General features: G+C 49.6%; 46 protein-coding genes and 1 riboswitch (2 of these 47 cut by a window edge). Of the genes, 7 read left to right on the forward strand and 39 right to left on the reverse strand.

Annotated features, from left to right (window positions below; translation table 11 throughout):
- The 6 genes in view from lnt to HMPREF0044_RS00575 are tightly spaced (at most 49 nt apart) and all read right to left on the reverse strand, a layout consistent with a single transcriptional unit that may run on beyond the window.
- Positions 1-133, reverse strand: partial view of an apolipoprotein N-acyltransferase gene (gene lnt, locus HMPREF0044_RS00550; protein WP_006546141.1) — the 5' portion only. It extends 1,400 nt beyond the left edge of the window; the window shows 133 of its 1,533 coding nt (coding positions 1-133); the start codon lies at positions 131-133; its stop codon lies off the left edge, out of view.
- Positions 126-2,930 carry a DEAD/DEAH box helicase gene (locus HMPREF0044_RS00555; RefSeq protein WP_006546142.1) on the reverse strand — a complete coding sequence of 935 codons (2,805 nt, stop codon included), beginning with the start codon at positions 2,928-2,930 and terminating at the stop codon, positions 126-128. The genes lnt and HMPREF0044_RS00555 overlap by 8 nt, the downstream gene beginning before the upstream one ends.
- Positions 2,927-3,766 (reverse strand): twin-arginine translocase subunit TatC, encoded by an 840-nt coding sequence (tatC, locus tag HMPREF0044_RS00560; protein ID WP_006546143.1) that lies wholly within the window; start codon positions 3,764-3,766, stop codon positions 2,927-2,929. The genes HMPREF0044_RS00555 and tatC overlap by 4 nt, the downstream gene beginning before the upstream one ends.
- 20 nt (positions 3,767-3,786) lie before the next feature.
- Positions 3,787-4,011 (reverse strand): twin-arginine translocase TatA/TatE family subunit, encoded by a 225-nt coding sequence (gene tatA, locus HMPREF0044_RS00565; RefSeq protein WP_006546144.1) that lies wholly within the window; start codon positions 4,009-4,011, stop codon positions 3,787-3,789.
- 49 nt (positions 4,012-4,060) lie between these two features.
- Positions 4,061-5,008 (reverse strand): helix-turn-helix transcriptional regulator, encoded by a 948-nt coding sequence (locus HMPREF0044_RS00570; protein ID WP_006546145.1) that lies wholly within the window; start codon positions 5,006-5,008, stop codon positions 4,061-4,063.
- A complete protein-coding gene (locus tag HMPREF0044_RS00575) occupies positions 5,008-6,000 on the reverse strand; it encodes a helix-turn-helix transcriptional regulator (protein ID WP_006546146.1) in 993 nt (330 codons plus the stop codon). Before HMPREF0044_RS00575 ends, HMPREF0044_RS00570 begins: the two co-directional genes overlap by 1 nt.
- Before the next feature lie 51 nt (positions 6,001-6,051).
- Between HMPREF0044_RS00575 and HMPREF0044_RS00580 the strand changes: the two genes are divergently transcribed.
- Positions 6,052-7,152, forward strand: coding sequence for a DUF3866 family protein (locus tag HMPREF0044_RS00580; protein ID WP_006546147.1), 1,101 nt, complete (start codon positions 6,052-6,054; stop codon positions 7,150-7,152).
- A gap of 294 nt (positions 7,153-7,446) precedes the next feature.
- Here HMPREF0044_RS00580 and HMPREF0044_RS00585 read toward each other — a convergent pair whose 3' ends face one another.
- From HMPREF0044_RS00585 to aroC, 24 genes are all read right to left on the reverse strand, one after another.
- The gene (locus HMPREF0044_RS00585) at positions 7,447-8,496 is read right to left on the reverse strand and encodes an ABC transporter substrate-binding protein (protein WP_141553789.1); all 1,050 of its coding nucleotides are present in this window, start codon (positions 8,494-8,496) and stop codon (positions 7,447-7,449) included.
- A gap of 17 nt (positions 8,497-8,513) precedes the next feature.
- Complete coding sequence (locus HMPREF0044_RS00590) at positions 8,514-9,293, reverse strand: ABC transporter permease (protein WP_245528801.1); 780 nt, start codon at positions 9,291-9,293, stop codon at positions 8,514-8,516.
- A gap of 83 nt (positions 9,294-9,376) precedes the next feature.
- A riboswitch (FMN riboswitch) is annotated at positions 9,377-9,495 on the reverse strand.
- 23 nt (positions 9,496-9,518) lie between these two features.
- A complete protein-coding gene (gene rpe / locus HMPREF0044_RS00595) occupies positions 9,519-10,211 on the reverse strand; it encodes a ribulose-phosphate 3-epimerase (RefSeq protein ID WP_006546150.1) in 693 nt (230 codons plus the stop codon).
- A 21-nt stretch (positions 10,212-10,232) separates the two neighbouring features.
- Entirely contained in the window at positions 10,233-11,696 is a 1,464-nt protein-coding gene (locus HMPREF0044_RS00600; protein WP_006546151.1) for a transcription antitermination factor NusB, read from the reverse strand.
- Positions 11,696-12,643: a methionyl-tRNA formyltransferase gene (gene fmt / locus HMPREF0044_RS00605; protein WP_006546152.1), complete on the reverse strand. Its 948-nt coding sequence runs from the start codon at positions 12,641-12,643 to the stop codon at positions 11,696-11,698. The genes HMPREF0044_RS00600 and fmt overlap by 1 nt, the downstream gene beginning before the upstream one ends.
- A 61-nt stretch (positions 12,644-12,704) precedes the next feature.
- Positions 12,705-14,801: a primosomal protein N' family DNA-binding protein gene (locus tag HMPREF0044_RS00610; protein ID WP_006546153.1), complete on the reverse strand. Its 2,097-nt coding sequence runs from the start codon at positions 14,799-14,801 to the stop codon at positions 12,705-12,707.
- An 84-nt stretch (positions 14,802-14,885) separates the two neighbouring features.
- On the reverse strand, positions 14,886-16,073 hold the full coding sequence (gene metK, locus HMPREF0044_RS00615; RefSeq protein ID WP_006546154.1) for a methionine adenosyltransferase: 1,188 nt from the start codon (positions 16,071-16,073) through the stop codon (positions 14,886-14,888).
- 24 nt (positions 16,074-16,097) lie between these two features.
- Positions 16,098-17,342, reverse strand: coding sequence for a bifunctional phosphopantothenoylcysteine decarboxylase/phosphopantothenate--cysteine ligase CoaBC (gene coaBC, locus HMPREF0044_RS00620; protein ID WP_040312605.1), 1,245 nt, complete (start codon positions 17,340-17,342; stop codon positions 16,098-16,100).
- Between the two features lie 55 nt (positions 17,343-17,397).
- Positions 17,398-17,667, reverse strand: coding sequence for a DNA-directed RNA polymerase subunit omega (gene rpoZ / locus HMPREF0044_RS00625; protein WP_006546156.1), 270 nt, complete (start codon positions 17,665-17,667; stop codon positions 17,398-17,400).
- A gap of 41 nt (positions 17,668-17,708) precedes the next feature.
- Positions 17,709-18,275 (reverse strand): guanylate kinase, encoded by a 567-nt coding sequence (gene gmk, locus HMPREF0044_RS00630; RefSeq protein ID WP_006546157.1) that lies wholly within the window; start codon positions 18,273-18,275, stop codon positions 17,709-17,711.
- 341 nt (positions 18,276-18,616) lie between these two features.
- Entirely contained in the window at positions 18,617-19,207 is a 591-nt protein-coding gene (locus HMPREF0044_RS00635) for a SatD family protein (RefSeq protein ID WP_006546158.1), read from the reverse strand.
- Between the two features lie 68 nt (positions 19,208-19,275).
- Complete coding sequence (locus tag HMPREF0044_RS00640; protein WP_006546159.1) at positions 19,276-19,848, reverse strand: hypothetical protein; 573 nt, start codon at positions 19,846-19,848, stop codon at positions 19,276-19,278.
- 194 nt (positions 19,849-20,042) lie between these two features.
- The gene (gene pyrF / locus HMPREF0044_RS00645) at positions 20,043-20,888 is read right to left on the reverse strand and encodes an orotidine-5'-phosphate decarboxylase (protein ID WP_006546160.1); all 846 of its coding nucleotides are present in this window, start codon (positions 20,886-20,888) and stop codon (positions 20,043-20,045) included.
- A gap of 6 nt (positions 20,889-20,894) precedes the next feature.
- On the reverse strand, positions 20,895-24,200 hold the full coding sequence (gene carB / locus HMPREF0044_RS00650; protein WP_006546161.1) for a carbamoyl-phosphate synthase large subunit: 3,306 nt from the start codon (positions 24,198-24,200) through the stop codon (positions 20,895-20,897).
- Positions 24,200-24,700 carry a carbamoyl-phosphate synthase domain-containing protein gene (locus HMPREF0044_RS00655; protein WP_006546162.1) on the reverse strand — a complete coding sequence of 167 codons (501 nt, stop codon included), beginning with the start codon at positions 24,698-24,700 and terminating at the stop codon, positions 24,200-24,202. Before HMPREF0044_RS00655 ends, carB begins: the two co-directional genes overlap by 1 nt.
- On the reverse strand, positions 24,697-26,010 hold the full coding sequence (locus HMPREF0044_RS00660; RefSeq protein ID WP_006546163.1) for a dihydroorotase: 1,314 nt from the start codon (positions 26,008-26,010) through the stop codon (positions 24,697-24,699). The genes HMPREF0044_RS00655 and HMPREF0044_RS00660 overlap by 4 nt, the downstream gene beginning before the upstream one ends.
- A gap of 1 nt (position 26,011) precedes the next feature.
- On the reverse strand, positions 26,012-26,971 hold the full coding sequence (locus HMPREF0044_RS00665) for an aspartate carbamoyltransferase catalytic subunit (RefSeq protein WP_006546164.1): 960 nt from the start codon (positions 26,969-26,971) through the stop codon (positions 26,012-26,014).
- Complete coding sequence (pyrR, locus tag HMPREF0044_RS00670; protein ID WP_006546165.1) at positions 26,955-27,509, reverse strand: bifunctional pyr operon transcriptional regulator/uracil phosphoribosyltransferase PyrR; 555 nt, start codon at positions 27,507-27,509, stop codon at positions 26,955-26,957. Before pyrR ends, HMPREF0044_RS00665 begins: the two co-directional genes overlap by 17 nt.
- A gap of 97 nt (positions 27,510-27,606) precedes the next feature.
- Positions 27,607-28,149, reverse strand: a complete 543-nt coding sequence (gene nusB, locus HMPREF0044_RS00675; RefSeq protein WP_006546166.1) for a transcription antitermination factor NusB — start codon at positions 28,147-28,149, stop codon at positions 27,607-27,609.
- Positions 28,149-28,712 carry an elongation factor P gene (gene efp / locus HMPREF0044_RS00680; RefSeq protein ID WP_006546167.1) on the reverse strand — a complete coding sequence of 188 codons (564 nt, stop codon included), beginning with the start codon at positions 28,710-28,712 and terminating at the stop codon, positions 28,149-28,151. The genes nusB and efp overlap by 1 nt, the downstream gene beginning before the upstream one ends.
- 73 nt (positions 28,713-28,785) lie before the next feature.
- A complete protein-coding gene (locus HMPREF0044_RS00685) occupies positions 28,786-29,298 on the reverse strand; it encodes a shikimate kinase (RefSeq protein ID WP_006546168.1) in 513 nt (170 codons plus the stop codon).
- A 2-nt stretch (positions 29,299-29,300) separates the two neighbouring features.
- On the reverse strand, positions 29,301-30,380 hold the full coding sequence (gene aroB / locus HMPREF0044_RS00690) for a 3-dehydroquinate synthase (RefSeq protein WP_006546169.1): 1,080 nt from the start codon (positions 30,378-30,380) through the stop codon (positions 29,301-29,303).
- The gene (locus HMPREF0044_RS00695) at positions 30,377-30,973 is read right to left on the reverse strand and encodes a shikimate kinase (RefSeq protein WP_006546170.1); all 597 of its coding nucleotides are present in this window, start codon (positions 30,971-30,973) and stop codon (positions 30,377-30,379) included. The genes aroB and HMPREF0044_RS00695 overlap by 4 nt, the downstream gene beginning before the upstream one ends.
- The gene (gene aroC / locus HMPREF0044_RS00700; RefSeq protein WP_006546171.1) at positions 30,970-32,193 is read right to left on the reverse strand and encodes a chorismate synthase; all 1,224 of its coding nucleotides are present in this window, start codon (positions 32,191-32,193) and stop codon (positions 30,970-30,972) included. Before aroC ends, HMPREF0044_RS00695 begins: the two co-directional genes overlap by 4 nt.
- A 402-nt stretch (positions 32,194-32,595) precedes the next feature.
- Here aroC and HMPREF0044_RS07745 point away from each other — a divergent pair, with 402 nt between their 5' ends.
- From HMPREF0044_RS07745 to HMPREF0044_RS00720, 4 genes are all read left to right on the forward strand, one after another.
- Positions 32,596-36,369 (forward strand): HtaA domain-containing protein, encoded by a 3,774-nt coding sequence (locus HMPREF0044_RS07745; protein WP_006546172.1) that lies wholly within the window; start codon positions 32,596-32,598, stop codon positions 36,367-36,369.
- 94 nt (positions 36,370-36,463) lie between these two features.
- A complete protein-coding gene (locus tag HMPREF0044_RS00710) occupies positions 36,464-37,552 on the forward strand; it encodes a heme/hemin ABC transporter substrate-binding protein (RefSeq protein WP_006546173.1) in 1,089 nt (362 codons plus the stop codon).
- Positions 37,549-38,595, forward strand: a complete 1,047-nt coding sequence (locus HMPREF0044_RS00715) for a FecCD family ABC transporter permease (RefSeq protein ID WP_006546174.1) — start codon at positions 37,549-37,551, stop codon at positions 38,593-38,595. The genes HMPREF0044_RS00710 and HMPREF0044_RS00715 overlap by 4 nt, the downstream gene beginning before the upstream one ends.
- Positions 38,595-39,377, forward strand: coding sequence for a heme ABC transporter ATP-binding protein (locus HMPREF0044_RS00720; protein WP_006546175.1), 783 nt, complete (start codon positions 38,595-38,597; stop codon positions 39,375-39,377). Before HMPREF0044_RS00715 ends, HMPREF0044_RS00720 begins: the two co-directional genes overlap by 1 nt.
- Before the next feature lie 37 nt (positions 39,378-39,414).
- Here the strand turns inward: HMPREF0044_RS00720 and HMPREF0044_RS00725 are convergent, their stop codons facing one another.
- From HMPREF0044_RS00725 to HMPREF0044_RS00760, 8 genes are all read right to left on the reverse strand, one after another.
- Positions 39,415-40,095, reverse strand: a complete 681-nt coding sequence (locus HMPREF0044_RS00725) for a prepilin peptidase (protein ID WP_006546176.1) — start codon at positions 40,093-40,095, stop codon at positions 39,415-39,417.
- Position 40,096: 1 nt separating this feature from the next.
- On the reverse strand, positions 40,097-40,945 hold the full coding sequence (locus tag HMPREF0044_RS00730; protein WP_006546177.1) for a shikimate dehydrogenase family protein: 849 nt from the start codon (positions 40,943-40,945) through the stop codon (positions 40,097-40,099).
- A 3-nt stretch (positions 40,946-40,948) separates the two neighbouring features.
- The gene (mltG, locus tag HMPREF0044_RS00735; RefSeq protein ID WP_006546178.1) at positions 40,949-42,463 is read right to left on the reverse strand and encodes an endolytic transglycosylase MltG; all 1,515 of its coding nucleotides are present in this window, start codon (positions 42,461-42,463) and stop codon (positions 40,949-40,951) included.
- Positions 42,464-42,478: 15 nt separating this feature from the next.
- Complete coding sequence (ruvX, locus tag HMPREF0044_RS00740) at positions 42,479-42,931, reverse strand: Holliday junction resolvase RuvX (RefSeq protein WP_245528802.1); 453 nt, start codon at positions 42,929-42,931, stop codon at positions 42,479-42,481.
- A gap of 50 nt (positions 42,932-42,981) precedes the next feature.
- Positions 42,982-45,669 carry an alanine--tRNA ligase gene (gene alaS / locus HMPREF0044_RS00745; RefSeq protein ID WP_006546180.1) on the reverse strand — a complete coding sequence of 896 codons (2,688 nt, stop codon included), beginning with the start codon at positions 45,667-45,669 and terminating at the stop codon, positions 42,982-42,984.
- Between the two features lie 241 nt (positions 45,670-45,910).
- Entirely contained in the window at positions 45,911-46,531 is a 621-nt protein-coding gene (rpsD, locus tag HMPREF0044_RS00750) for a 30S ribosomal protein S4 (protein WP_006546181.1), read from the reverse strand.
- Between the two features lie 148 nt (positions 46,532-46,679).
- Positions 46,680-48,014 carry a replication-associated recombination protein A gene (locus HMPREF0044_RS00755; protein ID WP_006546182.1) on the reverse strand — a complete coding sequence of 445 codons (1,335 nt, stop codon included), beginning with the start codon at positions 48,012-48,014 and terminating at the stop codon, positions 46,680-46,682.
- Between the two features lie 41 nt (positions 48,015-48,055).
- Positions 48,056-48,670 (reverse strand): L-threonylcarbamoyladenylate synthase, encoded by a 615-nt coding sequence (locus tag HMPREF0044_RS00760; RefSeq protein ID WP_006546183.1) that lies wholly within the window; start codon positions 48,668-48,670, stop codon positions 48,056-48,058.
- Positions 48,671-48,912: 242 nt separating this feature from the next.
- Between HMPREF0044_RS00760 and HMPREF0044_RS07750 the strand changes: the two genes are divergently transcribed.
- Entirely contained in the window at positions 48,913-54,153 is a 5,241-nt protein-coding gene (locus HMPREF0044_RS07750; RefSeq protein WP_050754319.1) for an ExeM/NucH family extracellular endonuclease, read from the forward strand.
- Between the two features lie 387 nt (positions 54,154-54,540).
- Here HMPREF0044_RS07750 and aspS read toward each other — a convergent pair whose 3' ends face one another.
- Positions 54,541-56,310 carry an aspartate--tRNA ligase gene (gene aspS / locus HMPREF0044_RS00775; RefSeq protein WP_040312559.1) on the reverse strand — a complete coding sequence of 590 codons (1,770 nt, stop codon included), beginning with the start codon at positions 56,308-56,310 and terminating at the stop codon, positions 54,541-54,543.
- A 119-nt stretch (positions 56,311-56,429) separates the two neighbouring features.
- Between aspS and HMPREF0044_RS00780 the strand changes: the two genes are divergently transcribed.
- Positions 56,430-57,671: the 5' portion of an MFS transporter gene (locus HMPREF0044_RS00780; RefSeq protein ID WP_050754320.1), read on the forward strand. The gene runs 150 nt beyond the window's last position; 1,242 of the gene's 1,392 nt are visible here — the first part of the coding sequence; it begins with the start codon at positions 56,430-56,432; its stop codon lies beyond the right edge, outside the window.

Genomic DNA, 57,671 nt, shown 5'->3' on the forward strand with positions numbered 1-57,671 from the left:
TAACAGAGTTTAAAACTGCAAACCACAGTGCCAAACCTAAAAATAGGCCCGGCCAAAACCCAACCGGTGGAAACGCCACCCAGATTAACAAGCCAACAAAAACAGCCTTAATCCAGGTGAAAATTTCAAGCACTCTCAGCTAAAGAAACAACCGAGCGACGAATCGCATCCGCTGCATCACGCGCAGTCCACGCCAAATTCGAGTTACGGGTAGCCACACTAATCTGCATCAAAAGATCAATCGTCTGCTTACACCAGCGAACCCAGTCACCGGCCTCTAAATCAGCAGAACTAACTGCAGATGCTAAAGAATCGCCCTTAACCCACCAATACATGGCGTTCACTAAACCAGTTTCCAAAGGCATCGAAGTAGTAGCCTGATGAGCAGATTCAGCACGATTAATATCAAGCATAATACGAGCGGTAGCATTCAAAGCTTGCCCAACCGGTCCATGCGCGCCCTCGGGAATCTCCGGATCCGGAGCATGATCTTTACGCGGTTCGAAAACACACGCACTGACCACAGACGCCAACTGCGCCTCATCCAAATCATCCCAAATGCCAGCCTCTAAACTCAAAGCCACCACCAGGTCACGCTCACCATAAATCGCACGCAACGTATGACCAGCGTCAGTTAAGTCGCTCGCATGCAAACAGCCAAGCTGTTCCAAAACCAGCACAATCTTATCGAAACGCTTCGCCACAGAAGAAGTCTGTTCCTCAACCTGCGATGCCAACTTCTCAAACTCGCGGCGCGCACGCATCCACTGCACAGCATTACGAGCATGCTGATCACGATCAACACAACCATGCACAGGATGGGAACGTACCAGATCCTCAAGCTCAGTAATGCGCAACAACTCATCAGACCGCGCCTGAGACTTAAGGCGACGCGGCTTACCTAAACGTCCCTTAGAACGCTGGATACCGACCTCAGTACCAATCTCTGCCTGGAATCGGCGAACATTACGCAAATACTCTTTACGCAAACGCATTGAGCCGACAATCGAAAAACCATGTGGGAAATGCGCCGATGAAACCATCTGCATTCGCCCATCAGCAAACACAACCTGAAGCTGAGGATTCTTCTCCCCCGGACGTGCTGGCTTAGTCACTACTCCATCCCCACCGCGACGACGGCCCGCGACAGAAATAACGTCGCCTGGTTGCAAAGAGCGTAGAAGCTTCTCAACCTCGTGACCAAGCTGTAAAGACTTGCGTTTAGACGACTGCTTTTGCAGGAAAGTTAGCTCTTCACGAGCGGCGAAATACTCCAGAGCATCTCCCAGGTGGCATGAGACACTTGGAGCAAGTTTATCCATTTGTTGCTGTGCGCGCTTCGCATCAACAGCCAAACCAACAACTTTACGGTCAGCTTGGAACTGAGCAAAACACTCATCCATAACTTCACGGGCCGAAGCCAAATCTCCCGTAGAAGCCAAGTTCGCAACCATGTTATAAGTTGGGCGGAAAGCCGAAACCAACGGATAAGTACGCTTTGAAGCTAAAGAGGCAACTAACTCAGGTTCATGGTCATCCTGCCATACCACCAGGGCATGGCCTTCGACATCGATACCGCGGCGCCCCGCTCGCCCCGTTAGCTGTGTGTATTCACCAGCTGATAAAGGTACTTTTGCAATGCCATTCCACTTGCGTAATGCTTCTAGAACTACTGTGCGCGCAGGCATATTGATGCCTAAAGCTAAGGTTTCAGTTGCAAAAACTACTTTTACAAGCCCCAGGGTGAAAAGCTTCTCAACAACTTCTTTCATGAAAGGCAAGAGCCCCGCGTGGTGGGCTGCCACCCCAGCTTCTAACGCCATTTGCCAAGTGTTAATGCGAAGTACCGAAAGATCTTCACCTTGTAAGGCATAAAGAGCTTCATCTACGATTTTGCGAATCTGTTTACGTTCTTTCTCACTGGTGAGAGTGATTCCCGCTCCAATAATCTGTTCGACGGCATCTTCACAGGCAGAACGAGAAAAAATAAAGTAGATAGCTGGTAGCAAACGCGCGCGGTCTAGAGAAATTACCACTTCCGGACGCGTAGTTTTCCGAGGGCGTTTTTGCGTATCTCGCATGCGGCGTCCACCCGCTAAATGTCGTTCGTTCTGGCGGAAATTTCGAGAGGTTATCCCCCGCTGTTTAGAAATTGCAGTGCGCAGTTGAGGATTAATAAATTTCGTTTCATCTTCGGCGTATAAGTCGATGATGTCTCGTCCCACCATCATATGCTGGTATAGTGGCACTGGACGTTTTTCTGAAACAATGATGTCGCAGCCCGAACGTACTGAATCAATCCAGTTGCCGAACTCTTCCGCGTTAGAAACAGTTGCGGAAAGGGCGACTATTTGCACGTGTTGTGGGGCGTGGATGATTACTTCTTCCCACACGGGCCCGCGGAAACGGTCAGCTAAATAGTGGACTTCATCAAGTACGATAGCCCGTAAATCCGTCAGGTCGCGTCCTTGGTAAATCATGTTACGAGCGACTTCAGTAGTCATCACGATTAGGGGTGCGTCGCCGTTAATGGCAACGTCACCGGTAAGTAAGCCTACCTGTTCATCACCATATTTTTCGCAAAGTTCCCTGTATTTCTGGTTTGAAAGAGCTTTAATAGGGGTTGTGTAAAAGGCTCGTTGCCCACAGCTTAAAGCCATATGTAGAGCAAATTCTCCTACCATGGTTTTACCTGCACCGGTGGGGGCCGCGACCAGCACGTTATGGCCGTTTTCGACTGACTCCATACCTTGCATTTGGAAGTCGTCTAAAAAGAAATCTAGTTCGGCTGCAAATGTGGCGCGCTCAGTTTTATCGTATTTGGCGCGTTGCTTAGCTAAACGGTAGCGTTGTGCAGCAGAAAGTTCATCAGTTTCGGGGTTAAAAACTGATTCAGAGTTTTTACCGCGGTGGCGGCGACGGCGGGTCAAATAGACTCCTCTTCTTCTATCTCACGTGTATCAGAATCGTACTTTGCAAGAACAGCGTCTAACTCAGCTTCTTCTTTAGCTAAGCGTTTGTCACGGCGTTTATCGTGAAATATGGCGATTCCCACGGCAATAAAGAAAAGTAGGCAAAGGAATAACGCTTGGAATGTCATAGTCCATGGGTCTGGCAACGGATTTGCGAGGGCGGCAAAAGTAAAGGCAATAGCCACTGCCCAACGCCAGTATTTAAGGAAAGTTTCCCCACGCACAATATTCATAAAGTTTAAGGCAACCATAGCGAGAGGCACTAGGAAAGAAACCCCAAAGACTACAACCAGACGCATGTAGAAACTAAAGTAAACGCCTGCTTGCATCAATGTTACTGAAGATTCCGGAGCAAAGGACGTGAGGATCTCTACGGCATGTGGCATGATCCAAATGCCAGTAGCTGCCCCCAGTAAAAAAAGAAAAGCACCAGAAAAAGTAAAACCTAAAATATAGCGTTTTTCGTTTTTATGTAAGGCTGGTGCGACATAAGCCCAAATCTGGTAAAGCCACCAGGGAGTTCCCAGGATTAATCCAGTGAACATCGAAATGCGGAGCTTTAAGTCGAAAGCCGCTGATACCGTTTCGAAGTTAAGCTCAGCGCGTCGCCCAAGAGCGCGTAAATCAACCAGGGGTTGCGCCATGAAGTTAAAAACATATGGGTAAATAAACCAGCCTACGATGGTGAGTAGGAAGATTCCCGCCAACGCGTAGATTAATCGCTGGCGGGCTTCCCGAAGGTGATCAGCAAGTGGCATTACGCCATCTGGATCAACTGTCTTTTTAATACCCATAGATTAGTTTTACTAAAGACTCAGTTTTCTTCAGAGGTTGGTTCAACAGCTGGCTTTGGAGCAGGAACTGACTCTACCTTCATGTCGTCTTCGGTTAGTTCCTTCATTTCCTTCTTCAGAACCTTAGCGGACTTACCGACGTTCTTAGCAATTTCTGGCAGCTTAGAAGCGCCAAAGAGCAGAACCAAAACGACGATGAGAACAAAAATATGCCATGGTTTAAAAGCGCCTGCGAATAAAAGCATCGTTACTCCTAAAAAGATTTAGCCCAACATTTCCGTGTCATTTAATAGTTTAAGGCATTCCGTGCGTTTTCGCAGATAAGAGATCATACATCTCAATAAGTGACTGTGCTTTAGTGCGGGTTGTGCGCACAATCCCTGAATTATTAACATCATGCAACAAATCTGCATACAGCAGTAGTTGGGTCTCTAACCAGCTTTCGTCATAGATTCTTAAAGTTAAGGTTGCGCTGTCTTCGAGCTCCTGTAAATCCACGGCAGCATCTTTTAAATCTTCCGGTACTTGTTCAAGCTGCACTGTCACGCGAGGGTTACGCGTACGTTTTTGCGCCATCTGGGGAATTTCAACCGGGTCACCTGGTTGAAGTCGAAGAATTCTATCAACGCGGAAGTGACGTAGTTCCCCTGCCTTTAAACAATAGGCTTTAACTAAAAGATGTTTGCCAACGCGGTTTACTTCAACAGGAATAATCTCACGTTCGGAATGTACTTTTTGCAGAGATAGATATTCAATCCAGACGGAATGCTGATTGCTGATAGCTTCTAGTAAAGCCTGGCAGTAGATATTCAGTTCTTCAGAGGCTATAACCTGCACTGAATCCATGGAAGTATTTAACTTATAGTGGTTAATTAACTTAATCTTTAAGGCTTTACATAGCTGTCGTTCAGTCTCCCCCAACTGCGGTTCTAAAAGGCTTAATCCTACTACCAGGGCATATGCTTCAAACTGATTAAACTCCAAAACCGCATCAAAAACTGGTGTATCGGTAAAATCAACAATCCCTTCCTCTTCTAACAATTCGAAATCAAGACGAGGTATCGCATCATAATCCAACTCTGGAATATCAATCATCGTTAAATCAACTAAAAGCTGCCGTAGCTCAGCCGGCTTCATCTCAAAAGCCGCAGCGAGTTCCTCTAAGGGCACGCCCTCACGAAGTTGCACGTAGTCAAAGATTGAAAAAATCCCCGTCAACTTATCCTGTAACTTGATTGCCATTACTGCAGCTTACCTTTCTCAACGAACTGACCATCTGCATCAGTACGTTCTAAAAACTCACTACAGAGTTGTTTAATCCGCTCACTTAAAACTAGTGGCTCAACAACTAAAACCTGAGATCCTAGTTCAAAACAACGCTCCAGCCACTGCATCGCTGTAGCGGGGTTGCCCCGCCAATATGAGTATCCTGAAACGCCCTCGGGAATCTCTGGTAAGCCAGCAGAAGTCTCATAACGGACTGCCCATAAGCCAGCCTGCTTAGCAACTGTTTCAGAAACTAACAACAGCGGAGAAAACTTCTGCACTCCCCGATCATCATTTTTAAACGCAAGTTCAGCTGCAGAAACTAGCTCAGGTTCAGCAACCTCCAAAATCCCCACGCAAGAACCCATCCGGCTTAAACGAAATACGCGTAACTCAGCTTTAAAAACATCAAAAGCACGCAAATACAAACTACTATTCTCAGCAAAAACTTCAAGTGGCAATACACGGCGTATCTGCGCAACGTCATCCTTAAGCTTCCGATAAGAAAACTCCACCAAACGCTTCTCAGTTAAAGCCGCTAATAAATCTAAAACCTGCGACAATCCAGAAATCTGATCCTTAACTGCCGGTAAATCGCTCACCCCAATCGCATTTACTTTATGTTTAAAAGCTCGGGCACTGTCACTGAAATCCTCGGCTCCGAACCAGATACTAGCTGCATTGAACAACAGACTACGTTCCGCCAGATTCAGCTTCAAGCTACGATTTTCAGTCTTAGGTAGACGATAAACTGATTCCGTACTGCTTAGATCAATAACTTCAAGAACAACGCCGAGGTCGCGGATGACTTCCTTATCGCGCTCAAAACTGCGTTCTGCCGCGTCTCCCATTTGCTGGTAGGCGGGAATAACGTTGAAAATCTGCTGTCGCGTAAGCCCTCTGGGGAAGGATTGTAGCGTCACCATGAGGGTAAAAACACGCACGTCGCCCTTGATTTTGTCACTCATAGGTTCAGTTTAACGCGAATCCGGTGGGTTTCCGGGTATGCTTACGGTGTGATGCAAAGAAATGCGGTTGTAACCGAGATTAAACGCCAATGGGCGGATGTCGTACAATTTCAGGCAGAAATTACTGAGGCGCCACATGATGCAGGGCTATTTTTGCCCGGAGAATCCCTACGCGGGATTGCCTACATTTCCTTAGTTGGCCCTGTAAATGTGGGCGACAAGGTTCGTCTGGAAGTGTCAGTTCTCGCGAAGAAGCTGGGTACGGGTGGGGACGCTTCTACTCTTTCTGTGGAGTCTTTACCTGCGGATAGTCTTCCTGAAATTGGGCATGTGATGAAGGCGCGTTACACTCCGCATCAGTTAATGGTTTTGGGCGCGGAGGAAGAGGATTCTCCGTACCGCGCGCAGATTCAGGCTTGTGATTCTTTGGATGGTACGCCGGTGATTGTTGCGGATTTGCATTCGGCAGTTCCGGCGATTGTTGCGGGAATTCATTCTGTTCACGAGGGCGCCCGTATTACCTATATTCAAGATGACACTGCTGCCCTGCCTCTGGGCTATTCCATGGCGTTAGCACAGATGCGTGAAAATGGGGCTTTAACTGCGACGGTTTCTTCCGGTCAGTGTTTTGGCGGGGACTTTGAAGCCGCTTCAATGCCTTCTGCGTTGCTGGTTGCTAAGGCAGTGACCAATCCTGATTATATTGTGGTTTCTCAAGGTCCAGGGAACCTAGGCACTGGCGTTAAGTGGGGTTTTTCTGGAGTTAATGCGGCTAGCACAATGAATATTGCCTCTGTTTTGGGTGGCAAAGTTTATGGGGTTGTGCGGGCGTCAGAAGCAGATGAAAGACCACGTCATCGTGGTATTTCGCACCACAGTGTTTCCGTACTTAATGAGTTGACTTTGGTACCGGTAATTCTGCCTGTCCCTGCTCTGCCATCAGACCAGGATCCGTTAACCGCTAAGCTTTTTAACTCGCGCCTAGCCGAACTTTCCATTAAGCATCAGGTAATTAGCGTTCCGGTCGAAGACTGTCGCCTAGCATTAGTGAATCCTCCGGCAGCATTACGAACTATGGGACGTTGTTTAGAAGAAGACGAGTTAGCTTTCACCACTGCAGCTGCCGCAGGAATCTACGCGGCGAGCCACTGAAGTTCCCAGTAGGTTTACCGACCTTGTTAGTATCTGCGTGCGACTTGAGCTCGCGCGCAGGAGAAACGCGGGAGTTGCGATTCCCGCGCAGGAGAAACATAGGAACTCATGTTCCCGCGTTTACAAACGATCCGTCAAACTCCCTGGTTGTCTGCTGATAAAGAGCATCAGGATCTTTACACAAGCCACTATTTCGCGCCACGTTAGGATCGCTAGTGGTTGGCTGGCAGGGCCTGGTCGGGCTTCGACAAGCGAAGCGAGGAGCGGGCGGGCCAGCCAACCACTAGCGAGACACTACAAATACTCGTTAGTCACAGCTGTATCAATACGAACTTTTGAACCTAATACCCCATCGAGGGTGCCCAAGAAGTCAGCCATCTTCTGCCATTTCTCAATATCTTGAGTGAAGTCTACTTTACCGTTTGGCGCAAACAATAGGTTTGTGGCTTTGATGGTTTCTAATGCAGCTTTTTCTGCTTCCGGAGTGTTTAGGTTGGTGTCATAGACCTTTGTAGCTTCTACTGCGGTTTGTGGGTTGTCTACTGACTTTTGCATTCCGTTTTTGAGTGCTTTAAGAACTTGTTTCAGCTCGTCTGGGTGAGTTTTTGCAAACTCTGAGGTGGTAACAATGTTTGCGCTAAGAAGTGGCAGCTCACCTGCAGATAGCTCGATTTCTTTGACTTTTTCACCGGCTAGGTTGAACTGTACGGTGTCGTTGTTGGTGAACCCTACTACTGCGTCGACTTGGTTGGTGCGCAGCGCGGCTAGTTGTGTGTAGCCGATTGACTGTATTTTCAGATCGGTTTTACTTAGGTTTGCTTCTTTAAGTGCTGCTTGGAGTGCGAACCAGTTTGAACCGTATTCTCCGGGCAGGCCAACTGTTTTGCCTTTGAGGTCGCTGATGGAGTTAATCGTGGAGTCTTCTTTAACGATAATTTTTACTGGGTATTTGGAGTAGTAGGTTCCCACAGAGATTAGGTCTAGTCCGTTGGAGCGGGCTTGTAGCATTTCATCGGCGGTTGCGATTACGAGGTTTTCTTCGCCGGCGAGTAGTGCGGTAAAGAGTCCTTCATCAGCGCCGTGGTGGCGTAGTTCGACGTTTAGTTCACTTGGGAAAAGGTCTTTTTCTTTCGCGATGTAGGATGGTGCGAACTGAATGCTGGGGATATATGTGTGTCCGATTACGATTGGTTCTTTGACTTCTTTTCCAGTGGTTTCTTCTTGAGTTTGTGCTGGTTCTTGGAAGTCGAATTGTTCGGCGTGGTTTTGTGCTGGTTGTGAGCAGGCGCCGAGTAGCAGAGCGCTGGCGATGATTGGTAGCCAGGTTTGGCTATGTGTTTTCATTTTTCCTCGCTTATGTTTCACCGGTTTATTTTTGTGCGTCGTTCGGTGTAGTAGATTACGGAGTAGAACGACATTGCCAGCGTGCAAAGAAGCGCAATCGTTACGAACATGCCGATGGTGTCGACAGCGTTTCGCTGTGCTGTGAGGATGGCTCCTAGGCCGTTTCCTCCCATGACTAGTTCGCCTACGACGGCACCCGTCACTGAGAGTGTGAATCCGTTTCTGAATCCACCAAGAATTGATGGGAGTGCGAGGGGCACTTCCATGTTGCGAAGCAAGGTCCAGCCGGAGGCTCCGTCGAGGACGGCTGCTTCAAGTACTTCTTGGTCTAGGTGTCTGAAACCAACGGTGGTGCTTACTAGGATTGGGAAGAATACTAGTAGTGAGCACAGCGCGACGATAGGTAGTAATCCGTAGCCGAGCCAGAGTACCAGCAGTGGTGCCAGGGCAATGGCGGGGATTGCTTGGGTTGCTCCTAGGAATGGTTCTACTGCGGCTGCGATGAGGCGTCGCCGGTAGATTAAGTACGCTAATGGTAGCGCTACCCCTGCGCCGAGTAGGGATCCTAGGATTGCAGTTAGGAGAGTTACTGCGGTTGCTGACCAAATCTGCGGTCTTTGCAGTTCAATCAACAGTCGGTTCCAGAAATCTTGTGGTGACGGTAGTATCCATTCGGCTACCTCAAGGTAGTTGGTTAGCGCCCACCATCCGAGGATTAGACTGCCTAAGAAGGTGAGGGATGCCAAGGTTTGTGCCCAGGTGGGCAACGGTTGCCGGTGGCGGTTCACTTTAGACAATTGAATAACCTCGGGTCGATTTACATTTTCAGTGTCGAGTTCCGAGGTACGAAAAGCATGTAGCGTATGTTTTCACGCCATATGTAGAGCTTCTCCCATCCGGACTTTAACCGTCGGTACTGGAGTTTCACCAGTTCAACCGCCTAAGCGGGTCGCGGACTTTAACCGCCGGTTCGGACTTTCACCGACCCCGAAGCTGACTTAATTATGATAGCTTACTTTTCTTTAGTGCATGCACCCATTCGCCATGGAACGTAGTACTTCTACTTCTTCGTAAGCGTCTGCAGCGCGGAATACTGCTGATCCGGCTACGAATACGTCTGCTCCTGCTTCTGCAGCGCGTTCAATAGTCGCCCTCGAAATTCCGCCATCAACCTGGATAGCCAGGTCAATCTGGCGGGTGTTGGCGGCTTCGCGAACGCGTCGGATTTTAGCAATTTGTGATTCGAGGAAGGCTTGTCCGCCGAATCCGGGTTCGACGGTCATCACTAAAATCATATCGAATTCGTGTAGGAGGTCTACGTAGTCGTGGATATCAGTAGTGGGTTTGAGACCTAATCCGGCTTTAGCTCCGAGCCTACGGAGTTCGCGGGCAAGGCGGATGGGCGCGTGAGCGGCTTCCGCGTGGAAGGTTACTGAAGCTGATCCGGCTTCAGCGTATGCGGGTGCCCAGCGATCTGGGTCGGCAATCATGAGGTGTGCGTCCACGGGGAGGATATTTTTGGCAATGACGGCTTCTACTACTGGGAGCCCCCAGGTGAGGTTGGGGACGAAGTGGTTATCCATGATGTCTACGTGCGCGTAGTCTGCGTTGCGAATCTTTGTGAGTTCTCCGGTGAGGTCTGCAATGTCGCAGTTCAGGATTGATGGGGAGATAACGGCAGGTTTGCTAGCAGCTGTGTCGTGGGAGTGGCTCATGACTTTACCTTTCGGATTAAGTTACTTTACCTTCTGGATTAAGCACAAAAACATGGCGTCGGTGGTGTGCAGGTGTGGCCAGAGTTGCACTGAGTTTCCGTTGCCAATAGGGGTGGCTGAAAGTTCGATTTCTGACATGGAAACTTTTTCAACCGCGGCTTTGGAATCAAGGATTTTAATATCGTCTCGACCTGCGATTCGCTGAATTTGTTTTACAGTTTCGCTTTCGTGCGGGGAACAGGTGATATAGGCCAGTACCCCATCTTTTTCGAGGGCGTCGATTCCAGCTTCCAGTAGTTCTGCCTGTAGTTTTATTAGTCCGTTGAGGTCGTTTGGCTGGCGGCGCCAACGTGATTCTGGTCGACGACGTAATGCGCCTAAGCCTGAGCAGGGGGCATCGAGTATGATTCGACTAAATTTCCCTTTTTCGGCGATTTTACGTCCGTCTCCGACGATGACTTCGACGTTATCGAACTCGCGTACGGTTTGTTCTACCAGGTGTGCGCGGTGCGCTGAAACTTCGTTGGCTAGTAGAGTTGCACCGGCTAGCTGAGCATAGGCTGCAACTAATCCAGCTTTACCGCCGGGGCCGGCGCACATGTCCAGCCACTTGCCGTTGTCGTTTGCTAGGTCTAGTTCTGCGAGTGCTGATGCAACCAGCTGTGAGCCTTCGTCCTGAACTGCAGCTGCGCCGTGGCATACGGCAGCTAGTTTACCTGGGTCGCCGTGGGTAATGGCAACGGACCATTCAGAATATGCACCTGGAGCTACTTCTGCGTCTAGGTAGCGTTCAGCATCATCGGCGAGTTCTACTGGCAGAATCTGACCTGGGCGAGCACACAACATTACCTTGGGGTTATCGTTATCTGCTTTTAACAGCGCAGTTAGTTCTTTTGGATTTCGGCCGTGTGCTTGCAGCGCTTGTGCGAATGCACGCACAATCCACTCTGGGTGAGAGTAGAGGACGGATACGCGGGTAACGTTTGCGTCAATGGTTTTAATGCGGCGTTCCCACTCCCCTGGTGTGTGTTCAACCATTGCGCGGGCAACACCGTTTACAAACTTTTCAACTCCGAAACCGGCAACGTGTTTGGTGAGTTCCACGGATTCGGCAACTGCAGCGTGATCAGGTACGCGTAAATGTAGAATCTGGTGCGCGGTGAGTCGCAAAATAGCGCGCACTTCAGGGTCAAGGTCAGCGATTTTCTTCGGCATGCACTGTTCAATAACCCAGTCTACGCGGGCGAGGTTACGAAGCGTACCGTAGACGAGTTCAGTTGCAAAGGACGCATCGCGACTGTCCAGGTTGGCCTCTGTAATCGCCTTAGGTAAAACGATATTCGCGTAAGCATCCTCAACGTCTACTTTCAGTAGAGTTTCAAATGCGACGGTGCGAGCTTTGGAAACTCGAGCTTGTTTGGAACGCCCTCGGGAATCATTTCGTGAGCCACCGGAAAAGCCGCGGTTCTTCTTAAAATCTGCCATTACGCGCCCTCAACCGCTCCTAAAATCATATTTTCTTCTAAACGAGCACCGCGTGCCCAAGCTGCTGCTTCCATTTGGTTTTTACCAGCGGGAGCAACTGCTAAAAGTTCTAATACTCCATCTGCAGTGCCAACCCAAACCTGCTTCTTCGTCGCATGCACCTGACCGGGCTGTAACGCTACCGGACAATCTGCAGCTACTTGGGTTCGCAGTACTTTCAAACGTTTCCCGTCCGGCAGCTCCGTGAACGCTGCGGGAGTTGGCGCGCAAGCACGAACCTGATTGTGAAGTACTCGCGCAGACTTCATGAAATCTAACGCAAGGTCAGCTTTGGAAAGCATATGCGCATAGGTCACGCCATCTTCAACCTGTGGGGTGGCAGCTGCCGTACCTGCAGTAATCGCGTCAACTACCGAAACCACGTCTGGTGCACCAGATTCAGCTAGGCTAGCAAGCAAATCACCTGCATTTACCTGCTCATCAATAGCAACCTGACGTGAGAAGAAGACAGGTCCAGTGTCTAAGCCAGCCTCAAGCTGGAAAATATTAACGGCCGTAGTCTGGTCGCCAGCTTCAATCGCACGTTGCACCGGAGCTGCCCCACGCCAGCGAGGCAAATCAGAAAAATGCAGGTTTACCCAACCGTGTTTTGGCATATCTAAAACGTGCTGGGGAATAATCGCGCCATATGCGACAACAACCCCCAGGTCTGCATTTAGACTTGCGACCTTTGATTGGATTTCCTCACCTCGTAAAGAGTCAGCTTCCAAAACATTTAGACCGTGCTCGGTTGCCCAAGCGCCTACTTCTGAAGGAATCAGCGTTTTACCGCGGCCCTTTGGCTTAGCACTGCGCGTAATCACCGCGACGACTTCATGTGGGGAATCAACGAGAGCTTGCAAGGTGGGCACTGCCACCTGCGGAGTACCTGCAAAAATAATCTTCACAGGCCCAGTTTACCTTGAAATTCCGATGAAACTGTCTTTCCTTGGGGTTTAGCTAAGTGAATCACAACAAATCACGTGGATTTACTCTCACGGTTACCAGGCCTTGTTTTTTAAGCGAGCGTTGGACTTGTAGCTGACGTATCAGCTGCATTAGTTCACGCGTAGCCGTCCAGCTAACACGAATCAGAACGCGGGCAGGGTGCGAACCGAACGCTTTCGGAACATGCGGTCCCTTCCGGGGTGCAGTTCCGAGGGCGTTAAATTCACTGTTCCAGTCCAGCGCGGACACTTCTGTTTCCAGACTCTGTAAGAACTCTGCTACAGCTGTTTGGTCTCCGTCTAAAGCCAATAAGCATTTTGCTGGATAGAAACCTACGTTAGCGCGTTCTTCTAACGCTTGCAGGGTCCAAGCAACTGGATCACGTTTAATCAGTGCTTGCGCAAATACCGGGTCATTTAAGCCAAGTACTTCACAGATTCCGTCAGTACGTGCTAAGCCTAGTAGGCGCGTCCAGCGTCGCATTGCTTCTTCTAAAGCCCATAGTTCAGGTCGCGAGGTAATCGCATCCGCATCCATGATTACCACCAGCTCATATCCACCTGCAACCAGTGGTTCACTGCCCGGGGTTGAAACTACCAATGTAGGCTGATGCGCGGGAAGTTCTTCAGCCGGATGTTCAGAGTCAGTGTGGATTACTTTCACATTTGGGAAAGCCCTGCCAAGTTCTTCAAAGGTACGTTGTGAACCAAGTTTTGCAGGAACCCAGCGTTTTGATTCACATGCTGAACACTGCCAAGCAAACTGTGGGTCGGTACACCAGGCACAGCTCAGTTCTTGATTGGCGCTGACACGCAAAGGACCATGGCAGCGATTACACGTGCCGGTCTTGCGACACTGTTCGCAGCGAATAATACTAATCCAACCTTTACGAGGTACGGATACCAGAACTGAACCTTTTAACAAGGCTTTGCGAATCTTAGTTTGGAGAAATGCAGGGAGGCGCCCTTTACCAGCACTTCCCTGGCGCGCGCGTTCAAAATCATCAACGACTGAAACAACAGCGGTTTTAGCTCGCAAATTAGTAGGAATCGGCAGCACCCAACCAGCCCAACCTGACTCTGCTAAAGCCACCGCTTGGAGGGAAGGTGAAGGCGCAGCCACAATAAAACTTGCTTTCTGCAGGTGAGCTCGTCGCAAAGCAATATCGAAAGTGCTTAAATATGGACTTTGTTGGTCTTGATGGCGTTGCTCCGCATCATCAAAAATAAGCATTCCAATAAGGTTTTGCACCGGCTGATAAGCGAGACTACGAGTACCTACCATGATGTTGTAATAGCCGGATTTGCCCAGTAAAAACTTTTCATAGCGTGCTGCTGGAGAATCTAAGCTGCTGAGACTGGTAACTCGAATGTTTGAGTTCTTTCCTAAAACCTTTTCTAAACCAGCTAAACACCAAGAAACTTCTCTCTGGGTAGGCAACATAATCAAAACCGTGCCGTTTGATTTGCTGAGTGCTAAAGTCGCTGCGGCATGTAGGAAAGCAGACTGCTGATAATGATCACGCTGCGGGAAATCACCAGGTAAAAGTTGCCACACAGCCCTTACGGTATTAGCCTGTTGCAAAGTATTAAAAAAAGCTACCCCCTGCTGATAATCGGCAAAAGATTCTAACAGCGGTACAGAACTAGTCTCCGCGCTTGTTGTATTCGCCGGAAAATCCGCCAAACGCTGCAACACCTTTTTCTCAGCCCCAGCGTGCCGCGGGGGAATCATCGCGGCAATCAACTTAACCGTCGAAACCCCATAACGCGCAGCTAAATCTTTAGCAAGCTCAAGCATCTGCGCATCTAACACCGGCACCGAACTAACAATCCGCTCAATCGGTTGCAGTTTCCCCGCAAACTTAGACTCATCTGCAACTTCAACCACCCAAGCTGAAGTAAGTTTGCCCGCAAACCTTACACGCACACTACACCCGGCAGAAACTTCCATCCCAACAGGAATCGCGTAGTCAAAAAGCTTATCTAAATGAGGCAAATCATTCTCAATATAAACACGCGCAACACCGCCCTCGGCAACGGAAAATGCCGAAACTGGCTCCCCTGCCAAAGCATCCGCACGGGGCATAGCCGCGTCAAAAGAAAATAAATCTGCCATATCTCAATAATGCCACGGGGCACCGAAACGATAATTACCGTAATCGGTGCCCCGCCAAAATCAGCTCAAAAGCAACCCGGAACCTCAGCCAACCAAAGCAGCCAGCTGCTGCGCGCGGGACGTATCCTCCCAAGTAAAACCCTCACGACCAAAGTGGCCATAAGCCGCAGTCGCCGCGAAACCCGGAGTACGCAGCTGCAAATCTCGAATAATCGCAGAAGGACGCAAATCGAAAACTTCCAAAACAGCCTTCGTCAAAGCCTCATTAGAAACCTTCTCAGTGCCAAAAGTATCAATCCATAAGCCAACTGGCTCCGCGCGACCAATCGCGTAAGAAACCTGCAGTTCAGCCTTAGCAGCCAAACCCGCCGCCACAATATTCTTCGCAATCCAACGCAACGCGTAAGACGCAGAACGGTCAACCTTAGTAGCATCTTTACCAGAGAAAGCACCGCCACCATGACGAGCAAAACCACCGTAAGTATCCACAATCAACTTACGACCAGTCACACCTGTGTCAGCACAAGGACCACCCTGCACGAAACGGCCAGAAGGATTAATCAAGAAACGAGTGTCGTGGGTATCTAATCCCTGCGCAGACTCAGCTAAAACCGGGTCAATAACCAGTTCTTGCACAGCCTCACGAATCTGTGCCAAAGAAATAGACTCAGCATGCTGGGTAGAAACCACCACGGTATCCAACGCAACCGGACGGCCATTCTCATAGGCCAAAGTTACCTGGGTTTTACCATCTGGACGGAACTCAGGAACCAAACCAGTCCGTACCTGCTCAAGCTGGAATGCCAACTTATGAGCCAAAGAAATAGGCAATGGCATCAACTCTGGAGTGTCATCACAAGCAAAACCGAACATAATGCCCTGGTCGCCCGCCCCCTGCATAGAAATTTCATCCACAGAGTTTTCTTCACGGGTTTCCTGAGAACGGTCCACAGACTGCGCAATGTCAGGAGACTGAGTGTGAATCAGGGAAGTTACTTCCACGCTGTCGGCGTCAAAACCTTCACCCGGGTGGACGTAACCAATCTTGCGTACAGTATCGCGCACGATTTGGTCTACATCGAAGTCGCCTGCACAGGTAACTTCACCAGCGACGATTACTTTGTCGGTGGTAACCAGAGTTTCCACGGCGACGCGAGACATTGGATCTACGCTCAGGGCGGCGTCAAGTACCGCGTCTGAAATCTGGTCACAGACCTTATCTGGGTGACCGGAAGTCACGGATTCTGAGCTAAACAGACGAGAGCTTTTCATTTTTCTTACGTCTTTCTGAAAATGTTAAGAATGGTTTTTTGACTGGTAAGTTGCGGCGATTAAGGCGCTGAGTTCTTTCGCGATTACTGGTTTTGAACCGCTGAAGCTGGTGAGGGTCTCACCGGTTTTATCCAGAATCGAAAGCATTGTGTCAACGTTTCCGAAGCCTATCCCCTGACCTACTTGGTTTAGTGCCAGCAGGTCCGCTTGTTTGCGGATGGCTTTTTCGCGCCCGTATGAGGCAACTTGTGTCGGATTCCCCGTTTCAGCTGCGAAGCCGATGGTCGTGAGGTGTGGGAAACGACGAACCGCGCTGGCGAGAATATCTGGGTTCTTCACCAGTTTTAGAGTGAGGGTTTCTTCCTCTCCCCCGGTTTTCTTAACTTTCATTTCCGCCTGGGTTTCCGGGCGGAAGTCTGCAACGGCAGCGGCGAATACGCCGATTTGGTACTGGGGTGCCAGTTCCATAACTGCCTGGTACATTTCATTTGCCGAGGGCGTTGCAATAATCTCTATGCTGGCTGGCAAAAGGTTTTCGTTAATGTTGGCGCTGAGCAAAGTCACTTTCGCGCCTCGTTCTTGCAGTTGTTTTGCAATTTCTACACCGAATCGGCCGGTTGAGTGGTTACCGATGAAACGTACTGGATCGATTGCTTCGTGGGTACCACCAGCGGTGATGAAGACTTTTACTCCCGCTAAATCCTGCTTTGGAGTAGCAGTCTCTCCAAGTTGGTGTAGGAATGTGAAGATTTCTTCTGGCTCAGGTAGACGTCCTTTACCGTGATCACCGGAAGATAGGTCGCCAACTGCTGGTTCCATGATGATAATGCCGCGGTCTTGAAGGGTTTTGAGGTTCCCTTGAGTGGCTGCGTTTTCATACATGGCGGTGTGCATGGCGGGGACAACTACGACTGGGCAGCTGGATGCTAGAACGGTCGTGGTAAGTAGGTCATTTGCCTGGCCGGTTGCCAGGCGTGCCAGCACATCTGCGGTTGCGGGGGCAATCACGATGAGTTCAGCTTCACGGGCAATTTCAACGTGTTCAACTCCCGCTGCACCGTCAAAAACGGAGGTTGCGACGGGGTGTCCGGATAGTGCCTGCCAGGTAGTTTTACCCACGAATTCTAGGGAGGCTTCGGTGGGCACTACTTTCACTTGGTGTCCGGCTTTAATGAGTGCACGAACCAGATAAGTGATTTTGTAGGCGGCTATACCGGCACTAACCCCCACCACAATTCGGCGGGGGCTAGTGAGAAAATCAGGAGTCAACTGCAAGATACTGTTTCGTTTCTGAAGCTTTTTTGAACCACTGGTTTCAGAAAACTTAGACGTTTGCCTGCTTCTCTTCCATTACCAGCAGGCCTTCGTTGATTTCACGAAGCGCGGTGCCCAATGGCTTGTCGTCAGCTTCAACTGGAACTACAGGACCAACGAACTGAACCATGTTGGATTCCAGCTGCAGGTTGTAGGAGTTAATCTGACGTGCACGACGTGCAGCAAAAACTACCAGGGCGTACTTGGAGTCTACCTTGTCCAGCAATTCGTCGATTGGTGGATTGGTGATACCTTCTGGCTTAGCGACAATTCCCGCCATGAGTCCTCTTTCAGTACTGATTAAGTGTTAACGCTAAAATCTTACGCTAATTCAAGCAATTCGGCTAGTTCCGACACAGTGCGATCCACCTCATCGTTAATAACCACGTGGTCAAATTCTGCCTGTGCATCCAGCTCTGTACGCGCAGTTTGTAGGCGACGTGCCATTTCTTCTTCAGATTCCGTACCCCGACCACGCAAGCGGTTTACGAGTTCATCCCAAGAAGGTGGGGCAATGAATACGAAGCGAGCATCTGGCATGTGTTCTTTAACTTGGCGTACTCCTGCCAGGTCGATTTCGAGGATGGCTGGTTTTCCTTCAGCTAATGCTACTTCAATAGGTGCTTTTAAAGTGCCATATTTATTCACTTTATGTACGGTTGCCCACTCCAGGAATTCGTTGCGTTCAATAGCAGCATCAAATTCTTCATGGGTGAGGAAGTGATAGTGTACGCCGTTTACTTCACCTTCGCGTGGGCTACGGGTGGTAGCAGATACTGAGAGGTAAACATGTGGGTATTTTTCAAGCAGGGCGCGCACTACCGTGCCTTTACCAACTGCGGTTGGGCCGGCAATGACGGTGAGGCGTGGTTTTTGGGTTTCAGTCATGATTCTAGTTTAGTAGAAGTTTAGGGATAGCTTAGCTATGGAAGCGCAGGTTATTGCCCACAGTATTGAGGTCGCGGTTCCGATTAGGAATTTTTCTGCAGCATAAGGGTTTTCTTTTAACTCTAGGTAGCGTCCTAATCCTTTAACTGCAACAACAATAGCGATTAGTTGTGGATGCCCTGCAAGTATGGTGAGCGAAACAGTCGCTAGTTTCGGTTACTTCTGCCCTGTTAAAAATCGCACGTACGATATTGTTACCCGCACAAACTGAGACAATAATCGTCACGCCCCAGGTAAGTGCGTACAAGGTGAGCGAAGCCCAGGTTGGGAGAGAAAGTAGGTTAAGCATTATCTATTTCTTCCATAAGACTTAGTGCTAATGAATCTGTGGAGGTTTCTACTTCCCAATTGGAGGTTCTTAGACTCTTCGAAATCGTACCTTTGGATAGTTTTAGTTTTTCAGCGACTTCATTCGCTGATGCTAACGCTTCACGTTTTTCAATGATTTCTTTTTGACGTTGACTGCGCCCGGAAACCAGAATTGCTTTTGTACGTAGCAGTGCTTCCAACTGTGAAACTGTTGTGGTCTTAGCGTCGGATTGAACTGCTAATCCCAGGTAATGTTTTTTAGCTTCCTCTACTGCATGCCGTGCTTTTACGAAGGCTTCGCCTGTGGCTTCGGTAGTTTTAGTTGCATTATTTAAATTAGCGTTGCCGACACCTAAACCGCAGTGCCACTCCCCCATTGCAACAATGATTTTGATTGCCTTAAGCGCTTCTTCAGAGTCTTTTATGACACCTTGAATTTCGTCTCCTACAGTACGTTCGAATGGAAGTACAGTTTTTATTATTTTGAGTTCCTGCAAGGCTTTGGGAACTAAATCGACTTTTGTTTTTGTAGATTTCTTTTGGTCTGCGGTGATAACGTACATTGCGCACCCCCTAAGCTAGTTTCCTATTTTCATCAAACTAAAGTAAGTTTACCGAATTTAGGAAACTTTTAAATACCCAGGCCTGACAGTAAGCGAATAGCAAGCAGGTCGGTATCTTTTTCCAGATCCCAGTTAGCTGCCTTTAAGACCTTTGAGATTGCGGCTTTAGAAACCTCCATTAGTTCTGCGGTTTGGGTAGCAGAATCGTGAACTTCACGCAAGGAGACAACTTCTTTTTGTCGGTCGGTGCGTTCAGTGATGAGCTTATACTTGAGGCGTAGCAGGGCTTGGAGGGAGCTAAGTATTTCTGATTTGTAGCGCATTTTAATGGCGAAAGGCACGCTGGCTTTTTTCGCAAGGTTGGCAGCTTGCAGGGCGTGACGGAATCCGGGGCTGGTTTTCATTTCCCCTTTTCCGAGGGCGTCCAAATCAACCTGACCGATGCCAACACCGCATAGCCAGTTTGTAGAATTCGCGGTGGCTTTAATAGCTTTAAGAGTTGTTTCGCCGTCTTGGTAGACAGCGTAGGTTTCGGTACCACCGTCAACAGCACTGATGTAGACAGGGTTTAATGATTCCAAACGCTGGTAGAGGGCTGGTTCTGGGTGATTATCGAGCTGCACTGCTACTACTACAAACATGTTTACCTCCACTATTAACTTTATTAGGTTAATAAGGGCTTGTAAACCGGTATTAATTTGAAAAGTCCCTTAAAACCAACAGGATTCAACGCGGTATCTAATGTTTATAGGTGCTCTGTTAAAACACATAAATACATAAAGGACCTAAATGTTAGGGGGCTGATACAAATCAGCCCCCTAACATCAAACCACGGTTACGCCAACGCGGATTCAACCTCTTCTACGGCCTTCACCAAAGCTTCTTGCATGGCAGCTGGGTTTGGACCTGCCTTTAACAAACCACGCGAAGATGACGCCAACACCTGATGCTCATGCCCGGCAAAACGACGCCGAATATCTTCCGCATCCGCCCCCTGCGCACCAAAACCTGGTGCAAGGATAGGACCATTAAAAGCGCTAAAAGCAGATCCCAGCACCTTGGTCATGTCATCGACAGTAGAGCCCAAGACTACACCGAAAGAACCCAAGCCAGCACCAGCGCAATGCAGATCATTAACCTGGTTAGTCCACTCCATTACCTGAGCTGATACTGCCGTGCCATCCGCTGAAACAGACCGCTGCAATACCTTACCCTCCGGGTTAGAAGTAAGTGCTAGCGTGAACAGACCCTTACCATGCTGTGCTGCCAATGCAGCCGTAGCATCATAGGCAGAAGCCCCCATGTAAGGAGCGATAGTAATCGCGTCAGCCTCAAGTGGAGCGCCCTCGGGCAGAAAAGCCGCGCCGTAACCCGCCATGGTAGAACCAATATCGCCGCGCTTCACGTCCAAAATCATGAGCACGCCAGCAGAACGCGCGTCCCGCAACAGTTCTTCCAAAACCGCCCAACCAGCAGAGCCGAAACGCTCATAAAAAGCCGACTGAGGTTTAATCGCAGCCGCACCAGCTAAACCTTCCAAAGCCCGCTGGGAAAACTCACGCAACCCCTCAACCGAATCAGGTAAACCCCACTCAGCCAGTAAAGAAGCATGCGGATCAATACCCGCGCACACGCGCCCCTTCAGACGCATAGCGTCTTGCAGTTTAACTCCGAAGCTCATTCTCAATCAGCCTTCCATCTCGTGGCGTTCACGACGCACCTGGCGGTCAGCGTCGTACTCCTGCAGAGTACGAATCTGGAAGGAACCACGGTTCTCAACCTCAATCGCCTGCACAGCAGCAGAGAAAGCCTGCAGAGTCGTCAAAACTGGCTTACCAACACCCATAGCGGCAGAGCGAATCTTGTATCCGTCGTGGCGCGACGACTGACCCTGCGGAGTATTTACAACCATGTCCACTTCCCCACTCTGAATCAAATCCAAAATGGTAGGCTCACCCTCAACACGTTCAGATTCCTTATGAACAATCTGCACATCAATACCGTGACGAACCAGTACGGAAGCAGTACCTTCAGTAGCTAAAATCTTAAAGCCCAAGTCAGCCATGCGGGAAGCTGGGAACACTACAGAACGCTTATCCGCATCCGCAATGGAAATGAACAGCGTACCGGACTTTGGCAAACCGCCGTAAGCTCCCTGCTGGGACTTCGCGAAAGCTGCTGGGAAAGACAAGTCCTTACCCATTACTTCACCAGTGGAACGCATTTCTGGGCCCAGAATGGTATCCACAATCATGCCCTGCTTGTCACGGAAACGGTTGAATGGCAGAACCGCTGCCTTAACGGAGATTGGCTCATCCAAGTCCATGTAGGAAGCGTCTTGTTCTGGCAGTTCACCAGCGGCACGTAGCTGCGCGATAGTAGCTCCCAGCTGAATCTTCGCGGCAGCTCGTGCCAGGGAAACGCCCAGCGCCTTAGAAGCGAATGGCACCGTACGGGAAGCTCGTGGGTTAGCTTCGATAACGTAAAGAACGTCAGATACCAGCGCGTACTGGATGTTCAGCAAGCCCTGTACGCCCACGCCTTCAGCGATAGCGCGAGTAGACTTAACGATGGTTTCAATCTGGCGGGCAGACAGAGTCATTGGAGGCATCACACAAGCAGAGTCACCAGAGTGAATACCGGCTTCTTCAATGTGTTCCATAATGCCGCCCATGAACAGGTCGGTACCGTCAAACAGCGCGTCCACGTCGATTTCTACCGCATTGTCTAAGAATCGGTCTATCAAGAGTGGGCCGTTATCGAATGCTTCACCCAAGCGGTTCAGGTAGTCACGCATACCGGCTTCGTCATAGACGATTTCCATGCCACGACCGCCCAGGACGAAGGATGGACGTGCTAGCACTGGGTAGCCAACTTTTTGTGCCGCTGCTAAAGCAAATGCAGGGCTGTTAGCGGTAGCGTGAGCTGGGGAAGGCAGGTTTGCGTTTTCTAATACGCGACCAAAGAGCTCACGGTCTTCTGCCAGGGCAATAGCATCTGGGCTGGTACCCACGATTGGCACGCCGGCCTTTTCCAGCTGGGCAGCCAGGGAAAGTGGGGTTTGTCCACCAAGTTGCACGAGGACGCCCTTGATTGGACCCGCTTGCAGTTCAGCGTGGTAGACTTCCAGAACATCTTCCAGGGTGAGTGGTTCAAAGTAGAGGCGGTCGGAAATGTCGAAGTCGGTAGACACCGTTTCTGGGTTGCAGTTAATCATGATGGTGTCGTAGTTTTCCCGCAATGCTAAGGTAGCGTGTACACAGGAGTAGTCAAATTCGATACCCTGACCGATACGGTTTGGACCAGAACCCAAGATGATTACAGCTTCACGTTCGCGTGGCTTAACTTCAGAATATTCGTCGTAAGCTGAGTAGAAGTAAGGGGTGGATGCCTCATACTGACCAGCACAAGTATCTACCGCCTTATAGACAGGGCGGATAGCGAAAGCCCGGCGGATTTCACGAACCACTTCCTCAGACAGGTTACGCAAGGCAGCTATCTGACGGTCAGAGAATCCAAAGCGCTTCGCTTTCCGCAAGATTTCTGCTGAGAGAGCGCCTGCTTCCTCAACTTCGTTAGCGACATCGTTAATCTGCTTAATCTGGTCAACAAACCACGGGTCAATCGCAGTTGCTGCGAAAACTTCTTCCACAGTGGCACCACCACGCAGAGCCTGCTGTACCTGAATCAGACGGTGTTCAGTTGGGGTTGCTGCAGCTTCCAGAAGGGCTTTAACTTCCGCCTCAGATGGTACCGGTCCATCCCAGTGGAAAGTAACACCTTTCTTATCGATAGAACGCTGTGCTTTCTGCAAGGCTTCAGCGAAATTACGTCCCAGGGACATTGCTTCACCAACAGACTTCATGGAAGTAGTCAGAGTTGAATCAGATGCTGGGAACTTTTCAAAAGCAAAACGTGGGACCTTAACTACAATGTAGTCCACCAGTGGAGAATCTGCCGCGGTCTTTTCCGCTACCAGGTCATTTGGAATCTCATCCAAGTTGTAGCCTAGTGCCAGACGAGTAGCAATCTTTGCGATTGGGTACCCGGTTGCTTTAGAAGCCAGTGCGGAAGAACGGGAGACACGTGGATTCATTTCGATGACTACTACGCGCCCGTTAGTTGGGTGGATGGCGAACTGTAGGTTACAACCTGCTTGGTTTACGCCCACACCCGCCACAATGTCTGAACCGATTTTCACCAGGTTGTCGAGTTCTTCCTCAGTGAGGGTCAGAGCTGGTGCGATGGTGATGGAATCACCAGTGTGTACACCCATTGGGTCTACGTTCTCAATGGAACAGATTGGAATGCAACGGCCGGTACGGTCACGAACTACTTCCAGTTCGATTTCTTTCCACCCGAGGATTGATTCTTCGAGCAAAACTTCAGAAGTGATGGAGTTTTGCAGACCTGCACCTGCAAAGCGACGCAGTTCTTCCTCATTGTGGGCAAATCCTGAGCCTAAGCCACCCATGGTGAAGGATGGGCGGACGACCATTGGGTAGCCAAGTACGTCTGCGGCTGCGAGACATTCTTCCATGGTGTGGGCGATCACTGAGCGTGCTACTTCTGCGCCACAGGCTTCGACTACCTTACGGAATTCGTCGCGGTCTTCACCGGCGCGGATCACGTCAGCGTCAGCACCGATCATTTCTACGCCGAATTCTTCTAGAACGCCGGCTTCTACCAGTTTCATGGCAGTGTTTAGTGCAGTCTGCCCACCGAGGGTTGGCAGCAGTGCGTCTGGACGTTCTTTTTCGATGATGGCACGGATGGTTTCTACGTTGATTGGTTCGACGTAGGTTGCGTCTGCTACGCCTGGGTCGGTCATGATGGTTGCCGGGTTGGAGTTAATCAGGATTACGCGGATGCCTTCGCTCTTTAGGATGCGGCATGCCTGGGTTCCTGAATAGTCGAATTCGCAGGCCTGGCCGATGACAATTGGGCCGGATCCGATTACCAGGACGGATTTGATATCAGTACGGAGTGGCATCAGTTCTGCTCGCTTTCAACTACGCGGTTTACAAGTTCAGTCTGGATGGACTGTGGGATTTCAGTGTTTCGGTCCAGGTTGCGCACGGTTTCTGGCAGAGCAATGCCTGAGAAAATCCCGGCTTTCATTCCTGGATTAGCGTTGAGTAGGCGAACTACTGCGCGGGTGTCGATACCGCAGATACCGACTACCTTGTGGGCTTCCAGCTGGGGTTCGAGGGCGCCCTCGGCAGTCCAGTTGGAAACGATTTGGGCGGGGTCACGCACAATGAAGCCAGCTGCTAAGTATGGTTTGTCGCCGCGGGCACCGACGTTGCCGATATGTGGGCTGGTAGCCAGCACGATCTTAGAAGTATTGGCGTTATCACGCAGGGCATCTTCGTAACCGGAAATGGAATGGTCAACAACTACGCTACCGGTAGTGACCCCACGCGCCCCCCAAGAGAGTCCACGCAGGATAGTGCCGTTTGAGAATACGAGCAATGCGTCTGTGTTAGTCATCGGTTTTCCTTTGCGATTGGCTGGCCTTCACGAACTGTGAACTGGCCGTTGTACATGGTGTAGAGGACTTGGCCTGCCAGGTCATGTCCGATGAATGGAGTATTCGTTGATTTTGTCCACTGAGTTTTTGGGTCCACGGTACGAACCACAGTTGGGTCTACAAAAGTCAGCTGTGCCAGGGATCCAACTGCGATCTTATGGCCTTGTTCAGCGACTTGACCGATTTGTGCGGGCGCTTCTGACAGTACCCGAGCAACGTCACGCCAGCTCATACGATCGCTATTAACCATAGTTGTGATGACTACTGGTAGGGCTGTTTCTAACCCGGTCATGCCGAATGCACCTGCCTGCCACTCGCAGTCTTTCTTTTCCAGCGGGTGTGGGGCATGGTCGGTACCAACAATGTCGATGGTGCCGTCTGCCAGGCCTTCACGGAGGGCTTCCACGTCTTCGAAGGTTCGCAGTGGCGGATTAACTTTGAAGAGCGGGTCGTAGCTACAGGCTTCTTCTTCAGTTAAAAACAGGTGGTGTGGGGTTACTTCAGCGGTTACCCGAATACCTTTAGATTTCGCCCAGCGGATTAGTTCAACACTTCCAGCAGTGGATACGTGGCATACGTGCAGGCGCGAATCAACGTGCTTTGCTAGAGAAATATCGCGAGCAATGATGGCTTCTTCTGCGACTGCTGGCCACCCGGCGAGCCCCAACTGTGCTGACAGGGCGGATTCGTTCATTTGTGCGCCAGCAGTGAGGATTGGGTCTTGCGCGTGTTGGGCGATCACACCGTTGAAGGTTTTCACGTATTCTAATGCGCGTCGCATTAAGAGTGGGTCGGAGACGCACATGCCGTCATCAGAAAATACGCGCACTTTCGCTTTTGAGGTAGCCATTGCGCTCATGGCGGATAGTTGTTTGCCTTCTAATCCGACGGTTACAGCACCAACTGGGCGAACTTGGAGCCACCCAGCAGCGTCGCCCAGTGTTTGTACTTGTTCAACGATTGCTGCTGTGTCTGCAACTGGGTTGGTGTTTGCCATGGCGTGTACACAGGTGTAGCCACCGGCTGCTCCAGCACGGGTACCTGTGTACACGGTTTCGGCATCTTCCTGACCAGGTTCACGCAAGTGCGTATGCAGATCTACCAAGCCTGGCAGGGCGACTAGGCCTTCAGCGTTTACAATTTCGGGATTTACGAGGGCGTCGCCAGCATCTTTACCCAGAGCAACGATCTTTCCGTCGGCTACGGCAATGTCGGTGGCGTCTTCACCGTATGGCAGGGCGCCTTTAATCAGAATCTGGTTGTTAGTCATTTTATTCAGCTCCTGCGAGTAACAGTTGTAGGGCGGCCATGCGAACGCTGACACCGTTGTTTACCTGTTCGACGATTACGGATTGTGGAGAATCTGCTGCTTCTGCGCAGATTTCTAAACCGCGGTTCATTGGTCCAGGGTGCATGATAATGGTTTCACGGTTGAGACGTTTGAAGCGTTCAAGGTCCAGGCCGTATTCGCGGTGGTATTCAGTTACTGATGGAAAGAATCCCCCGCCCAACGAGGTCATGCGTTCACGCTGTACACGTAGCAGCATCACTGCGTCGGGATTATCTGCGAGGGCTGCGTCAAAGTCATACATGACTTTGCATGGCCAGGTTTCTACACCAACTGGGACCAGAGTTGGTGGTGCGACCAACGTGACTTCTGCACCTAGTAAAGTCAGGAGCTTAACATTGGAGCGGGCGACTCGCGAATGTAAAATGTCTCCGACAATCACGATTTTTGAGCCTGTAAGGTCAGTACCTTTACCAGCCGGATTACCATTCCCCTGGTAGTAGCGCCGCAGAGTCATAGCGTCTAAAAGCGCTTGGGTTGGGTGTTGGTGTGTTCCGTCTCCGGCATTTAGGATTGGGCAGTCAATCCAGCCAGCATATGCCAGTCGGTGGGCTGCGCCAGAAGCTGGGTGACGAATAATAACTGCGTCTGCCCCCATGGCTTGGAGGGTTAGCGCAGTGTCTTTTAAAGATTCCCCTTTGGAAACTGAAGATCCTTTTGCGGCAAAGTTGATTACGTCCGCTGAAAGGCGTTTCGCAGCTGCTTCGAAAGATAAGCGAGTGCGGGTTGAATCCTCATAGAAAAGATTTACGATTGTTTTTCCACTGAGGGTGGGGAGTTTTTTAATAGCGCGTGACTGGGTGGCCGCCATTTCTTCAGCTGTGTCAAGTAGCAGGATGGCTTCCGCACGGCTTAGGTCAGCAATGTCAATTAAATGTTTCATTTTTTTCCTCAATCACTACTGAATCAATATCATCGATTTCGACACAGTTGATAAGCACCTGCTCACTACGAGAAGTCGGTAGGTTTTTACCGACAAAGTCGGGGCGTATCGGTAGTTCCCTATGCCCACGATCAACGAGCACGGCCAGTTGCACAATTGCGGGGCGCCCCAAGGCAAAGAGTGCGTCAAAGGCGGCTTTTACGGTTCGCCCGGTGTAGAGTACGTCGTCTACCAGGACAACGCGTTTCCCAGCGATGCCGTCAGCTGGAATGCTAGTTGGGTGTGGTGTGCGAGTTGGCTTGGCTGCCAAGTCATCGCGGTACAGGGTGATATCAAGTGTGCCTACGTTAATAGGCTTTTCAGTGATTGAAGAAATCTTGGCACCAATGCGCTTTGCCAGCACTTCCCCACGGGTAGGAATACCAAGAATAACGAGGTCATCAAGTGCATCTGAGTACTCAATAATCTCATATGATAGGCGAGTTAGTGCCCGCCCGATTTCGTCCTCGTTGAGGACTGTTTTCTGTCGGCTACTCATGCCGGCTCCTTCCCCGCCTCTCTGGACGGACTTAAAGGAATCAGTACATTTATAATAATAACGCCCGAGACCGTTAAAAGCCTCGGGCGTTCATTATTTAACTTTGTGGAGTGTCGCACTCAGAAAGCATTTCGTCTAAGTCGATGAAGTCCTCTTCATCTTCCTCAGCGAATGCTGCTTCAACTGCGGCGTCGGTGTCGCGTACGTTCTTAGAGTCACGACGAACCGCGTCCAAGATGGCGTTCACTAATGCTGGTGAATCATCCGTGGAAATCTTACGAGTAATACGAACTGCTTCGTCAATGGCGGTAATATCTGGCACAGTTTCGTTCCAGATAATTTCCCAAGTAGCTACTCGCAAAATTGCGCGGTCTACTGCTGGCAGACGGCTGAATGTACGTCCAGTCGTGTGGGTGTCCAGCAGGTCGTCAATCTCGATGAGGTGATCGCGAACGCCTTCGATGATTTCGATAGAGTATTCAGGTAGTGGCGTCTGTGCGGCAGTGATTTCCTTACGCTCTTCGAGCATTAGGTTAATGCCTGCGGCACTTTCTGCACGACCTCGCTGATCAGCTTCGAAAATCGTGTCAATGGCACGCTTACGCGCACGTGTACGAGATGAAAAACCGCGGTTGTTCATCAGTCGTTTACACGTCCTGCGTATTCGCCGGTACGGGTATCAACCTTGATTCGGGTACCCTGTTCAAGGAACAGTGGAACCTGAATATCTGCGCCGGTTTCCAAGGTCGCTGGCTTAGTACCTGCGTTAGAGCGGTCACCTTGCAAACCTGGTTCCGTGTAAGTGATTTCCAGAACTACGGTTGCTGGCAGTTCAATAAACAGTACGGCACCTTCATGTAGGGATACGATTACATTCTGATTTTCAACCATGTAATTCTTTGCGGAACCAACGGTTTCTTCTGGAACCAGAATCTGATCGTAGGTGGAAACATCCATGAATACGTAGTCTGCGCCATCCTGGTACAGGTAAGTCATATCGCGACGATCAACTGTTGCAGTTTCAACTTTAAGACCAGCGTTGAAGGTCTTGTCAACGATCTTGCCGGACAGCACGTTCTTTAGCTTAGTACGAACGAATGCTGGGCCTTTACCTGGCTTTACGTGCTGGAATTCAACTACGGACCAGAGCTGGTTTTCAATCTTTAGGACCATGCCGTTCTTAAGATCATTAGTGGTTGCCATCTTTATTCCTTAACTAATATCCGCTGCCAGTTTTTGTTGGCAGAAATTATTATCAGCCTAAGAATACAGGGTATTACCCTAGTAATGCGACTATTCGCTCGGCGATAAAATGTGGTTTTGACAATGATGTGTCAAGTTTCTCATGTGCAAGCTGGCTGTAGCACTCGCGGTAGGATTCCATGAGGAGGCGGAAGGTGCGACGAATCGGACCGAGGTTTACGGCACGTGGGGCGTTAATCCCGGTGCGTTGAGCCAGCGTGTTGAAATCTGCATATAGTTCTATAATCAAAGCCTGGTTTTTGTCCACGTTTTTGAGTTTTTCTTGAACGTCCTCGACCAGGACTGAATCTGGGGAAAGCACAACAATGCCGGGTTTGTTAAGGGCTTGGATTACCCCCTGCGCCACGAAAGTTTGGAACTCTTCTGCCCCTCGTCGCACAAAAAGCAAGTCCATATCTTCACCAGCTATTTCAGCTGCGTTTTTTAAAGCATCATGGATGGGCCAGTTGAGTTGCTGAGATAGTTCCGTAGCAACGTCACTTTTACCTGCTCCAGCTACCCCAATTAGCACGACTTGGTTTTTCATTTTCAATTGCTTTCTAAAACATCTAGGACAGTTCTTAAAGGTACTTCACTCACCCAAGTGTCGCCAGGCGAATTTTCTCTCTCGAGGGCGGTAGTGAAAACAAACCGTAAGTTCCCCGAACGAACCTTCTTATCATGTAGCATTGCGTCAAATAGTGCCGAATAGTCGAATGCTTCCCAAGCTGAAGGTAAACCAAGATTATGAATTAGGTCCAAGTGTAACTTAACCCAACTTTCGCTGGCATATCCCAGCCTATTAGCTAGTTTCACTGCGTAAACCATGCCAATTGCTACTGCTTCACCATGGCGTATCCGATAGTTCGTGATTTTTTCAATCGCGTGTCCCAACGTGTGTCCATAGTTTAAGTATTCGCGTTGTCCGGTTTCCCTTAAATCTTCGCTAACTATATGTGCTTTAACTGTGACTGCTCGTTCGATAAGTTCACTAATCACCGGGCTATCCCAAACCAGCTTTTTGTTGCCGTCACAGAGCCTAAGAATCTGTTTATCTTTAATGAACCCACATTTTATTATTTCCGCTAGCCCTGCTTTAAACTCGGGTTCAGGCAGAGTTTCTAAAATTAAAGGGTCTATAAAAACTCGTTTAGGTGGATAGAAAGCACCTGCGAGGTTTTTTCCAGCGAAGATGTTGATACCTGTTTTACCTCCAACCGCAGCATCTACCATGCCAAGTAATGTTGTCGGTACGTGGACCACGCCGATACCACGAAGCCATGTTGCAGCAAAGAAGCCAGCTAAATCAGTTAAGGCACCTCCCCCGATTCCGATGATCAAGTCAGTGCGTTCCAACCCTATTTCTGCAGCATAATTCCAGGCGGTTGTCAGTGATTCAACTGTTTTCGCAGATTCCCCATCCGCTACTAGCAGAGTCTCCGTCTGGACACCCGTTTGTTTTATTTCCTTCTCGATTTCCTTCGCCCATGTGATAACTGCAGAAGTAGTCACGAGTAATACTTTTTGGTACCTGTTGGCCTGCACCCAAGCTCCAACTGATTGTCTGCTATGGTGTGCTATTTCTATCTCATAGCTAGGCGTGGAAGTCACTGGAATTACGGTTTTCATAACCTCCCCTTACTCATTATAGAAATTAACTCCAAAAGGTTTATAACATCCTTTTCGAGAGAGTCTACACCGACTTCTAAAACAGCCTCAGAAACCTCTTCATAATAGCTTCTACGTCGCTGCAAAATACTGGCCATTTCAGCTTCCATACGCTGACTATTTCCAGCTACTCCGACAATACCGCTTAAAAGTGGTCTGCCCCCTTGCTGAACGGCTCGTTTAGCTAAGACCGGAACCGCGCAATCTAAATAAATACAGCACTGCCCCCTTAAAATCTGCCGATTTGCTTCACATTCAACAACTCCACCGCCACAGGCAATTACTACAGGCACAGAAAAATCGAGTGTAGACTCAACAACCTGTTGCAAAGCCTGCTGCTCGATCTGCCGAAATACGGCTTCAGACTCAGCGAACAACTCAACTACTGTGCTGCCAGCCATGTCTTCGATCACCTGATCCAGATCAATAAATACACAAGGCTTCCCGTGCTTTCTTAACCGTAAGGCAACCTGCAACCCTAAAGTTGTCTTGCCACTAGCTGGCATTCCCACTAAAAAAACCGGTTTAGTTATTGATTCTTCTGCAAGTGTCACAGAACGCCCTCGGTAAATAATCGTTGCTGGATCTCAGCTTGGAATGCTACCAAGTTGCGTTTCACCATTTCTAAACTGCCGGTACCAAACATTCCCGTGACTTCATCAGCTAATACTAACGCAAGCATAGCTTCAGCAACTACCGCGGCCGGCACCACAGCACAAGTATCGGAACGCTGATGCAAAGCTGGAGCCAACCGCCCACTTTCTAAGTCAAAACTTTGACGTGCTCTGGGAACAGTCGAAATCGGCTTAAAACCAACTTGCACTACCACAGGTTGCCCATTACTCATACCGCCTTCAATGCCACCAGCAAGGTTAGACGAGCGTGTTACGTGGCTATTTTCAATAGCAAACTCATCATGCGCCTGCTGCCCACCAGCTTCAATCTGAGAATCCCCCACACCAATAGTTACCTGTTTTGCTGACTGAATGGACATCATCGCGGCAGCTAGCTTTGCATCTAGACGCCTATCCCATTGAATGTGGGAACCTAATCCAACTGGCACATTGAATGCAATTACTTCAACGCTACCGCCAACCGTGTCGCCAGCCTGCTTTGCTGCATCTATCCGAGCTTTAAAAAGCTGTTCTGTCTTTTTATCTGCAGTACGCACTTCACTGGCTTCGATGGTTTCAAACTCTGCCGCACCTGGCTGCGACGCAAGCGTAGATATCTCTGCGATTGCAGTCACGTGAGAGACGATTTGTATACCCGCAACTTGATATAAAAAGGCTTTCGCAATACTTCCAAGGGCTACACGCATAGCAGTTTCGCGGGCTGAAGCGCGCTCTAAAATGTTACGAGCGTCAACATGGCCGTATTTCAGCATTCCCGCCATGTCTGCATGCCCAGGTCGCGGACGGGTTAGCTTACGATTACGTGCAAGTTCTTTATCGTCAGACCCTCCGACTGCTTTACGTAGTAGTACAGGGTCTACTGGGTCAGTTGCAAGTACCGCTGCCCACTTATCCCATTCTGAATTCGAAATTTCTATGGCAATTGGTGCGCCGGTGGTTACACCATGACGTATGCCAGAAGTTATCGTAACCCTGTCTGTTTCAATCTTTTGTCGTGCTCCCCGCCCGTAGCCTTTTTTGCGACGGTGTAGTTCTGCCTCTAGGTCGGCTTGTGTATACGCAATTCCAGCGGGAACTCCGTCGATGATGCCGGTAAGTTTAGGGCCGTGGGATTCGCCTGCAGAAAGCCATCTGATCATGCTTTAAATTGTCCCACACTTTTTATCTTTTGCGCGCTCGTGCATCTAATAGACGCTTTTTATGGCTAGGTGTCAGAAAAATTGATGAGCTCCTCGTAATCACCCCACTAAACCAGTATGTAAACACATGAAAAAGAATGCACGATATCATTGACTACAGTCTGTCATAAACACAGAAAACTTCTTTAAACTTACGCCCATTTAGCCACTAAAAACCTAATAAGCTCAAGGGTAACCATAATTACATCATGTTTAGGATTTTTAAATTAAAGACTTCCACCATTCACCCAAACCCCAAAAAATAGCGATTCAAAATTGCTAAATAAGGCTTACCTAACTAATGTAGAGTTGTTGTAACTCTGTTATTGACAACGAAAATACCCGCTCAGGAGAATTTCAATAATGAGACCCACTATCAAACGCGCGCTCGTATCCACGCTGGTTACCGGCGCCCTGGTTATCGGAGCTAGCACCCCAGGTCTAGCTACCGAAGACACCGCGACAGCGCTCGCAGAAACAACCTCCAATCTAACATCAGAAACCACAGAAGCCGACGCAGTCACTGAAGAAAACACTTCCGAAAAATCAGAATCAGACTCAGAAGCTGACGCGCCAGCAGAAATTACCACCGAAGCAGGAACACCGGCTCACTCAACCCCCTCTGCCCCTGTTGCCGGCCCAACATTGCGCTCTGCAGAACCTGCAGAAACAGCTGCTGTAAGCGACACTATCGCAGTAACCGAGGCCTACGCTAACTGGGATTTCCGGCGCGGATTCCGCGAGTATGTTGGCATTGAAAACGAAACGCTTAGCGGGGGGCTACAAATTCTAGATAAGGGCAAACACCTATTATGGCAGCCCCATCCGGGCCAAACTTTTAATCTAGATGGCTCCAGTGGACTATTGAAATTTGCAGGGCAAATTAACTGGACAAAATACGACGGAATTCTTAACGTTCGTATTGCAAACCCAACGATCGATTTTGCAAACAAGGTTCTGCTAGTAGACGGCTACACTGCAGGTACCCTTGCTAAGGCAGGCGAAGTTACCTTCACCCAAACAGCAATTGCTTCCTTACCTGACTTAAAGATTGAAAAACACAATGGTTACGTGGTGATTTCATCCCATAAACCTATTTTTAATGAACGTGTAAAAGATCTGGTTGGCCTATACCAAAATGAAATGGCTGCTCCGCTAGTAGTCACGGTTGCAACTGACAACTCAGAAGATACTGATACGCCACAACCCGTACTTTGGGAACTTTTCCCAACCATGTATAAAAATCCTGTTAATGGGCCAGTTTACACCGATGCTCCATTAACGAACGTGTCAATCCCTGACCCTAATTTGGAAGCATGTATTCGGACTTACAATGAAATTGCTCCCGGAATTCCTTTAACAAACCGTCATTTGGAATCCTTACAGCAACTAAAATGCATCAATAAGGGAATTAAATCTCTAAAGGGATTAGAACACGCAGTTAATCTTAACTGGGTAAATTTCTACGCTAACCAAATTAACGATTTAACTCCGTTGGCACAGGCAAGCAAACTAAAAGTAGTTGAAGTTGGTAAGAACCAACTTACCACCCTCACTGGTCTTGAAAACTCACCGCTGATCAACCAACTCAGTGCCGAAGAAAACTACATCACTGACGCTTCAGTTGTAAAGAAACTAATTCGCATTGATACTCTCGACTTGCATGACAACCGAATCAGCGACCTGAGCCAAGTCGCCGTCCAAACTTATGACGACGAAAAAATTTCTACAGTAAACCTATCCCATAACCGGATCGCAGATCTGTCACAGTATGACAGTATGCCTTTCATTCGAGATCTAAACCTATCGCACAACCTTATTAGCGATTTAGGTAGGCTCCCACATAAACGAGGCTTTGAGCGACTTAACTTAGAGCATAACTTCATCACCGATCCTTCAGCATTTGGTGCTTGGGCAACTGACCGTTACCGCGGCTCCTTTGAACGCTTGAAAATCCGCTACAACAAGTTCACTGATTGGACACCGCTGAAGCCTTTAGCAGACCAGGATAAGGTTTTCTATTACCCGGAATCTGGTAGTAGCGACACTTTAGTTAATCCAAAGACACTTGAAGAACTAAAGACGAAGCACTCTGCAACAGATGCTGAAATTGCACAAGCAGAACAAGCTCGTAGGGATGAAGAAGAAAAGGCTCGTAAAGCCGCAGAAGAAGCACTTATCAAGAGTAAAACCTGGAATGCTCAGCTTACTTGGGGCGTGAAGCAAAGCTTCCGCGATTATGTTGCTGGTGATTTCGCTGGTGGTAAGTGGACTGTTGCTGATGGTGTGAAAGGATCCTTCGAGTTCCCCCTGTTAGCTGACCAGAAAATTAATCCACTAGATCATAATAGGATTTCTTTCGGAGGTAAAGTTCATTTCGTTGCGCACCACGATATCCTGGATATGACTATTGCGAACCCATCGATCGAGAACGAAGCCGGCGTTTGGAAGCTCTATGCCGACGTCGCGACTCGCCCATTCGATAAATCTAAGCTAGGGCATTACCTGGGCCTACGCGCCTCCGGCGAAAAAGCACCGCTTGCCCCAGTTTCTGAACTTAAGCGTTCTGAGATTGCAGTGCTAACTCAGCTAACTGAAAGCCTGCAAAACAGCACTAAAGTACTGCACTTCGGAAAGGTAACCCTCACTCCTGAAGGTTCTTTGGCATTCGCAAAGTTCTACGAACCAAACCAGGTAATGGATACTCTAAATGTAACCATCAAGGAAGGTACCCCTAACGGTGTTCGTTCAGTTTATTCCCCAATGACTGATACTCCAGCTCAGCCAGAGGAAACCTACACCGCAGATCTGAGCTGGGGTGTGAAAGAATCCTTCCGCACCTACATTAAGGGTGATTTAGCTCAGGGAGACTGGAAGCTTTCCGGCGGTGTAACTGGCGAATTCGTTTTCCCATTGAAGGATGGCGTAAAGGTTTCACCAGATAACTACGAAGCCCTGGATTTCAAGGGTACTGTACACTTCAAGGGCCACCACGGTCTGTTGAACTTGGCTATTTCGCAGCCTTCGATTGCTAAAGTAAACGGCAAGTGGGAACTAACTGCAACCGTTACTTCCACGCCTTTCGATAAGAAGGATATCGGCAAGTATCTGGGTGCTAACCTCCGTGTTGCAAACGGCGCACCTGAAACCCGCCGCGTAGTTATTGCTAACCTGTCTGAACCAACAGTGAAGGTAGATGGAAAGCTAGTTTCCTTGGCTTTCGCAACTGTTACTCTGACTGATGCAGGTTCTGTAGCATTCGCGAAGTTCTACGAACCCGGTCAGGTACTTGATGCGCTTACCGTTGGCATTCGCCCCGTAACTGCACCGGCTCCTTCTCAGCCTGGAAAGACTGACTCAGATAAGCCAAAGGCTGATGCTCCAGTAGTTTCTGCGCCTACTCAGAAGCAGAATACTAAGCCTGCAGAGCCAGCAAAACCACAGATTAAGAAGTGCGAAGTTGATCCAACTAAGAAGCGCATTACTGGTGGCAACCTCGCTTGGGGCGTACGTGCGTCCTTCACCAGCTACATTCGTGGTTCTATCGCTCACGGTGGTTGGAACTTAAACGGTACCTCCTGGGATGGCGCTAACTTCAACTGGGCAGCTACCGGTGGCGTTTACAACACGGCTACCAAGTCCGGCACCATCTACTACGGTGGCGCAGTGAATTTCTATGGTCATGATGGAATCCTTGATCTAACTATTTCCAACCCTTCATTGGTTATTAACGGTAACTACGGTGCGCTTTACGTAACCGTTAACGGTTCCGATATGTCGGGCAAGAAGTTCAACCTGGGTCGCGTACACTTCGCTGACGTAGCTCTGGGAGGCGTCTACGAGGCTAATGGAACTCTGAACTTCCAAAACGCCACAGTTACGCTCACTGCAGCGGGGGCAAAAGCATTCGTCGGATTCTACTCAACTGGCGCAGCGTTGGCTCCAATGAGCTCTTCAGTTTCCATGGTTAATGCCACTGCCTGCGACCCAGCTACCGGCGAGCTGATTGAGTACGGCGCATTCGGCGGAGTCTTGTCCCAAACAGGCGTTGAAGTCGAAGGCATGCTGTTGGCTTCGCTGGCGACCTTGTTTGCAGGTGTGGCCGCTCTGGCAATGCGTCGACGCCAACTGCGCTGAGTTAGCTTATAAATAGTTAATGTAACCGATTAACAGTTTTACGGTGTGGGGTGGGAAAACTGCCCCACACCGTAAAACACGTCATGAGGAACTTATGAAAACACGTCTTTTAGCACTCGCGGCTGTTTTAACTGTCGTATTATCTGCTTGTACTGCTCCAACTCACCCCGACACGCAGCCCAAAACTGCTAGTGATACTACCGCCACTCAGCAAAGCCCCGCACAGTCAAAAACCAAACTTCCTGATCCGCATACCCTGACTGGTTTAACAGTGGTTCCTGATATTGCTGATCCAACTCCACTTGAGGGATCATTCAAACAGACTCTACCAACTACCATTAGAGATTTTGAAGGTAACTCTGTAACCGTTACCGATACTTCGCGGATTCTCGCAATGGATTTAACTGGCACACTCTCACGTACCGTGATTGCCCTTGGCTTTGGCGATAAGCTTGTTGGTCGCACGGTTTCGTCTACTGAAAAGCAGCTAGCTGATCTGCCAGTCGTGACTGAAAATGGTCATACCCTAAATACTGAGGCGATTTTAGCTCTCAAACCAACTCTTATTGTTGTAGACCGCTCTATCGGTCCGCCAGAGGCTTTAGACCAGCTGCGTGCTTCTGGGATTCCGGTGGTCTTAGTTGATCCGGCTCGTGGTATTGATAAGAATTCCGCCCTCATTAAATCTGTTGCCAATGCTTTGGGGACTCCGGAAGCCGGAACAGCCTTAGCAGATCGCGTGGAAAAAGAAACTAAGGCGGCACTTGCACAGATTAAACAGTGGATTCCTGCGCAACCTCTGGAAGCGTCATTCCTTTACGTTCGCGGGACAGGGGGCGTGTTCTTTATTTTGGGCGGCAACGAGGGCGCCACTGCCCTGATTGAAGCGCTGGGCGCTAAAGACCTAGCAACCGCGCAGGGACTGAAAGGTGTTACTCCTGCGAATGCTGAGGCACTCGTCGCTTTGAACCCGGAAATCATTTTCACTATGAGTTCAGGGTTAGACTCCACGAACGGCTTAAAAGGTTTACTTGCTCGCCCAGGTGTAGCTGAAACACGCGCCGGACAAAAGCAGCGTGTGGTGGCTATTCCCGATGGTTTATCACTATCTTTTGGACCACAAACTGCTGAAACGCTACTTGCAGTAGCCCGCGCAACGTATGGGATTGACGAAGATAAATGACATCTCAGCCTACTTTCAACCGTCCGAAACTACGCGTGTTCCTTACCTTCAGCATTGTCTTATGCTCGCTGGTTGCGTCTACTTTAGCGTCAGCACTTTTAGGACAGTATTCCATAAGCGTCGGCGATATCTTCAAAAGTACCTTCGCACCTCTGGGTATTCTCGACTACCCTAAAGATGCACTAGCATTCTCAACCCTATGGAATATCCGATTCCCACGGATTGTTCTGGGGCTCCTAGTTGGCGCAGCTTTAGCTGTGGCAGGTGCAGTAATGCAAGCAGTGTTTTCTAATCCACTTGCCGAACCAGGTATCATTGGTGTTTCCTCAGGTGCGTCAGTTGGAGCCGCCCTCGCATTCGTTTTCGTCCCACACGCACTGGCAGGTTTCGCTGTACCACTTTCTGCTTTTGCTTCCGGTTTAATAGCAGCATTAGTGGTTTACACGTTATCTCGTTCGCAAGGTAAAGCAGATGTAATCGTTCTAGTTCTCACTGGCATCGCGGTTACGGCAGTGTGCACCGCATTAGCTTCAATAGCTACCTATATTGCGCCTACAACCGCCCGTGATCACATTGTTTTCTGGCAAATGGGATCCTTAAATGGGACAACTTGGCCGCAGGTTTTCACCGTATTGGTTGTCGTAATTGTGGGAATTAGTTGGGCTTTTACACTTGCCCAAAAACTCGATACGCTGTCGCTCGGAGAACGCGCTGCCGGTCACGTAGGCGTTAATGTACAAGGTCTACGCGTAACTGCCATTATTTTAGCGACTCTGCTGACAGCCGCAGCTGTAGCCTACGCAGGTGTAATTGCTTTCGTAGGGTTGATAGTTCCACACGTTATGCGACTAGCACTTGGGCCGTTGAATAAGATCCTATTGCCTGGAGCAATGTTTGCGGGCGCTTTACTGGTTACTTTATCCGATTTAGCAGCTCGCACCCTGATTCCTTTTGCAGACCTGCCAATTGGTATTTTTACTGCTCTCGTAGGTGGACCAACCTTCTTTATCCTGCTTCGCACACGGTTAAGAATGGGACGCTAATGTATAAAACTAAACTAGGTGAAACTGCCGTAGTCGCTGAAAATATCAGCTTCTCATACGGGTCTAAAGAAATTCTGAAAGGCATTAGCCTTGAAGTTAAATTCGGTCAAATAGTTGGCCTACTTGGACCTAATGGAACCGGAAAATCCACTCTTGTAGGGGTCATGGCAGGTGATTTAGAACCCGGAACAGGAACCGTTACATACCAGGGGAAACAGCTTTCGGATTACTCACGTAAAGAACTTGCACAAACCCGCTCAGTTATGCCTCAAAACACTGAGTTTCCATTTTCATATCAAGTGTATGACATTGTTGCTATGGGCAGACAATGTTGGGAGGCAAACCCCGCCCTCGATAATGAAATTATTGCTTCTTCTATGGCTGCCACTGATGTTGCCGGCTATGAAGAACGCGACGTTACGCGCCTGTCTGGTGGCGAAAAAGCCCGTGTTACGTTCGCCCGCGTACTCACTCAGCAAGCTGGCGTCGTATTCCTTGACGAGCCCACTGCGGCACTGGATATCGCGCACCAGGAGCGCACAATGGAAGTGTGTCGCAAACTAGCTGACGCAGGTCACGCAGTGATTGCGGTAATGCATGATCTGCAACTAGCTGGCAGCTACTGCGACCGCATTGCTCTGCTGGATAAAGGCGGGATTTCAGCCTACGGCACTCCCCCAGAAGTTCTAACCAGCGAACGTCTCAGTCGCGTATACGAATGGCCAATCGAAGTTGCTACAGTCCCAGATGGTCGGCTCGTAATCCTTCCGAAAAAACGCTAAAGAATAATCGCTCCTAGAAAGTTAGGAGCGATTATTCTTATACCGTTAAAGCCCAAACCAAGCAGGCACCAAGAATCAGAAATGGCCCAAACGCAATCCGGGTTTTCATAGCTTGCTTCTTTACCGTTACCAAGTACAAGGCTACCGCCCCGCCGATTAAAAACGCCACAGTTAAACCCACGTAAGCGGTTTCAAAACCATAAAGCCCCAACCAGGCGCCCAGTACAGGAGCGAGTTTAACATCTCCAAAACCAATGCCTTTCATCAAGTAATAGATTAGGGCCGGCGGTAAGCCCCAAACTAATGCACCGAAAACCGCGCTGGCAATAAAAGGCAGCGGATTTTCAAAAGGCAGGATAATCAGTCTTAATCCCAATCCCAGGAGAAAGATAACGAGGGCTAAGAATGTAAGTCGGTTAGGTAGTTTATGCACTGCTAAATCAACGTAGGCACTTAACGCTAAAACGCCAAGAATCGGTACGGAAATAGTGATAAACGGGTCGTTGTATCCCAGGTAGAAACCTACGAATACGGCAAGTACGCTAAGTGCACTAATCCACTGGCAGTTTCCCGATCCGATACCGGGAGTGCAGGAGGTTTCTTTACCGTGAGTAAATAAATACTCGTTTACCAGTTTGTAGCCCCCTGTGAGGGCATATAGGATACTTAGAAAACCCAGTACTGCTGCGGTGGTTTGCAAAGCAAATGAGGTTTGCATGCTAGTTCCGTTCTGATAGTGCAGCTTCCATGGCTGCCCGCATTGCTGAAGCGGGTGCTGGTTTACCGGTGTGCAAGCTGAATTGGCTGACGGCTTGGTGTAAGAGGACTTCCGTGCCGGGAATATAGTGGTTTCCGGTATCCTTGAGTTGTTGTTGGAGGCTACTGGTTTCGTGCGAGTAGTCGATATTTAGGACTATTTTTTCACGGACCAATGGTGCGTTTGCCAGTAGTTCTGACAATACATCGCTAGGAATGGTAGAGATAATCACGGATGCCTGCATGAGTTCCTGCTGTACGCGGTTTCCAGATTTTAGGGGAATCAGCACCGGTCTAAGTCCCAGCGTGGTGGCGATTTTCATTATCGAGGGCGGGCGGGTGAAACTCCGCGCGATGATTTTCAGGTTTTTGATGCCCAGCTCAGCTGCGGCCATCATTGCTGATACAGCGGTTGCGCCGGCACCGAGAATAAGCACCTCTTGAATCTGCTGTGTCTTGTATCGTTGAGCGAACTCAGAGTGGTTTTCAAGGGATTTGCGGATGCCGTACACATCAGTATTGAAGCCGGTCCGCATACTACCTGTTACAACCACGGTATTAACTACCTGCAGAGTTGCTGCCATGGGTTCTACCGCATCTAGGCATGGCAAAATACTATGTTTATGCGGCATGGTGACTGCCAACCCAACAGCCTCTGGGGACAGCTGTTTAATATAGTCTGAAAGATTCTGTGACTGGACTTCGGCTAAACCAAACTCGTAGTCAAGTCCGAGTTCCTGGTATGCAGCATTATGAATCACCGGTGAAAGCGAATGCTTCACCGGTGATCCGATCAGAAAAACTTTCTGCATTTACTAGCAGCTACCCTTGTTTGCGGCACACCAGGTGCTTAGTTCTTCAACGTACTTCTGATGTTCAGCATTAGTTGAAGAGAACTTAGTTTCACCAGTATTTAGGTTTACCGTTACGAAGTATAACCAGGTGCCGTCAGCAGGATTCAAGGTTGCTTCTACCGCAGCGCGGGAAGGCATGGAGATAGGTCCTGGTGGGAGCCCCTTGTGAATGTAGGTGTTGTAAGGGGTGTCTTGTTTAACTTCATCACCGGTTGGTACGCCGCCTGCACGCTTTAATCCATAAAGTACTGTGGAGTCCATCTGAAGTAGGCCAACGGTTTCAGCATTTGGTTGAGTCAAACGATTTTCAATAACTCGAGCCACCTGCTTCATATATTCATCATTATTAACTTCACGTTCCAGGATGGATGCTTTAGTTAATAGCACTTGACGTTGGTTAGCTGGTACTCCCAGTTCATCTAGTTCTTTTATGGTCGCTGCGACCATAGTCTTTAAAACGTCTGCCGGAGTGTCATCGGTATGGACCTCGTAGCTACCTGGTAGTAACCAGCCTTCCAAGTTTCCTTTAGCTTCAGCAGGTAACCCCAGTGCCACTGTGTCAGATAATGCTGCATCAACTTGTTCGGGTGTAAACCGTTCAAAGGCTTTTAAGCGTTCGACTACCTGCCAGATAGTGAAACCAGGTGGAATGGAGATTGCGTTGGAAGTGCGTTTAGTTGGATCAAGTAACGCTGCTACAGCTTCCACACCACTCATTTTAAGTTTCAGAGTGTATGAGCCGGGCTGTACTGATGTGGCGGCTTGGTTCGCTTCCCAGGCTTTGATGAAGGCGGCTTCCGACTTTACCACATCTAGTTGAACTAGCTGTTTTGCGATTGCTGAACCGGTATCTCCTGGATTTACGACTGCAATGACTTCTGTAGTACCAGAGCCTTCATAATCTGGGATTTCTTCCTCGACTGTGCTTCCTCCCCGTAAAGCGTTAATCGCTAAATAGCCGCACGCCAACATTAGTACTCCCACTAAAGTCAGGATAATGGCAGTGCGAATCTTAGCTGCTTTTCGACGTTTAATGGCTTTACGTCGTTCTATTTCCAGACGGCGTGAGCGCATTCCGGTTGTTGGGGGCGCTTCTACCCTTGTACCGTCAGTATTGGTTGAATTGGGCGTTCCAGCTAAGAACGTTGGGGTTTGGAATTGTGCTTGGGAGCTACTTTCCGCTACGTGGGATAAGCCTGAGCGAGTGTGGCGTGAGCGGGTTGTGTTTTGCGTTGCTTCAGATGGTGAAGCTTGTGTTGCCTCCCCTGTTGCTTCTGAACGTGGCAGACGACGAGGCGGAGTCAGTGGGCGACGAGGAATCCGTGTAGTTGGTTCTACGCCACTGCTACGTGGTACGCTAGGTGCGCCAGTCATACTTTCACCGGTTACTGGACGGGTGAGACGCCGACGTGGTGGCTGCCGCAGTGGGCTATTCTCCGCGGAAGTAGTTTCGTTTGGATTGGCTTCGTTGCTCATTTAGTCCTCACTTGTCTAATTCTTTACTTCCACGGTCTCTCCTGGCGGAGTTTCCGTGCGCAGTTCGGTCTCAATCGCGTTTTCTAAAATGATAGAGGCTGCGAGCTGATCAATTTTGTTTTTTCGCGCGCGATTATCAACTCCCATTTCTGAAAGTCCTGCGTGAGCTTGATTGGTAGTGAGTCTTTCATCCATTAGACAGACTCTAATATCGGGGATTTCTACAGCGAGTTCATTTGCGAAATCGCGTACGAATTCTGCTGAGCTTCCCTCTTTTCCATTTAAATGCACTGGCATTCCAATAACTACTTCAATGGCCTGTTTTTCGACAATCAGGTTCAGTAGTTCATCTAAGTGGACGCCGTATGGTGAAAATTGCAAAGTGGTGTGAGGAAAAGAGATTTTCCCACTGGGATCAGTTACGGCAACCCCAATACGGCTTTTACCGTAATCTACTCCAATCCTCACACCACTTCTGAACATATTTTTAACCTTTATAAGTTAAACTTCCCGCTAACTCAGAGGGAGCGCAGTGCCTGCTTAACTACTTCAACAGCTTCTGGAACAGCAGCTGGATTCTGACCGCCCCCCTGAGCTACGTCGTCACGGCCACCGCCACCACCCTGCAGAGTTTGCGAAGCCAAACGAACCAAAGCACCTGCCTTAGCACCCGCACCACGAGCTGCCTCATTAGTAGCAACTACTACCTGAGGTTTATCACTAATAACGCCAATGCCAGCAACAACTACTGGGTTAGCTTCGCCAAGGCGTGCACGTACGTCAAGTACCAGCGAACGCAAACCTTCAGCAGAAGCAGCCTCACCCAGATTTACAATCACAGCATCGAAAGCACCCAGACGTTCCACCTGGGTAGCTAATTCTGCAGCCCGTGCCAGCATTTGAGCTTCACCAAGCTTAGCAATCTGCTTTTCAGCGTCCTTGAGCTTCTTCAGTAGGCTCTCAACTTTACCAGGTAGCTCATCGCTCTTACCGCCAATTAAGCCAGTCAGCTGAGATACAAGGGCATGTTCCTTTGCCTGGTGCGCATATGCGCCGTCACCAACCAGCGCATCGATACGACGCACGCCGGAACCAATGGAGGCTTCACCCAGCAAAGCAACGCGACCAATATGACCGGTGGTTGGTACGTGAGTACCTGCACAGAGTTCCACGGACCAGCCGTCACCAATGTTTACGACGCGCACCTCATTGCCATACTTTTCACCAAACAATGCCATCGCTCCCATTGCCTTTGCATCGTCAATGTTCATGATGGTGTCAGTAACGGTTAGGTTATTAGCCAATTGCTGATTTACGCGTGCTTCTAATTCACCCAGTACATCGACTGGAACTGCTGAAGTATGGCGGAAGTCAAAGCGCAGGCGGCTTGGAGAATTCTCAGAACCAGCCTGTGTAGCGCCTTCACCGATGAATTCATGTAGCCCCTTATGCACCATGTGAGTTGCGGTGTGAGCACGAGCAATCGCCAAACGACGATCAGTGCAAATCTTTGCAACTGCGGTTTCACCCAAAGCTAGCGTACCTTCAACTAAACGACCACGGTGAACAGTCAATCCCTTAATAGGTGCCTGCACATCATCAATCTCAACGATTGCTCCCCCCGTAGTACGGATAGTACCGTGGTCAGCTAGCTGGCCACCCATTTCGGCCCAGAATGGGGTCTTATCAAGGATTACTTCAATGTCCGCAGGACCAGTTAGAGCTGGAACTGCTGCGCCCTCGGAAACAATACCTGAAATAATGGATTCAGTTTCAGACTCAGTGTAGCCGAGGAAGTAAGAGCCGCCCCCCAGCTGATTCTGGAACTCATGATAAATACGAGAGTCTACGTGTCCAGCTTTCTTTGCCAAAGCATCCTGACGTGCGCGAGTCTTTTGTTCCAACATGAGCTCTCGGAAACGAGCTTCATCAACATCAACGCCCTGTTCCTTAGCCATTTCCAGGGTCAAATCGATTGGGAATCCGTAGGTGTCATGAAGCTGGAATGCTTCTTCACCAGACAGCTTGGTAGCAGAGCCAGCAGCTTTTGCCTTTGCAACTGCAGTGTCGAGAATCGTAGTACCAGCAGAAAGAGTACGGCGGAAAGTTTCTTCTTCAGCGTAGGCCACATCAGCAATACGCTCCCAGTTCGTTTCCAAATCTGGATAGGATGCTTTCATCGCATCACGAGATACTGGCATTAATGTAGGTAGGGTTGCAGTATCAACGCCCAGCAGACGCATAGAGCGTACTGCCCGACGAATCAAGCGACGTAGCACGTATCCACGACCATCGTTTCCTGGTACAACACCATCATTGATAAGCATCATAGAGGAACGAATGTGGTCTGCCACAATACGCATTCGCACATCATCTTCAGGGTCCCCGCCACCGAGGTAGGTGCGGCCAGACATCATTTCAGCTGCAGAAATTACTGGGCGAACTTCATCGATTTCATACATGTTCGGCTTATTCTGCATGACAAACGCCAAACGTTCCAGCCCTGCACCAGTATCGATTGCCTTAGCATCAAGTTCACCTAGCAGTGGGTAATCTTTTCCAGAGCCTTCACCACGCAGGTATTGATCAAATACTAGGTTCCAAATTTCTAGGTAGCGGTCTCCACCTGGGTCAACATTTCCACCGACAGCTTCGGGACCATAGGATGGACCACGGTCGTAGTGCCATTCGGCACATGGTCCGGCTGGACCAGGCTGGCCGGTGTCCCAGAAGTTTTCGTGGCGAGGAAGACGCACGATGTGCTTTGGATCCAGGCCAATCTTGCGGGTTAATACGTCGTAGGACTCAGCGTCTTCTTCCCAGAGGGTTACCCAGAGACGGTCACCGTCTAAGCCGTAGTGCCCGGTTTCTTGTGATCCGGTGAGGAGTTCCCACGCGAAGTCAATGGCGCCCTCTTTAAAGTAGTCGCCGAATGAGAAGTTACCGTTCATCTGGAAGAAGGTACCGTGGCGGGTGGTGCGACCAACGTTTTCGATATCGTTGGTGCGCAGACACTTCTGCACGGAAGCTGCGCGTGGCCATGGGGCTGGTTCAGTGCCGATGATATATGGGATAAATGGCACCATACCGGCGATGGTGAAGAGAATCGATGGGTCTGGTGAGACCAGTGGGACGGATGGACGAATTTCGTGTCCGTTACGCTGGAAATATTCCTTCCAACGGTGGGCGATTTCTGCAGTACGCATAGCTTCCCTATTTTTCCCGAGGACGGTCTTTCTTACTTACCGTCTAATTGAAATACTTTAACTTACTTATCATACCTAATTATCTGGCTGTGCCAGAATCTTAGTCCACGCGCGTTCCCGTATTGGTGAAACGCGTGAACTACGATTCCCACGCAACCAAAACGTGCGAACCATGATTCCCACGCAGGGTAAAGAAAAATCCCCTCACGATTTTCGTGAGGGGATTTTTAAAAACTATTTATCAGCGTGAGTAGTATTCGACGACCAGCTGGTCATCGCAAACTACTGGAACTTCAGCGCGTTCTGGGCGACGAACCAGGGTTGCACGCAGACGTTCGAGTTCAACATCCAGGTATGCAGGAACTGGAGCCAGCACATCGCGGTGTACGCCAGCTGCTGCGATTTCGAATGGAACGGTGGTCTGGGACTTTGGCTTAACCTGGATGGTCTGACCTGGCTTTACGCGGAAGGATGGGCGGTCAACGATCTGACCGTCTACCAGGATGTGGCGGTGTACTACAACCTGACGCGCCTGTGCGATGGTGCGTGCAAAGCCGGAGCGTAGTACCAGTGCGTCCAGACGCATTTCGAGCAGTTCTACGAGGTTAGAACCGGTCTTACCTTCTGCACGGAGTGCTTCTTCGAATGCGCGACGCATCTGTGCTTCACGGATGCCGTACTGTGCGCGCAGACGCTGCTTTTCCTTCAGACGTACTGCGTAGTCGGATTCCTGGCGACGACGAGCGCGGCCGTGCTGACCTGGTGCGTATGGGCGACGTTCAAAGTAACGTGCTGCCTTTGGGGTTAGTGCAATGCCCAGGGCGCGGGACAGGCGCACCTGACGACGTGAACGGTTTGCCATTTTGGGCTACCTTTCCTGTTTTCTTTTTACTTACGAAATCGTGAGTTTCTTACGAATCTCACGGGGTCACCTAAACTTGTTTTTCTATTGAGTTCCAAGAGTGGCTAAGACCCCAGGTATTGCCACAGTTTGCGACAACTTTAATAGTCTATCGTATTTTCAGTAAAGAACGAATCTTTTGCAGGCGTTTCGTGAGCGATGACTCAAAACCATTGCCGGTTGGCTCGTAGTAAACACGTCCTTTTAGTTGGTCTGGTAGGTATTGCTGCGCCGCAATACTATAGGGTTCGTCATGTGCGTAGACGTATCCTTCACCATGCCCTAAGCGTTTCGCACCGGCATAGTGTGCATCCCTTAGAGGAGGTGGCACTACCCCAATTTTACCTGCACGCACGTCTGCTATCGCGCGGTTAATAGCCATATAAGAGGCATTTGACTTAGGCGCAGTGGCAACTGCTACTACTGCTTGCGCCAGGATAATCCGCGCTTCAGGCATGCCGATAAGTTGCGTAGCTTGCGCGGCTGCAACCGTCAGCGGTAACACACTAGGGTCAGCCATACCGACATCTTCTGAAGCGCAAATCATAATACGTCGCGCGATGAATCGTGGGTCCTCCCCCGCTTCAAGCATCCGCGCTAAATAATGCATCGCAGCATCTACGTCTGAGCCTCGCATAGACTTAATAAAAGCACTAATCACGTCATAGTGTTCATCTTCTCCGTAGCGTACCAGTGCTGCATCAGCTGCTTTTGCCACGGAATCTTCGTCGATTTCTTTCCGCCCAGCGTCAATCGCGGTTTGCGCAGCGGCTTCTAGGATTGTTAATGAACGACGCGCATCTGCACCTGCTAGCCGAATAATCATTTGCTCAGCGCCAGTATTGATACCTACACGGTTATCCAACCCACGCTTGTCATCTAGAGCGCGATGAATGAGCTTGGCAATGTCTGCATCTTCTAACGGATTTAGTGTCAGCAGAATGGAACGCGAGAGAAGTGGAGAAATCACCGAAAAAGATGGATTTTCCGTGGTGGCAGCAATCAGCGTCACCCAGCGATTTTCTACGGCAGGTAGTAAGGAATCCTGCTGGCTTTTCGAAAAGCGGTGAACTTCATCGATAAACAGGATGGTTTCTTTTCCGTCTGTTGCAAGATGTCGTTTAGCTTCAGAAATTACGTCACGGACTTCTTTTACCCCAGACGATACTGCTGAGACTTCTGCGAAGTGCCGGCCAGAACTGCGCGCCACCAGGTATGCGAGGGTGGTTTTACCAACTCCGGGTGGCCCCCAGAGAATCACAGAACTGACTGCTTTTGCTGGGTCAGCGGGTTCCAATAAGCGTCGCAAAGGAGAGCCTGGGGTAAGCAAGTGCTGCTGCCCAACTAGTTCTTCCACGGTCGTTGGGCGCATACGTGCTGCTAGGGGTGCATGCGCGTTAGACTCTGCTACCGCAGGTGTTACTGATGATTCGAAAATATCCATGCTTTGCTTTACTGAAAGTTTCTTGCAACGCCCTCGAGAATTTAAAAGAGGTCCAGGGTACCCGCACCTTCACGTACTACTACGGGAGTATTTTCAGTGAAGTCAACCACGGTAGTTGCTCCTTGGCCACCCACTGGCCCGGCAATAACGATATCAATCTGTCCGCCAATCCGGTCATCCACGTCGTAGGCTTCCCAGAGGGCCTCTTCCTCACCCGGCATAATCAGGGTTGAGCACAGCAGTGGTTGCCCAAGTTCTTCCACCACAGCTTGGGTAATTTTGTGGTCGGGAATGCGAATACCGATAGTGTGCTTCTTCTTATTGAGCATCATTCGCGGGATTTCTTTAGTGGCTTTCAGGATGAAAGTATAGGGGCCTGGAGTCACCGCTTTAATCGTACGAAATGCCTTATTGTCAACTATTACCAGTTGACCAAGCTGCCCGAAGTTATGGCATAGCAATGAGAAATTATGCTTCTCATCCAAGTGGCGAATCTGACGAATCTGATCCATTCCCTTTTTATTTCCCATTTGGGTGCAAATCGCATAGCCAGAGTCAGTTGGCAGGGCAATCACCGCTCCATTCTCAAGGGCGGATACTACTTGTTTAACCAATCGGGGCTGCGGGTTTTCTGGGTGAATCTCTAAGTACGTCATGGTTTAAGTTTACTCGGTAAACAAGCCTTGCGAATGGTTTAAAAAGGTTAAGAACTTTAATCACCACGGGCATAGCTTTTTCCTATTAAAACTATATGTTCACAATCTGGTTACAAAACCCCATAATCCCATATAAACAGCGGATTATCGGCACTTGGGGTCTGTTAGAATATATATTGCGTTATTCTCGGATTTCTCCACCATGGGAATCCAACATTCCTTACAGCAATAAGGAGACTGTTTTGAATACCCTTAAAACCAGGCTCCAAGCCTTGGGAGCGGTAACTACTCTGACGCTTTTACTGTCCCCACTTGGAACAGCGGCGCACGCTGCTGCAGCCACCCCAACAGAAACAACCATCGAACAAGTTCAGGGTCCAGGCGCGGAATCCCCACTTTTGGGTAGCGCCAAAAAAGGTCCTCTGGTTTCAGTCAAAGGTCGTGTAACTTACGTAAACACTACCGATGGACAGCGCAAAGGTTTCTTCATCCAAACCCCAGGCACTGCAACTGTTGCCCCAGCCAATGGTTCAAATGGTCTTTTCATCGGCTTAACCCAGAAAACTCTTAAGTTTGCGCCAACAGTAGACCGGTGTGTAACCGTAGTTGGTTACGTAAACGAAATGGGTGCAAAGAACGGGAATCGTCTAACCCGTCTGCAGGATCTCACGGAAGTAACCGTCGACCCTGCTGGTTGTGCCCCAGTTACTGCTTTACCTCTCACTGAGGTTCCAAATGATGATGCTTTGGAACAGCTTGAAGGTATGCTGGTTCGTCCTCAGGGTGATTTCAAAGTAATTTCCATTGCTGATTTAGCATCACATGGTGTTTTAACTATCGCTCCAGCGAATAATCCTTCAACAACTTTGTTGTTGGATGACAATATTCTCAATAAGCTCAGTGGCGGTCCCCTACCATTCGCTGCCGAAGGTGTAACAATCGCTGAAGGCGACACTTTGCGTTTTATCAGTGACGTAATCGTAGACGCGCATGGCAAGCTACGCCTACAGGCTCTTAACCCAGTTAATGGTGCGACTAACTCACCGGTCGAAATTATCAAAGATAATGCCCAGCAGCCTCCTGCCGGTGGAGAAGAATCACCTACGCCTAATCCTGGTGGTGATCAGGGACAGCCTGGCGGTGGAGAAGGTACTGGTATCGAACCAGTACAACCGACTCCAGAAGCTGGTATCACCCCAATCTCACAGATTCAGGGAACCGGCTTTAAATCCACTATGGAAAAACAGGTTGTTACCGTAAAGGGTGTCGTAACTGCACGTTACGATCACGGTAACATTGATGGCTTCTACGTCCAGACTCCAGGCACCGGCTCTGCTGCGCCTACCGCTGGATCAGAAGCCATTTTTGTTTACGTCGGTAAGACTGGACTAAACAACCTCCCTACCTTGAACTCCTGTGTAACCGTCAAGGGAACTGTAAAGGAATACACCGGTCGTAAAAAGCCACAGCCAGTTGATTACACCACTCAGCTTTCAGATCCAGAAGTTAAAGCTGCAACTGACTGTGCTCCAGTAACTCCACTGGCACTGCAAGCGCTGCCAAAGAATGATACTGAAGCTGAAGCTATCGAAGGTATGCTGGTTAAGCCACTGCAGAACCTGGTTGTCACCGACAACTACAACCTGAATACCTTCGGCAACGTTGGCCTTTCAATGACCGGAGCAGTTTTACCACAGCGTACTGATGTGGCTCGTCCAGGTCAGGAAGCTGATGCAGTTGAAGCTAACAACGCCACAAACTTCATCAACCTTGATGACGGTGCCTCATGGAACTACACCACAAAGCCAAAGGACGGTCAGGTAGACCCACGCGATTACCAGCTCCCATTCGTAACCAAAACTGATCCAGTACGTCTGGGCGCTAAGGTTACCTTCAACAGTGGCGTAATCTACGAATACCGTTTCGGTTGGGTTCTACAGGCAACCCAACCTGTACACGGTTTGGAAAACTCTTCTGTAAGTTTCGAGAATAACCGTCCAGCTACTGCGCCAGCAGTAAATGGTGACGTAAAGATTGCTACCTACAACGTACTTAACTACTTCGTCCACCTAGGCAAGGATCGTAACTGTCAGTTCTACACTGACCGTCACGGCAACCCAGTTTCTTCGAAGTCATGCTCAGTACGTGGCGCATACTCTCAGGAAGCCTTCGACAACCAGCAAGCAAAAATTGTTACCGCTATTAACAAGCTCGGAGCAGACGTTGTTGGTCTGGAAGAAGTCGAAAACTCCACTAAGTTTGGTAAAGACCGTGACTTTGCTCTGGCTCACCTGGTAACGGAACTTAATAAGGCTAATAATGGCGCAATCAAGTGGGCCTATGTACAGTCTCCGGCTAATGTTCCAAATAACGGTGACTTCATCCGCACTGCTTTCATCTACAACGCAGACAAAGTTAAGCCAGTAGGCGACTCCCAGATTCTGGGCGATGCGTCCTTCAACTCGATTGCTCGTTCTCCTCTGGCTCAGAAGTTCACTCCGGTAGTAACCGCTGATCAAACCGGAACTGACTTCGTGGTTATCGTTAACCACTTTAAGTCCAAGCGTCCACCAGAAGGTGACAGCAACGCTGATCAGGCAGACAAGGGGGACGGCCAGGGTGGCTGGAGCCCTAAGCGAGTAGAGCAAGCTGCAGCTGTGGCTAACTGGGCTAATACTACTTTCGCTGGTATCCCAGTATTCATGGTTGGTGACTTCAACTCTTACTCCAAGGAAGATGCAATCATCAAGCTGGCTGAACTTGGCTTCAATAAGATTCCTACCGTCGGACATTCTTACCTTTTCCAAAGCCGCGTAGGTTCGTTGGACCATGCGATTACTAACGCTGTCGGTATGGCTATTGTTGCTGATCAGACTGCTAAGGTTTGGGAAATTAATGCCCACGAGCCAGTAGCTTTGGAATATTCTCGAAAGAACTACACGGCATCTGATCTTTACACCACTGATGAGTTCCGTTCATCTGACCACAACCCAGAAATCTTCGGTATTAAGGTCATTAAGCCAAAGGATAAGGACGAAACTCCTCAGCCACCAGAAACCACCGACCCAGCTCAACCAAATCCAGGATCTAGTACGGATGAGACTCCACAGCAACCACCTGCAGTAGCTATTAAGCCAATCGCTGAGATTCAGGGCACTGGTGCTAAGTCTCCTCTGGTTGATCAGGAAGTAACCACTAAGGGTATTGTTACGGCAGCCTACCCTACTGGTAACCTAAACGGCTTCTATATTCAGACTCCTGGAACTGGAGCAGAAAAGAACCCAGCTGCTTCCCACGGTATCTTCGTGTACACCGGTCATCGGAAGGTAGCTGATATTCCAAATATTGGTACCTGTGTTGAAGTAACTGGTACGGTAGCGGAATTCGGTGGCAAGACTGCTACTGAGGATTATGAATTCTCAACCCAGCTAACGGCCCCAACCGTTAAAACCACCACTGGCTGTGACCAGCCCGTAGTTGCTGTCGTCTTCGATAAGCTTCCAGCTTCTGACGAAGAACGCGAAAAGTACGAAGGCATGCTAGTAGCTCCACGCGGTTCTATTGTCGTTACCGACAACTACAACCTGGGCCAGTACGGTTCTCTAACCCTGGCTTACTCTGATGAAGCACTGGTACAGCCAACTGATAAGTTTGCTCCCGGTTCTGCAGAAGCTATTGCCCTGGATGAAGCAAACGCGGCTAAGGAAGTCACCTTGGACGACGGCTCCTCCTGGAACTACTTCTTCAAGCCAAAGAAGGGATCAACCCTCGACCCACGTGCTTCTGAGCTTCCTTATCTGAGCCCAGACCATCCAGTACGTGTCGGTGCAAAGGTAACTTTCAACGACAATGTTATCTTTGGTTACGCTTTTAGCAGCTGGACTTTCCAGCCAACCTCTCAGGTTATCGGCGTTAAGAACGCTCCTGCGACCTTTGCGAATAACCGACCAGCAGTACCCGCTGTTACCGGTGACGTTAAGGTAGCTACCTTTAACGTTCTCAACTACTTCACTGACCTGGGTGAAGATCAGGTTAAGTGCAAGTCCTACAAGGACCGCAATGACAACCCAGTTGGCACTGATAAGTGTGCAGTTCGTGGTGCCTACACTAAGGCTGCGTTCGCTGATCAAAAAGCTAAGATTGTCTCTGCTATTAGCCTCCTGGATGCAGACATCATTTCCCTAGAAGAGATTGAAAACTCTCAGCGTTTCGGTCATGACCGCGACGCTACCCTAGAGGATTTGGTTGCTGCGTTGAATGAAAAGATGGGTGCAGGAACGTGGAAGGCTGTTGCTTCTCCAGCTAATATTCCTAATAACGGCGATGCTATTCGCACGGCATTCATCTACAAGCCAGCTAAGGTAAAGGCCGAAGGCGAAAGCCTTATCCTTGACCACCCAGATTTTACTGGTGTGGCTCGATCCCCACTGGCACAGAAGTTCGTTCCAGTTGTCGATGAACGTCATAACGCGAAGCCATTCGTGCTGATTGTTAACCACTTCAAGTCCAAGGGCTCTGTAGCTAAGGGACACGGTGAACAGGAAGGCGATTTCGATGGTCAGGGTAACAATAACCCACTCCGTGTAAAGCAGGCTGCAGCGCTAGCAGAGTTTGCAAAAGCCAACTTCGCTGAAGTCCCAACCTTCTTACTGGGTGACTTTAACGCTTACTCTAAGGAAGATCCGATTGTTACCTTGGGCAACGCTGGCTTTGAAAAACTAACTGGAGAGGGACATTCCTATGTCTTCAAGGGTCGTTCTGGTTCATTGGACCACGTTCTAGCTAACGAGGGCGCTAAGGCACTTGTTTCTGACACTGGCGTTAAGGTTTGGGAAATCAACGCTCACGAACCAGTGATGTTGGAATACGCTCGTCGTAACTACAACGTAGTGGACTTCTTCCGTGCGGATCAGTGGCGTTCTTCTGACCACAACCCAGAAGTATTCGGCATTAACGTAATCACCCCTAAAAAGGCTATTGATTGGACTGAAATCGGTCCTTCTGAACCTGTTTGGACTGATGCTGCAGTTAATGTTGAAAAGCCAGTCTACGAAACCGGACAGGAACTCCAGGCAACCTTCATCCTCTCTAAGGCAAATGCGGAAACCCAGGTAGTGTTCTACCTGCACTCCGATCCTGTGAAGTTAGGTGTAAAGGATCTGCAAGTTCAGCCAAATGGAACTGTTAAGGCAAACGTAACGTGGAAGATTCCAGCTAACTTCGAACTCGGCAAGCACGATGTAGTTGTCACCGATTTGAAGGGCAAGGAACTCGCTCGCGCAGGCGTAACCTTCGTGAAGCCAAATACTCCAAGTGTTGTTCAGCCTTCTAAGGATCAGAAGTCAACTGTGAAACCAGCTGTGCCTGCTCCTGCAAAGAAGCCAGCCCTGCCAGTCACCGGTGTTTCTGCTCAGATTATGCTGGTAGTTGCCCTGGGTGCTTTGGTAGGTCTCGCAATGGTGGTTCTTCGTCGCCGTTACTGAAACCTAACCTCAGTAATAACTAAATAATCCTTTGGGGGAGGTCAGCAAAGTTGACCTCCCCCAAACTCATGGTTTTTGCAAAGATACTACGGCTAAACAGCTTAGCCTTGTTGGCTGCTTCGCTGGTACTAGCCAGACTGTGGATAACTTTAACGCGCGAACTCAAGTTCCCGCGTTTTCTCTGCGCCGCAACTCAAGTTCCCACGTTTTACTATGAAGAACAATCATCCCTCACCCCTACACCACAAAACCACTACGCCCCGGTGTTTCTAAGGTCACTCTTAGTGCTTAACATATTTTCTTACAGGAAATGCACCGACCTCGGGAATATAAAAATCCGGCGGGGCACCCAAAGGCGACCCGCCGGACTAACTAAACGACTCTAAATCAGTCTTCGTCTTCAGCTACGTAATCAACGCCAGCTTCCGCACGCTGCTCTGGAGTAATCGGAGCCGGAGCCTGAGTCAATGGATCGAAACCACCACCAGACTTAGGGAAGGCAATAACGTCACGAATAGAATCAGACTTAGTCAGCAGGGAAACAATACGGTCCCAGCCGAATGCAATACCACCGTGTGGTGGAGCACCGAACTTAAATGCATCCAGCAGGAAGCCAAACTTTTCCTGAGCTTCTTCCGGACCGATACCCATTACGTTAAAGACACGTTCCTGCACGTCACGACGGTGAATACGGATGGACCCGCCACCGATTTCGTTACCGTTACATACGATATCGTATGCGTAAGCCAATGCTTCGCCTGGGTTTTCTTCGAAGTTATCAATCCAGTCTGGGTTTGGTGAAGTAAATGCGTGGTGAACGGCAGTCCACTTAGAGTTACCCAAGTCAACGTCGTCATCCTGGCCAGATGGCTTGAACAGTGGAGCGTCTACAACCCAAACGAAAGACCAAGCGTCTTCATCAATCAAGCCGGTACGCTTGCCAATTTCCAAACGGGTAGCACCCAGCAGGGCGCGAGCTTCGTCTGCCTTACCAGCGCCAAAGAAGACGCAGTCGCCGTTTGCAGCGCCAGTAGCAGCCTGCAGGCCAGCACGTTCTTCAGCGGAAATGTTCTTAGCAACTGGGCCACCCAGTTCCCCATCTTCAGAGATAGTTACGTATGCCAGGCCCTTTGCGCCACGAGACTTTGCCCATTCCTGCCACTTGTCAAAAGTACGTCGCGCCTGGGAGCCGCCTCCTGGCATTACAACCGCACCAACGTAATCGGACTGGAATACACGGAATGGGGTGTTCTTGAAGTATTCGGTCAAGTCTACGATTTCCAGGCCGAAACGTAGGTCTGGCTTGTCGGAACCGTACTTTTCCATCGCATCTTTAAAGGTCATGCGTGGGATTGGGGTTGGCAGGTCGTAGCCGATAGTGCCCCATACTTCCTTCAGAACGTCTTCAGCTACGCCAATTACGTCGTCCTGTTCTACGAAGGACATTTCGATATCGAGCTGGGTGAATTCTGGCTGACGGTCAGCGCGGAAGTCTTCGTCACGGTAGCAGCGCGCAATCTGGTAGTAGCGTTCCATACCTGCAACCATCAGCAGCTGCTTGAACAGCTGTGGGGACTGTGGCAGTGCGTACCAGGAGCCTGGGGACAAGCGGGCTGGTACCAGGAAGTCACGTGCACCTTCTGGGGTGGAGCGGGTCAGCGTTGGGGTTTCGATTTCTACGAACTTGTGCTGATCCAATACCTTGCGAGCTGCCTGGGATACCTTGGAACGCAGGCGGATTGCGTACTGTGCTGGGCTGCGACGCAGGTCCAGGTAACGGTAGCGCAGACGGGTTTCTTCACCTACCTTGCCGGAGTCGTCAGCGTTGTCTGAGATCTGGAATGGCAGGGCATCACAGGTGTTGAGGATTTCAATGTGATCACCGAGCAGTTCGATTTCGCCGGTGGAGAGGCTAGTGTTTTCGTTACCTTCTGGGCGACGTGCTACTTCACCAGTTACTTTGAGGACGAATTCGGAGCGGAGCTTGTGAGCTACTGCTTCGTCGCGAACTACTACCTGGGCGATTCCGGATGCATCTCTAAGGTCTACGAATACCACACCACCGTGGTCGCGGCGGCGGTCTACCCAGCCAGCTACGGTTACGGTTTCGCCTTCGAGGGAGGCGTTGAGGGATCCAATTTCATGCGTACGCAGCATTTGCGTTCCTTTCATAAAGGGGTTGTCGACACCGCTGAACGGGCGGGCGCACTTTCTATAATAAGACTTGTTTCTACCGCGTAAAAACCGATTTCTCACTGCGTAGTATTATGAAACCTATGACACATTCTTTTTCCGGGCAGCTTTCGAATCGCACGTTACTTTCGGTTGCGGCTTTCGCTCTAATCACTGGGTTTGCTTTTGAGGCAATGGCAACTACTAATGCGATGCCGGCGGTGATTCGTGATTTGGGTTCGGATACGTGGTTTTCGTTAGCTGCGGGAGTGGTGTTAGCGGGTCAGATTTTAACCACCGTATTTGCTGGTTGGTTAAGTGACCGGTTTGATGTGGCTCGCCCACTGTTTTTGGGTGTGTCTGGTTTCATTTTGGGGTCTCTTTTAGCTGGTTTGGCTCCGAATCTGTTGGTTTTCGTGGTTGCTCGTATTCTGCAGGGTTTGGGGATTGGCTTCACGATTGTTCCGCTTTATGTGATGATTGGCGCGTTGATTGAGGCTGAGTTTCGCCCGAAGCTGTTTGCTTCTTTTTCTTATGCTTGGGTGATTCCTTCGATGATTGGTCCGGCGCTGGCGGGTTATGTGGTGCAGCATTGGCATTGGCGTCTGGTCTTCTTATTGGTATTGCCACTTTCTTTTGTGGGTTGTGTTCCCCTTTTTCCTTTAGTTAAGCGGATGCCGGCGCGGGCAGATTTTTCTTCCGAGGGCGGCGTAGATAACTCACAGCGCCCGCCTTTACTACCGACGGTGGCTTTGTCTTTGTCTATTGCTTTGATGCAGTTTGCGGGTGGCACGGCGGGTCGTTTTTCTTTAATACTCGGTGTTTTTGCTATTGGCTTATTTGCTTATGGCATTATCAGCTTGTTCCCGGTTGAGACTTTTAAGGCGGCTCAGGGTGTGGGTGCGATGTTTGCTACTCGTTTCTTGCTGATGGCAACTATGATTGGCACAGAGTTTTTCATTCCGCTTATTTTGAATCGCGAGCATGCTTGGTCCTTGGAGCATACTGGCTGGGTGCTGACTTTAGGCACTTTGACGTGGACTTTAGGGTCGTTTATTCAAAGCCGGATATCTGGTTTAAAGTGGCGTCTGCGTCTGCCGATTATTGGCGCGGTAGTTGTTTTTGCTAGTGCTGTTTCTTTGATTGCGCTTCCGTTCCCAGGTTTGTCTCCCTATCCTTCTTTGGTTGGTTGGGGTGTCATGGGCTTAGGCATGGGGATGATGACGGCAACTATTTCAGACTTGTCGTTGGCGATTACTCCTCAGGAAAACCATGGGGATGTGTCCTCTAAGCTGCAGCTGGCGGATGCTGCGGGGCCGGCGGTGGCTACGGGCTTATTTGGCTTA

It is taken from the genome of Gleimia coleocanis DSM 15436 (assembly GCF_000159015.1).
GTDB classification, from domain to species: Bacteria; Actinomycetota; Actinomycetes; order Actinomycetales; family Actinomycetaceae; genus Gleimia; species Gleimia coleocanis.

What these genes read in the sequence shown, in the direction of transcription:
- tatC (WP_006546143.1), bottom strand. Translation starts at nt 3,766, where the DNA reads ATGGGTATTAAAAAGACAGTTGATCCAGATGGCGTAATGCCACTTGCT.
- tatA (WP_006546144.1), bottom strand. Translation starts at nt 4,011, where the DNA reads ATGCTTTTATTCGCAGGCGCTTTTAAACCATGGCATATTTTTGTTCTC.
- HMPREF0044_RS00570 (WP_006546145.1), bottom strand. Translation starts at nt 5,008, where the DNA reads ATGGCAATCAAGTTACAGGATAAGTTGACGGGGATTTTTTCAATCTTT.
- HMPREF0044_RS00575 (WP_006546146.1), bottom strand. Translation starts at nt 6,000, where the DNA reads ATGAGTGACAAAATCAAGGGCGACGTGCGTGTTTTTACCCTCATGGTG.
- HMPREF0044_RS00580 (WP_006546147.1), top strand. Translation starts at nt 6,052, where the DNA reads ATGCAAAGAAATGCGGTTGTAACCGAGATTAAACGCCAATGGGCGGAT.
- HMPREF0044_RS00585 (WP_141553789.1), bottom strand. Translation starts at nt 8,496, where the DNA reads ATGAAAACACATAGCCAAACCTGGCTACCAATCATCGCCAGCGCTCTG.
- rpe (WP_006546150.1), bottom strand. Translation starts at nt 10,211, where the DNA reads ATGAGCCACTCCCACGACACAGCTGCTAGCAAACCTGCCGTTATCTCC.
- HMPREF0044_RS00600 (WP_006546151.1), bottom strand. Translation starts at nt 11,696, where the DNA reads ATGGCAGATTTTAAGAAGAACCGCGGCTTTTCCGGTGGCTCACGAAAT.
- HMPREF0044_RS00610 (WP_006546153.1), bottom strand. Translation starts at nt 14,801, where the DNA reads ATGGCAGATTTATTTTCTTTTGACGCGGCTATGCCCCGTGCGGATGCT.
- metK (WP_006546154.1), bottom strand. Translation starts at nt 16,073, where the DNA reads ATGAAAAGCTCTCGTCTGTTTAGCTCAGAATCCGTGACTTCCGGTCAC.
- rpoZ (WP_006546156.1), bottom strand. Translation starts at nt 17,667, where the DNA reads ATGGCGGGAATTGTCGCTAAGCCAGAAGGTATCACCAATCCACCAATC.
- gmk (WP_006546157.1), bottom strand. Translation starts at nt 18,275, where the DNA reads ATGACTGAAACCCAAAAACCACGCCTCACCGTCATTGCCGGCCCAACC.
- HMPREF0044_RS00635 (WP_006546158.1), bottom strand. Translation starts at nt 19,207, where the DNA reads ATGTACGTTATCACCGCAGACCAAAAGAAATCTACAAAAACAAAAGTC.
- HMPREF0044_RS00640 (WP_006546159.1), bottom strand. Translation starts at nt 19,848, where the DNA reads ATGTTTGTAGTAGTAGCAGTGCAGCTCGATAATCACCCAGAACCAGCC.
- pyrF (WP_006546160.1), bottom strand. Translation starts at nt 20,888, where the DNA reads ATGAGCTTCGGAGTTAAACTGCAAGACGCTATGCGTCTGAAGGGGCGC.
- carB (WP_006546161.1), bottom strand. Translation starts at nt 24,200, where the DNA reads ATGCCACTCCGTACTGATATCAAATCCGTCCTGGTAATCGGATCCGGC.
- HMPREF0044_RS00655 (WP_006546162.1), bottom strand. Translation starts at nt 24,700, where the DNA reads ATGACTAACACAGACGCATTGCTCGTATTCTCAAACGGCACTATCCTG.
- HMPREF0044_RS00660 (WP_006546163.1), bottom strand. Translation starts at nt 26,010, where the DNA reads ATGACTAACAACCAGATTCTGATTAAAGGCGCCCTGCCATACGGTGAA.
- HMPREF0044_RS00665 (WP_006546164.1), bottom strand. Translation starts at nt 26,971, where the DNA reads ATGAAACATTTAATTGACATTGCTGACCTAAGCCGTGCGGAAGCCATC.
- pyrR (WP_006546165.1), bottom strand. Translation starts at nt 27,509, where the DNA reads ATGAGTAGCCGACAGAAAACAGTCCTCAACGAGGACGAAATCGGGCGG.
- nusB (WP_006546166.1), bottom strand. Translation starts at nt 28,149, where the DNA reads ATGAACAACCGCGGTTTTTCATCTCGTACACGTGCGCGTAAGCGTGCC.
- efp (WP_006546167.1), bottom strand. Translation starts at nt 28,712, where the DNA reads ATGGCAACCACTAATGATCTTAAGAACGGCATGGTCCTAAAGATTGAA.
- HMPREF0044_RS00685 (WP_006546168.1), bottom strand. Translation starts at nt 29,298, where the DNA reads ATGAAAAACCAAGTCGTGCTAATTGGGGTAGCTGGAGCAGGTAAAAGT.
- aroB (WP_006546169.1), bottom strand. Translation starts at nt 30,380, where the DNA reads ATGAAAACCGTAATTCCAGTGACTTCCACGCCTAGCTATGAGATAGAA.
- aroC (WP_006546171.1), bottom strand. Translation starts at nt 32,193, where the DNA reads ATGATCAGATGGCTTTCTGCAGGCGAATCCCACGGCCCTAAACTTACC.
- HMPREF0044_RS07745 (WP_006546172.1), top strand. Translation starts at nt 32,596, where the DNA reads ATGAGACCCACTATCAAACGCGCGCTCGTATCCACGCTGGTTACCGGC.
- HMPREF0044_RS00710 (WP_006546173.1), top strand. Translation starts at nt 36,464, where the DNA reads ATGAAAACACGTCTTTTAGCACTCGCGGCTGTTTTAACTGTCGTATTA.
- HMPREF0044_RS00715 (WP_006546174.1), top strand. Translation starts at nt 37,549, where the DNA reads ATGACATCTCAGCCTACTTTCAACCGTCCGAAACTACGCGTGTTCCTT.
- HMPREF0044_RS00720 (WP_006546175.1), top strand. Translation starts at nt 38,595, where the DNA reads ATGTATAAAACTAAACTAGGTGAAACTGCCGTAGTCGCTGAAAATATC.
- HMPREF0044_RS00725 (WP_006546176.1), bottom strand. Translation starts at nt 40,095, where the DNA reads ATGCAAACCTCATTTGCTTTGCAAACCACCGCAGCAGTACTGGGTTTT.
- HMPREF0044_RS00730 (WP_006546177.1), bottom strand. Translation starts at nt 40,945, where the DNA reads ATGCAGAAAGTTTTTCTGATCGGATCACCGGTGAAGCATTCGCTTTCA.
- mltG (WP_006546178.1), bottom strand. Translation starts at nt 42,463, where the DNA reads ATGAGCAACGAAGCCAATCCAAACGAAACTACTTCCGCGGAGAATAGC.
- alaS (WP_006546180.1), bottom strand. Translation starts at nt 45,669, where the DNA reads ATGCGTACTGCAGAAATCGCCCACCGTTGGAAGGAATATTTCCAGCGT.
- rpsD (WP_006546181.1), bottom strand. Translation starts at nt 46,531, where the DNA reads ATGGCAAACCGTTCACGTCGTCAGGTGCGCCTGTCCCGCGCCCTGGGC.
- HMPREF0044_RS00755 (WP_006546182.1), bottom strand. Translation starts at nt 48,014, where the DNA reads ATGGATATTTTCGAATCATCAGTAACACCTGCGGTAGCAGAGTCTAAC.
- HMPREF0044_RS00760 (WP_006546183.1), bottom strand. Translation starts at nt 48,670, where the DNA reads ATGACGTACTTAGAGATTCACCCAGAAAACCCGCAGCCCCGATTGGTT.
- aspS (WP_040312559.1), bottom strand. Translation starts at nt 56,310, where the DNA reads ATGCTGCGTACGCATGAAATTGGATCCCTCAACGCCTCCCTCGAAGGC.